The sequence below is a fragment of the Vibrio sp. MED222 genome, assembly GCF_000153005.1.
In the GTDB taxonomy this organism is placed as follows: domain Bacteria; phylum Pseudomonadota; class Gammaproteobacteria; order Enterobacterales; family Vibrionaceae; genus Vibrio; species Vibrio tasmaniensis_A.
Map to the genome: position 1 here is coordinate 1 of NZ_CH902611.1, position 56,834 is coordinate 56,834.

48 protein-coding genes, 1 tRNA gene and 1 riboswitch are annotated in these 56,834 nt (G+C 44.1%); of the genes, 23 read left to right on the plus strand and 26 right to left on the minus strand.

The annotated features are described in order from the left end of the window. The coding region (locus MED222_RS03110) for a YceD family protein (protein WP_009848610.1) at positions 1–379 on the minus strand (379 nt) is incomplete at its 3' end. 149 nt (positions 380–528) lie between these two features. On the opposite strand from MED222_RS03110, the gene MED222_RS03105 reads away from it, so the two are divergent. Then, positions 529–1,110: a Maf family protein gene (locus MED222_RS03105; protein WP_009848611.1), complete on the plus strand. Its 582-nt coding sequence runs from the start codon at positions 529–531 to the stop codon at positions 1,108–1,110. 281 nt (positions 1,111–1,391) lie between these two features. On the opposite strand, the gene rluC is transcribed toward MED222_RS03105, so the two are convergent. Next, positions 1,392–2,336, minus strand: coding sequence for a 23S rRNA pseudouridine(955/2504/2580) synthase RluC (rluC, locus tag MED222_RS03100; protein ID WP_009848612.1), 945 nt, complete (start codon positions 2,334–2,336; stop codon positions 1,392–1,394). 618 nt (positions 2,337–2,954) lie between these two features. On the opposite strand from rluC, the gene rne reads away from it, so the two are divergent. Both rne and MED222_RS03090 read left to right on the plus strand, forming a co-directional pair. Next, positions 2,955–6,080, plus strand: a complete 3,126-nt coding sequence (gene rne / locus MED222_RS03095; protein ID WP_009848613.1) for a ribonuclease E — start codon at positions 2,955–2,957, stop codon at positions 6,078–6,080. 261 nt (positions 6,081–6,341) lie between these two features. Continuing rightward, entirely contained in the window at positions 6,342–7,889 is a 1,548-nt protein-coding gene (locus tag MED222_RS03090) for a SulP family inorganic anion transporter (protein ID WP_009848614.1), read from the plus strand. Positions 7,890–7,958: 69 nt separating this feature from the next. Here MED222_RS03090 and MED222_RS03085 read toward each other — a convergent pair whose 3' ends face one another. Together MED222_RS03085 and MED222_RS03080 are read right to left on the minus strand one after the other, a co-directional pair. Continuing rightward, complete coding sequence (locus MED222_RS03085; RefSeq protein WP_009848615.1) at positions 7,959–9,281, minus strand: IS4-like element ISVbsp1 family transposase; 1,323 nt, start codon at positions 9,279–9,281, stop codon at positions 7,959–7,961. 156 nt (positions 9,282–9,437) lie between these two features. Further along, the gene (locus MED222_RS03080; RefSeq protein WP_017099041.1) at positions 9,438–9,887 is read right to left on the minus strand and encodes a low molecular weight protein-tyrosine-phosphatase; all 450 of its coding nucleotides are present in this window, start codon (positions 9,885–9,887) and stop codon (positions 9,438–9,440) included. Positions 9,888–9,971: 84 nt separating this feature from the next. Here MED222_RS03080 and cobO point away from each other — a divergent pair, with 84 nt between their 5' ends. Further along, positions 9,972–10,577 carry a cob(I)yrinic acid a,c-diamide adenosyltransferase gene (gene cobO / locus MED222_RS03075; RefSeq protein WP_009848617.1) on the plus strand — a complete coding sequence of 202 codons (606 nt, stop codon included), beginning with the start codon at positions 9,972–9,974 and terminating at the stop codon, positions 10,575–10,577. A 239-nt stretch (positions 10,578–10,816) separates the two neighbouring features. Here the strand turns inward: cobO and MED222_RS03070 are convergent, their stop codons facing one another. From MED222_RS03070 to apbC, 3 genes are all read right to left on the minus strand, one after another. Beyond that, positions 10,817–13,000, minus strand: a complete 2,184-nt coding sequence (locus MED222_RS03070; RefSeq protein WP_009848618.1) for an AsmA family protein — start codon at positions 12,998–13,000, stop codon at positions 10,817–10,819. A 106-nt stretch (positions 13,001–13,106) separates the two neighbouring features. After that, positions 13,107–13,748 (minus strand): uridine kinase, encoded by a 642-nt coding sequence (gene udk, locus MED222_RS03065; protein ID WP_004734002.1) that lies wholly within the window; start codon positions 13,746–13,748, stop codon positions 13,107–13,109. A gap of 256 nt (positions 13,749–14,004) precedes the next feature. Next, entirely contained in the window at positions 14,005–15,081 is a 1,077-nt protein-coding gene (gene apbC / locus MED222_RS03060; protein ID WP_009848619.1) for an iron-sulfur cluster carrier protein ApbC, read from the minus strand. A gap of 158 nt (positions 15,082–15,239) precedes the next feature. Here apbC and metG point away from each other — a divergent pair, with 158 nt between their 5' ends. Next, positions 15,240–17,300 (plus strand): methionine--tRNA ligase, encoded by a 2,061-nt coding sequence (metG, locus tag MED222_RS03055; protein ID WP_009848620.1) that lies wholly within the window; start codon positions 15,240–15,242, stop codon positions 17,298–17,300. Between the two features lie 221 nt (positions 17,301–17,521). Continuing rightward, positions 17,522–18,001, plus strand: coding sequence for a DUF1456 family protein (locus MED222_RS03050; protein ID WP_009848621.1), 480 nt, complete (start codon positions 17,522–17,524; stop codon positions 17,999–18,001). 142 nt (positions 18,002–18,143) lie between these two features. Here the strand turns inward: MED222_RS03050 and fadR are convergent, their stop codons facing one another. Then, entirely contained in the window at positions 18,144–18,983 is an 840-nt protein-coding gene (gene fadR, locus MED222_RS03045; protein ID WP_009848622.1) for a fatty acid metabolism transcriptional regulator FadR, read from the minus strand. A gap of 641 nt (positions 18,984–19,624) precedes the next feature. Between fadR and nhaB the strand changes: the two genes are divergently transcribed. Together nhaB and dsbB are read left to right on the plus strand one after the other, a co-directional pair. After that, positions 19,625–21,217, plus strand: a complete 1,593-nt coding sequence (gene nhaB / locus MED222_RS03040; RefSeq protein WP_009848623.1) for a Na(+)/H(+) antiporter NhaB — start codon at positions 19,625–19,627, stop codon at positions 21,215–21,217. A gap of 131 nt (positions 21,218–21,348) precedes the next feature. Further along, positions 21,349–21,873 carry a disulfide bond formation protein DsbB gene (dsbB, locus tag MED222_RS03035; RefSeq protein ID WP_009848624.1) on the plus strand — a complete coding sequence of 175 codons (525 nt, stop codon included), beginning with the start codon at positions 21,349–21,351 and terminating at the stop codon, positions 21,871–21,873. A gap of 125 nt (positions 21,874–21,998) precedes the next feature. Here the strand turns inward: dsbB and MED222_RS03030 are convergent, their stop codons facing one another. After that, positions 21,999–22,619 carry a YecA/YgfB family protein gene (locus MED222_RS03030; protein ID WP_009848625.1) on the minus strand — a complete coding sequence of 207 codons (621 nt, stop codon included), beginning with the start codon at positions 22,617–22,619 and terminating at the stop codon, positions 21,999–22,001. Between the two features lie 218 nt (positions 22,620–22,837). Between MED222_RS03030 and MED222_RS03025 the strand changes: the two genes are divergently transcribed. Together MED222_RS03025 and dusC are read left to right on the plus strand one after the other, a co-directional pair. Then, positions 22,838–23,380, plus strand: coding sequence for a prepilin-type N-terminal cleavage/methylation domain-containing protein (locus MED222_RS03025; protein ID WP_009848626.1), 543 nt, complete (start codon positions 22,838–22,840; stop codon positions 23,378–23,380). 70 nt (positions 23,381–23,450) lie between these two features. Continuing rightward, on the plus strand, positions 23,451–24,407 hold the full coding sequence (dusC, locus tag MED222_RS03020) for a tRNA dihydrouridine(16) synthase DusC (protein WP_017099046.1): 957 nt from the start codon (positions 23,451–23,453) through the stop codon (positions 24,405–24,407). Between the two features lie 43 nt (positions 24,408–24,450). On the opposite strand, the gene MED222_RS03015 is transcribed toward dusC, so the two are convergent. From MED222_RS03015 to yfbV, 3 genes are all read right to left on the minus strand, one after another. Continuing rightward, positions 24,451–25,917 (minus strand): GGDEF domain-containing protein, encoded by a 1,467-nt coding sequence (locus MED222_RS03015; RefSeq protein ID WP_009848628.1) that lies wholly within the window; start codon positions 25,915–25,917, stop codon positions 24,451–24,453. Positions 25,918–26,168: 251 nt separating this feature from the next. Beyond that, the gene (locus MED222_RS03010; protein ID WP_009848629.1) at positions 26,169–27,134 is read right to left on the minus strand and encodes an ABC transporter substrate-binding protein; all 966 of its coding nucleotides are present in this window, start codon (positions 27,132–27,134) and stop codon (positions 26,169–26,171) included. A gap of 311 nt (positions 27,135–27,445) precedes the next feature. Next, a complete protein-coding gene (yfbV, locus tag MED222_RS03005) occupies positions 27,446–27,898 on the minus strand; it encodes a terminus macrodomain insulation protein YfbV (protein WP_009848630.1) in 453 nt (150 codons plus the stop codon). A gap of 341 nt (positions 27,899–28,239) precedes the next feature. Between yfbV and MED222_RS03000 the strand changes: the two genes are divergently transcribed. Further along, positions 28,240–29,436: an acetate kinase gene (locus MED222_RS03000; protein ID WP_009848631.1), complete on the plus strand. Its 1,197-nt coding sequence runs from the start codon at positions 28,240–28,242 to the stop codon at positions 29,434–29,436. Positions 29,437–29,582: 146 nt separating this feature from the next. Then, entirely contained in the window at positions 29,583–31,748 is a 2,166-nt protein-coding gene (pta, locus tag MED222_RS02995; protein ID WP_009848632.1) for a phosphate acetyltransferase, read from the plus strand. Between the two features lie 93 nt (positions 31,749–31,841). On the opposite strand, the gene MED222_RS02990 is transcribed toward pta, so the two are convergent. The 11 genes from MED222_RS02990 to moaA form a co-directional block, all read right to left on the minus strand. Continuing rightward, positions 31,842–32,780 (minus strand): glutathione S-transferase family protein, encoded by a 939-nt coding sequence (locus MED222_RS02990; protein ID WP_009848633.1) that lies wholly within the window; start codon positions 32,778–32,780, stop codon positions 31,842–31,844. 356 nt (positions 32,781–33,136) lie between these two features. After that, the gene (oppF, locus tag MED222_RS02985; protein WP_009848634.1) at positions 33,137–34,123 is read right to left on the minus strand and encodes a murein tripeptide/oligopeptide ABC transporter ATP binding protein OppF; all 987 of its coding nucleotides are present in this window, start codon (positions 34,121–34,123) and stop codon (positions 33,137–33,139) included. Beyond that, positions 34,120–35,091, minus strand: coding sequence for an ABC transporter ATP-binding protein (locus MED222_RS02980; protein WP_009848635.1), 972 nt, complete (start codon positions 35,089–35,091; stop codon positions 34,120–34,122). The genes oppF and MED222_RS02980 overlap by 4 nt, the downstream gene beginning before the upstream one ends. A 51-nt stretch (positions 35,092–35,142) precedes the next feature. After that, positions 35,143–36,045 (minus strand): oligopeptide ABC transporter permease OppC, encoded by a 903-nt coding sequence (gene oppC / locus MED222_RS02975; RefSeq protein WP_009848636.1) that lies wholly within the window; start codon positions 36,043–36,045, stop codon positions 35,143–35,145. Positions 36,046–36,060: 15 nt separating this feature from the next. Then, on the minus strand, positions 36,061–36,981 hold the full coding sequence (oppB, locus tag MED222_RS02970; RefSeq protein ID WP_009848637.1) for an oligopeptide ABC transporter permease OppB: 921 nt from the start codon (positions 36,979–36,981) through the stop codon (positions 36,061–36,063). A gap of 110 nt (positions 36,982–37,091) precedes the next feature. Next, positions 37,092–38,723, minus strand: coding sequence for an ABC transporter substrate-binding protein (locus tag MED222_RS02965; RefSeq protein WP_009848638.1), 1,632 nt, complete (start codon positions 38,721–38,723; stop codon positions 37,092–37,094). A 660-nt stretch (positions 38,724–39,383) separates the two neighbouring features. Continuing rightward, the gene (gene moaE, locus MED222_RS02960) at positions 39,384–39,857 is read right to left on the minus strand and encodes a molybdopterin synthase catalytic subunit MoaE (protein ID WP_009848639.1); all 474 of its coding nucleotides are present in this window, start codon (positions 39,855–39,857) and stop codon (positions 39,384–39,386) included. Between the two features lie 2 nt (positions 39,858–39,859). Next, the gene (gene moaD, locus MED222_RS02955; protein WP_009848640.1) at positions 39,860–40,105 is read right to left on the minus strand and encodes a molybdopterin synthase sulfur carrier subunit; all 246 of its coding nucleotides are present in this window, start codon (positions 40,103–40,105) and stop codon (positions 39,860–39,862) included. Next, positions 40,102–40,581, minus strand: coding sequence for a cyclic pyranopterin monophosphate synthase MoaC (gene moaC / locus MED222_RS02950; protein WP_004734026.1), 480 nt, complete (start codon positions 40,579–40,581; stop codon positions 40,102–40,104). Before moaC ends, moaD begins: the two co-directional genes overlap by 4 nt. A 12-nt stretch (positions 40,582–40,593) precedes the next feature. After that, a complete protein-coding gene (gene moaB / locus MED222_RS02945) occupies positions 40,594–41,106 on the minus strand; it encodes a molybdenum cofactor biosynthesis protein B (protein ID WP_009848641.1) in 513 nt (170 codons plus the stop codon). Positions 41,107–41,192: 86 nt separating this feature from the next. Continuing rightward, positions 41,193–42,182, minus strand: coding sequence for a GTP 3',8-cyclase MoaA (gene moaA / locus MED222_RS02940; protein ID WP_009848642.1), 990 nt, complete (start codon positions 42,180–42,182; stop codon positions 41,193–41,195). Continuing rightward, a riboswitch (molybdenum cofactor riboswitch) is annotated at positions 42,171–42,323 on the minus strand. (Overlaps the previous gene by 12 nt.) A 194-nt stretch (positions 42,324–42,517) precedes the next feature. On the opposite strand from moaA, the gene MED222_RS02935 reads away from it, so the two are divergent. Next, on the plus strand, positions 42,518–43,405 hold the full coding sequence (locus tag MED222_RS02935) for a YvcK family protein (protein ID WP_009848643.1): 888 nt from the start codon (positions 42,518–42,520) through the stop codon (positions 43,403–43,405). 101 nt (positions 43,406–43,506) lie between these two features. Here MED222_RS02935 and luxU read toward each other — a convergent pair whose 3' ends face one another. The 3 genes from luxU to uvrB form a co-directional block, all read right to left on the minus strand. Further along, the gene (luxU, locus tag MED222_RS02930) at positions 43,507–43,851 is read right to left on the minus strand and encodes a quorum-sensing phosphorelay protein LuxU (RefSeq protein WP_009848644.1); all 345 of its coding nucleotides are present in this window, start codon (positions 43,849–43,851) and stop codon (positions 43,507–43,509) included. A gap of 24 nt (positions 43,852–43,875) precedes the next feature. Then, positions 43,876–45,264 (minus strand): quorum-sensing sigma-54 dependent transcriptional regulator LuxO, encoded by a 1,389-nt coding sequence (gene luxO / locus MED222_RS02925; RefSeq protein WP_009848645.1) that lies wholly within the window; start codon positions 45,262–45,264, stop codon positions 43,876–43,878. A gap of 301 nt (positions 45,265–45,565) precedes the next feature. After that, complete coding sequence (gene uvrB, locus MED222_RS02920; RefSeq protein ID WP_009848646.1) at positions 45,566–47,596, minus strand: excinuclease ABC subunit UvrB; 2,031 nt, start codon at positions 47,594–47,596, stop codon at positions 45,566–45,568. A 509-nt stretch (positions 47,597–48,105) separates the two neighbouring features. On the opposite strand from uvrB, the gene MED222_RS02915 reads away from it, so the two are divergent. From MED222_RS02915 to MED222_RS02870, 10 genes are all read left to right on the plus strand, one after another. Continuing rightward, a tRNA-Asn gene (locus MED222_RS02915) sits at positions 48,106–48,181 on the plus strand. 526 nt (positions 48,182–48,707) lie between these two features. Beyond that, positions 48,708–49,286 (plus strand): electron transport complex subunit RsxA, encoded by a 579-nt coding sequence (gene rsxA / locus MED222_RS02910; RefSeq protein ID WP_004734039.1) that lies wholly within the window; start codon positions 48,708–48,710, stop codon positions 49,284–49,286. Positions 49,287–49,288: 2 nt separating this feature from the next. Continuing rightward, positions 49,289–49,882, plus strand: a complete 594-nt coding sequence (rsxB, locus tag MED222_RS02905) for an electron transport complex subunit RsxB (RefSeq protein WP_009848647.1) — start codon at positions 49,289–49,291, stop codon at positions 49,880–49,882. Between the two features lie 7 nt (positions 49,883–49,889). After that, entirely contained in the window at positions 49,890–52,598 is a 2,709-nt protein-coding gene (rsxC, locus tag MED222_RS02900; RefSeq protein WP_009848648.1) for an electron transport complex subunit RsxC, read from the plus strand. Beyond that, positions 52,598–53,644 (plus strand): electron transport complex subunit RsxD, encoded by a 1,047-nt coding sequence (rsxD, locus tag MED222_RS02895; protein WP_009848649.1) that lies wholly within the window; start codon positions 52,598–52,600, stop codon positions 53,642–53,644. The genes rsxC and rsxD overlap by 1 nt, the downstream gene beginning before the upstream one ends. Positions 53,645–53,658: 14 nt before the next feature. After that, the gene (gene rsxG / locus MED222_RS02890; protein ID WP_009848650.1) at positions 53,659–54,288 is read left to right on the plus strand and encodes an electron transport complex subunit RsxG; all 630 of its coding nucleotides are present in this window, start codon (positions 53,659–53,661) and stop codon (positions 54,286–54,288) included. Continuing rightward, positions 54,288–54,980, plus strand: a complete 693-nt coding sequence (locus MED222_RS02885) for an electron transport complex subunit E (RefSeq protein WP_009848651.1) — start codon at positions 54,288–54,290, stop codon at positions 54,978–54,980. The genes rsxG and MED222_RS02885 overlap by 1 nt, the downstream gene beginning before the upstream one ends. Positions 54,981–55,186: 206 nt before the next feature. Then, entirely contained in the window at positions 55,187–55,822 is a 636-nt protein-coding gene (gene nth, locus MED222_RS02880) for an endonuclease III (protein ID WP_009848652.1), read from the plus strand. Positions 55,823–55,969: 147 nt separating this feature from the next. After that, on the plus strand, positions 55,970–56,386 hold the full coding sequence (gloA, locus tag MED222_RS02875) for a lactoylglutathione lyase (protein ID WP_004734046.1): 417 nt from the start codon (positions 55,970–55,972) through the stop codon (positions 56,384–56,386). A gap of 189 nt (positions 56,387–56,575) precedes the next feature. Next, positions 56,576–56,834 (plus strand): DUF2753 family protein (locus tag MED222_RS02870; protein ID WP_009848653.1); only part of this gene is annotated, 259 nt, incomplete at its 3' end.

Sequence of the window (56,834 nt, forward strand, 5' to 3'; positions counted from 1 at the left end):
ACTCGTCTTCAACTAATTGAATCAGGTCTAACTCACCGTACTCGTTCAGATCTACCAAATCGTACTCTTCCGGTGCTTCCTCTTCACTTTTCTCGCTGTAAACAGGAGTATAAGTAAATTGGACATCGCACTCATGTGCGAAAACCTCATTACAACGTTGACACTCTAAATCGACTTCGACGTTAGCTTTACCAGAGATAACGACTAATCGTTGTTCATCAAGCCCAAATGACATTGAGACTTGCGCGTCACGTTTTACGCCTTCAGTTGTTTCGGTTAAACGCTTTAAAAGACTGACTTGAATGATACCATCCATATCGAGTCGTTTTTGAGCCGTTCTTGCCGGATCAACTGTACGCGGTATTTTTTCCTTTTGCATAGGGCGCGAATCTTATCTTCCAAATCGTGTTTAGTCAAAGGAAATGGCAAAAAAAATGTACTTTCCTACCTTTCCTGTTCAGAGCATTATGAATAGCAGGATAAGTTACGTTATCCTGAACTAAATGCTTACACGAATTGTAAATTAAAATGAGAAATTACCAACTAGTTTTAGCTTCTACATCTCCATTTAGGCAAGAGATCCTCAAAAAACTACAGTTAGACTTTGTCACAGCAAAGCCTGACTGCGATGAAACGCCACTTCCAGAAGAGACTCCTCAACAATTGGTAATGCGTCTTGCTGAGACCAAAGCCAAGTCTTGTGCTGTCGAACAACCAAGCCTAGTGATTGGTTCCGATCAAGTATGTGTGATCGACGAAGAAATCATTGGCAAACCTCATACTCGTGAGAAAGCGATTGAGCAATTGTCTCGTCAAAGTGGTAAGAGCATCACTTTCTATACTGGGATAACGGTATGGAACAGCGAGACCAGTAAAGCTGACACGCGTCTCGACACCTTTGTTGTGCATTTCCGCGATTTAACTGAGCAACAGATCATTTCTTATGTTGAGAAAGAGCAGCCTTATTACTGCGCGGGCAGTTTTATGTGCGAAGGGTTAGGTATTGCATTGTTTAAACAGATGGAAGGTAAAGACCCAAACACGCTGATCGGCTTACCTCTGATCGATTTAGTCGATATGCTTGAGGCACAAGGAATGAACGTGTTGTAAGCGATACTTACCACTCTGTTGGAGATTCCCTACTCCTTCCTTCGTCAGTCTAGGGAATGACGAAGATAGCCACATTATCCAATCAGCTCATGATGTAGAACCTGACTTTAAAAAGTCGTCATCCTCATGAGCGAGGAACGAGCGAGTTGGGGATCTTCTACAACAGATGAAAACAAAAAAGGTTGACGAATTTCATCAACCTTTTTGTTAGTAGATAGATAAGGCTAGAAACAGCTAACCCTTTCGTATCTCGTATCTCGTATCTCGTATCTCGTATCTTCTTAAAGCTTACGTAAACCAGTTAAGGCTTTCTCTAGCCTTCTTTCCATTGGCGCCGAGATATCAATCTTCTCTTCGCTACCCGGGTGGATAAACTTGATGTTGGCTGCATGTAAGAACAGACGATTCAGTCCTACTTTACCCGTATAAGCATCGAAACGACGATCACCGTAACGATCATCCCAAGCTATTGGATGACCGGTATACTGAGCGTGCACACGGATTTGGTGTGTACGGCCTGTAATTGGGCTAGCTTGAATCAACGTCGCCTCTTGGAATTTCTCTAAAACCTTAAAGCGGGTTTCAGAAGCTTTACCATTCGGGTTCACTCGAACAATGCTATTCACTTCATTTTTTAACAAAGGTGCGTTGACGACTTTACAGCTGTTCTTCCATTCGCCCATCACTAGAGCGAAATAGTATTTTTGAACCGTTTTTTCACGGAACTGTGCTTGAAGGTGTCTTAGCGCCGAGCGCTTCTTAGCAACAAGCAAAATGCCAGACGTATCTCTATCAATACGGTGCACTAACTCAAGAAAACGAGCATCAGGGCGAAGAGCACGCAATGCTTCAATCGCGCCAAACTTCAAGCCGCTGCCACCATGAACCGCAGTACCTGATGGTTTATTGAGAATCAGCATGTGATCATCTTCATAGATGATGCACTGTTCCAATTCCGAAACCTTATTGAGTTTCGTACTCGGTACGTTCTCTTCCGTTTTCTCTTCAATAGTAACGGGAGGGATACGTACTAAGTCGCCAGCTTTTAGTTTGTACTCAGCCTTGATACGTTTCTTGTTAACGCGGACTTCGCCTTTACGCACGATTCGGTAAATCATGCTTTTCGGGATGTTTTTTAATTGGTTGCGTAAGAAGTTATCAATACGCTGACCAGCCATATCTTCGTCAATGTCGACAAATTGGACTTGGGTTCTAATTTCGCTCATTGGGTTATTGTATCACTGTCACTTTTGATAATTGAGATTTTCTTAACCCTATTCTGAACTTATTTATCTAAAATCCCTGCGACTCTATCCCTAAAAGGGCATTGAAGTTCTATATTTCTTTGATTCTTCGAACAAAAAAGCACCAAGCTTCCTGCAAATTAAAATATCAATTGATAAATTATTTATAGACAGTGAGTTAGAGCTATCAAAACCCAAACAAAAACTGTTTTTTTTACCGCATTACGACAAAGCAGATTGCTGTGTTTACCGACCACTGCTATAGTTCACAGCTGCTATCAATGGATTGACTAATATTTAAACAGCTAACCATTCATAAGCAAGTAAATGAGTAGATGACTCAGATTAGACAGTGCTGCAATCGGCGTAAGACACGGTCAACTGAGTTCCTTATCGCTCTACTCACGTACACTCATGTTGAGTATTCACCGCCACATCGCGGATCATAGGCTAACTCCCTATGATGACTGACGTGCCCCAGAGCATCCCTCTCCAGCCGGGAGGCTGCACCGATAAAGCCATGGGATCTGGCACCATGAGAAACGAACTAAAGCGATAAGACCAATGATGAAAATAAGAAAAGACAATGAGAATTTCTAAATGAAAAGAATGTTAATTAACGCAACTCAAAAAGAAGAGTTGCGTGTCGCTTTGGTTGATGGCCAGCGACTGTTCGATCTAGATATCGAAAGTCCAGGTCACGAATCAAAGAAAGCGAATATCTACAAAGGACGTATTACCCGTATTGAACCAAGCCTAGAAGCGGCATTTGTTGATTACGGCGCAGAACGTCACGGTTTCCTCCCTCTTAAAGAAATTGCCCGCGAATACTTCCCTGAAGGTTATACATACCAAGGCCGTCCTAGCATTAAAGAAGTGCTAAGAGAAGGACAAGAAGTAATCGTACAAGTTGAGAAAGAAGAACGTGGTAGCAAAGGTGCTGCACTGACAACTTTCATCTCTTTGGCGGGTAGTTACTTAGTTCTTATGCCAAATAACCCTCGCGCTGGCGGTATTTCTCGTCGTATCGAAGGTGATGAACGCACTCAACTGAAAGCAGCATTAAGCACTCTTGAGCTTCCTCAAGGTATGGGCTTAATTGTGCGTACAGCGGGTGTAGGCAAAAGTGCAGAAGAGCTAGAGTGGGACTTGAACGTTCTATTGAATCACTGGGGCGCTATCAAGCAAGCTTCTGATTCAAATGCAGCTCCTTTCCTTATTCACCAAGAAAGTAACGTTATCGTTCGTGCGATTCGTGACTATCTACGTCGTGATATTGGCGAGATTCTAATCGACAGCAATACTATTTTTGAACGTGCACAAGCGCACATTCAATTAATACGCCCAGATTTCATGAATCGCGTTAAGAAATACGATGGTGAAGTACCACTATTCAGCCATTACCAGATTGAAAGCCAGATCGAATCTGCTTTCCAACGTGAAGTTCGTCTTCCATCTGGTGGTTCTATCGTAATCGACCCAACAGAAGCTCTGACTTCTATCGATATCAACTCTGCTCGTGCAACAAAGGGCGGCGATATCGAAGAAACAGCACTTAACACTAACCTAGAAGCAGCCGATGAAATTGCACGTCAATTACGTCTACGTGACCTAGGTGGTCTTGTTGTTATCGACTTTATCGATATGACTCCGGTTCGCCACCAACGCGAAGTAGAAAGCCGTCTACGTGATGCCGTTCGTTTAGATCGCGCACGTGTTCAGATTGGTCGTATTTCTCGCTTTGGTCTTCTAGAGATGTCTCGTCAACGTTTGAGTCCATCACTAGCAGAAGCAAGCCACCACATTTGTCCTCGTTGTACAGGTACTGGTGTTGTTCGTGATAACGAATCTCTAGCACTATCTGTTCTACGTCTGATCGAAGAAGAAGCTCTAAAAGACAACACTGCGCAAGTTCTTGCTGTAGTCCCTGTTCCTATCGCTTCTTACCTATTGAACGAAAAACGTCGCTCAGTAAACCACATCGAGAAGAACCAAGAAGTTAAGATCACTGTAGTTCCTAACTCTGACATGGAAACACCGCACTTTGAGGTTATCCGTGTTCGTGAAGGTGAAGAGTTCGACCTACTGTCTTACTTGCTGCCTACCAAGCTAGAAGCTCTAAAAGAAGCAGAAAGCAAAGAGCCTGCAGAACAGACTATTCGTCCTAAGAAGATCGAAGAGCCAGCTCTTAAAGGCTTCGCAGCTCCTGCTCAATCAGCACCGACTCCAGCTCCAGCACCTAAAGCTGTAGAAGAGAAAAAAGCTGAATCAGCAGCGACTCAAGAACCAGGTTTAGTTGGTCGTTTCTTCAAAGCTATCGGTAGCTTCTTATTTGGCTCTTCAACTCAAGAAGAGAAAAAAGAAGAAGAGAAGCAAGAAGAGAAACCTAAGAACAATCGCAACAACGGCAACCGTCAACGCCGTGATCGTAACGATAACCGTCGTCGTAACCAACGTGGTGACCGTGGTGAACAACGTGGTGAGCGTGGTGACAATCGTAACGAAAACCGTGACAACAAACGCCGTCGTAAACCAGTTCGTGATGAGAAACCTGAAGAGCAGAAAGAAACTGCTCCACAGCAAAATCGCCAGCCTCGTAAGCCTAAGCAAGACCGTCGCAATAAGTCACGTGATGAGCAGAAGCAACGCGAAGAGCTAGCACCATCTAAATTAGCAGAAGAAGGTCTACAGCTAGCGGCAGAAGCTCAAGCTGATAAACTAGAAGCGCCTAAGGCTAAGCCAGAAGCGAAAGCAGCTAAGATTAAAGAGCGTCGTCAGCGTCGTAAACTGAACAAACAAGTTCGTATTAAAGACCAACAAGCTGAAGCTTCAGAAAACTCGTCAAATGAGTCTGCTGTTGCTAAAGAACAGTCTATTGCGAAAGAACAATCAGTAGCTCAAGAGCAAAAAGTTGCGGAACAAGTAGAAGCAACTCAAGCAAACGCTGATGAACAAACAGAACAGGAAGAGCCGAAGCAACGTCGCAACCGTCGTTCTCCACGTCACCTACGTGCAAGTGGTCAACGTCGTCGTCGCGGTCGTGATCGTCGTCCTAACCCATTCCGCCTACGTAAAGGTGGTGTAGCTTCTCCAGAGATGGCTATGGGTAAAGTGATGCCTCGCTTCATTCCAAAACCTCACCATAATCAGGCAAAACCTGAAGTGGCTGAAGTTCAAGTAGCAGTTGAAACTCAAGTTGCTGTACAGGAGCAAAACGTAGCTCAAGAGACGGCACCACAAAGTAACACAGCTATTGCTGGCGGCTTTGCATGTCCTGAACTTGCGATGGGTAAAGTCATTATCCGCCGTGAAGAAGCTGAAACTGTCGTTGAAACTCAGGTAACTGAAGCTCCTGCGGTAGTTGAAACTGAGAAAGTTGAAACTCCAGTGATTGCTGAAACTGCGAAAGTTGAATCGCCTGTTGTAGCAGAAGCTGTGCAAGTAGAAGCAACACCAGTTGTTGAAGCTGAAGCACCTAAAGCTGAAAGTGTAAAAGTAGAAGAAGCTCCTGTGGTAAAAGCAGAAGCTCCTAAAGCGGCACCAAAGGCCGCTGTTGCTAAAAAACAAGCAGGTTCACCAATGACTAAAGCTCCTGGTCCTCAAGAGATCAAAGAGATTCAAGTTGTTGCGGCTCCATTCCGTACTGAGCGTTTTGTATCGAAAGGTGCAGGTAGCCAAGCAGCGTCAAATAAAGCCGGCGCAGGCATGACTAAACCTCAATACTAATGAGCTTCGCAGAGTAATCTGCAGAGAACTATCTAAGGGCGACTTATTCATAAGTCGCCCTTTTTTTATATCCATAGTTCCGATTAGTTATAATAGATATATTACTCAAAATAGGGTTCAACCTTGAACTTAATCACATTTTTGGGTAGCATTCGCGCACTTATATTTTCGACACTTAGCTATTGCCGCTCTTTTTCATCACTGTTTGGCTACGCAATACATTCGTGTCGGTAAACCCATTTTAAGCATAGCTGAGCAAACATGTTCGAATTCCCACAATTTTCAAAGCACTCTGTAAAAAATGATGTGCTTTCAGGTCTTACCGTAGCCTTAGCTCTGGTACCTGAAGCCGTAGCATTCGCCTTTGTTGCAGGCGTTGACCCAATGGTTGGTCTTTACGCAGCATTCATCGTAGGTTTAATCACTTCTGTCTTCGGCGGTCGTCCAGGTATGATTTCTGGTGCAACTGGCGCAATGGCTGTTGTAATGGTTAGCCTAGTAGCAACCCATGGCGTTCAATACCTCTTTGCGGCAGTTATGCTAGCCGGCCTTCTGCAAATTGCAGCGGGTGTATTTAAGCTAGGTAAATTCATCCGTATCGTTCCACACCCAGTAATGATTGGTTTCGTGAACGGTTTGGCTATTGTTATCTTCCTTGCTCAGCTTGGACAATTTAAAGCACCAGACGTAACAGGTGCGCTAACTTGGTTACCAAGCGGTCAAATGACACTGATGTTAGGTCTAGTCGCACTGACTATGGCTATCATCCACTTCTTACCTAAACTAACAACAGCGGTACCATCGTCATTGGTTGCTATTGTTACAGTAACAGCTTTGGTTGTTGGCCTTGATCTAGAAACTCGTACTGTTGTTGATTTCTTACGCACTATGTCTGGTGACGAAGCAGCAACACTAGCGGGCTCTCTACCAACATTCTCTATTCCAGCAGTACCGTTTAGCCTAGAAACGCTATACATCATCCTGCCTTACGCAGTGATTCTTGCAGCGATTGGTCTAATCGAATCACTACTAACGCTAACCGTACTAGACGAAATGACAAACACTCGTGGACAATCTAACCGTGAATGTGTTGGTCAAGGTATGGCGAACGTGACGTGTTCAGTATTTGGCGCGATGGGTGGTTGTGCGATGATCGGTCAATCGATGATCAACGTAAACTCAGGTGGTCGTGGTCGTCTTTCAGGTATCGTAGCGGCAGTTGCACTACTGATGTTCATCCTGTTCGGCTCTGCACTGATTGAAATGATTCCTCTAGCAGCACTTGTGGGCGTTATGTTCATGGTTGTTATCGGTACGTTTGAATGGGCAACCTTCAAGTTGGCACGTCGCGTTCCTAAGCAAGACTTCTTCGTTATCGTTCTTGTAACTGTCGTTACAGTACTAACAGACCTTGCGGTAGCAGTTGGTGTGGGTGTTGTAGCTTCTGCACTAATGTTTGCATGGCAACATGCTAAGCACATCTACGCAGACACATCGGTTAACGCTGAAGGCTCTAAAGAGTACAAAGTTAACGGTCCAATCTTCTTTGGTTCAACCGCTAACTTCCTTGAGTTGTTTGACTCATACAACGATCCACAAGATGTTATCGTTGATTTCGCAAACTCACGCGTTACTGACCACTCTGCTATTGAAGCGATCGACACGATTGCTGACCGTTACGCGGCACTAGGTAAAACACTTCACCTTCGCCACCTAAGCCAAGACTGTGTTGCTATGCTGCACAAAGCCGGTAGCTTAGTTGAAGCGAACGTTGCAGAAGACCCAATCTACAAAGTAATGTCTAAGTAAGCTTAGTCATAGCTTAAAGCTAGATTTAGAAAGGCCGACATTCAATGTCTAATGCCGTTCGGATAAGCATTATTGCTTGAACCTGAACGGATATTTGGCTGGGACAAAGAGGACTGAACGTGGAAACGTTCGGTCTTTTCTTTTATCTGGAAGAATGAAGTGACTCAAACTGTCTCTCATCCTTTTCAGTTTTACAGGTAGAGTTCCGTCTGGACTTAAAGTTAACCAACGTAATTGCGCATCAATAAGGTTAATTGCGGCGGTAAAACTGACCCTAGTCGCTCGAACCCCGGCTTCTGAAGCTATCTTAACCATCTCTAATCGCACTAAGTTATAGGCAAGTAATACGCCCCACAGCTCTTGCTTCACACCGGCAGAAAAACGACTTCGTAAAGTGACGTGACTTTGCAGTTGAGTCTGTTTAATTTCACCATAACCTTCTTCTATCTCCCAGCGTTGCCAATAAATACGCAGCAGGCTTTCTAGCGAGTATCTACTAGGGTCTGTAAGTGAAGTAATAAAACCTTTTATCTCACCTTTTGGCTCTTGATATAGGACTAATCTGGCTTCCCAACGTGCGGGTAAATTCGGATTCTGCCGTTGAGCTTGAGGAGAGATGGGCATTGAGATGAGCATGTCGTTCTCCGCATATTTCTCCAACACTTCATAGCGTAGCTTACGCTTTGCAGGCATTAACCAGTGAGCATTTTCCGCACTCTCTTGCCACGACAACAAGAGGTCTGCCGAGAAATAACAACGATCAAATAAGGTCAATGAATGTGCGGGGATATCATTGAATAGGCGCTTAGCTAAGGTCGTTTCACCGACATGACAGCCATCAAAAGCCGCCCCCATAATCATTCGAGTTTCTGTTGACATCAAAGCGACTAAACGAAGTTGAGGGTAAGGTTTCAATTTTTTAGAGATGAACCCAAATTCTTCAGCGTTCTCTGGGGAATCTTGGCACCTAAATGTTGTCCCATCCACAGCAAGAACATTAAGCTCTAAGTCTTTGTCTTGTTGAAGGATATCTCCGTTCCAAGCCTTTACCGTTGTGTGAAACAGAGCCGCTAACGGACTCTCATCTAGACGTCGGCGTGAATCAGTTAGGACACTGGGTGCAACACGAGACCAGCTATCTTCAGGTTTAGGCTGAAGTGCAATGTCTAATGAACTGCACACCTCTTTGATAGACATGTTGCGTTGCAGCCCCATCCAAATAACTAACCAGACAGCTTGCTGAGCGGGAAGCCGACGTCGTCTTATGCTCGCTTTATTAGTTTCAAGAAGAGCTTGTTCTATCCACTCAATCTGAATGGCGTCGACAACAGATTCATAATTATCGGCATCTTCAATGGTCTCATGTGCCATTGCTAATTCTTGTTCAAGCATAAAAAAATCCCCATCAACGTTGTTGATGGGGATTATCTGCTAACTGCAAGATCGTTCAAGTCTTCTTAAACGATCGGCATTAGACATTCAATGTCGGCCTTTTTTATATCGATGAACCTTGATACTTTATCGCCCACCAAGAACACAGCCTCTACACTATATTGAACGCAGTATCGCTTCGCTCGACTCTTCGATTAAATCCAACACTAATTCAAAGCCATTCCCCTCACCATAATAAGGATCGGGAATTTCTTGATATTGTGACTCTCCAAAACTCAAAAATAACGCGAGCTTGTATTGGAGGTGAACTGGACACTGGCTCACTAAGTCATCTAAATTCGCCTTGTCTGCCGCAAGTATCAGGTCAAACTCTTCGAAGTCATTATCTACCACTTTACGAGAGGTAATCCCTTTAAAGCTGTAGCCGCGCTTCTCTCCTGCTGATTTTGAACGTGAGTCTGGCGCATTGCCTTGATGAAAGCCAATCGTCCCAGCGGAGTCGACCGTTACATTAATATCCATCTGCTGAGCTTTCTTTCTCAGCACCGCTTCACCTGTTGGCGAACGACAAATATTCCCCATACAAACCACGAGTATCTTTTTCATCCGTAATCACCTGTTCTTCCGATGGTTTTTGCTATCGTTAAGTTAGGCTATGATAGGCGTAATCACAACTTAAAAGGATTTGTTATGTCGACCGAAGACAACAAAGAACAACGCCACAAAGCAAGACAACAGAAAGTAAAAGAGCAAGTCGATGCACGTGTTGCAGCAGCGCAAGAAGTGAAAGGACTGTTATTGGTTATTACTGGCAACGGGAAAGGGAAATCGACATCAGGTTTCGGTACGATTACACGTGCAGTCGGTCACGGTAAGAAATGTGCCGTTGCTCAGTTTGTAAAGGGAACCTGGGATAACGGTGAAAAGAACGTTCTTCAAAAACTCGATGTAGAGTTCCAAGTGATGGGTACAGGCTTTACTTGGGAAACTCAAAATAAGGCGAAAGATATTGAAGCCGCACAGCGCGTATGGAAAGAGTGCCAACGCATGCTAGCTGATGAGTCGATTGATGTAATTCTGTTTGATGAGCTGACGTACATGGTAAGCTATGGCTACATCGAGCTAGATGAAGTGGTAGAGGCTCTGAGTAACCGTCCTAAAATGCAATCAGTGATCATCACAGGCCGTGGAGCGCATCGTACTTTAACGGACATGGCCGATACCGTGTCTGAAGTTCGTAACGTTAAACACGCTTTTGAGTCTGGTGTTAAAGCTCTGCAAGGTGTGGATTGGTAACAGCCTTCCAACCAGAGGTCCCCGACTCGGTCACTCTTCCCTCTCGAGGATGACGACCACTAGACTGTCTCGCCCTTGAACAAGGCACTAATACCTATCGTCATTCCCTAATGCGAGGGACGAGCTTCATAGGGAATCTCTCTTGGGTATTATCGGCAGCCAAACAAAAGCGCCATTCCTCGTAATAAGGAATGGCGCTTTTTATATGCTATTTATATGCTATTTATTTAAAATAGCGATTAGTTAAACAAGCCTTTGAGTAAACCATTGACTGCATCTCTAGTTTTCTCATCTTTGATCTTGTCACCGTATTTTTCTTCAAGTTTCTTAATACCGCGATCAATCTCTTTTTCAGCTTTCTGTTTCAACACATCATCAAAAACAAGCCCAAATTTCGGGTCAGCCCACTGGCCGGTTACCTTAATTGGAATCGTCACATCTTTGAGATCATCAATGCTCTTACCACCCTGGCCTTCAAGCGAACCAACAATTGACGTGCGAACCAGGAAGTCGACCGTTTCATTGATGAAGTTTGCTTTACCTTGACCTGTCACGCGTAAAAGAGGCGATTGTGCCGATAAGTCATTCGTTGAAACCCAACCTTTATCAACCTTGAGTGTTGCTTTCATTGCACTAAAATCTGTCTTTTGAGACTCGTCTTTGCTTTCGACTTTTTCGCCTTTGATCTTAGCGTAGTTTTCTCTAATCAGTTGCGCGATGTTGATGCCATTAACCGCACCATCTTCAAAGTTAATCGCAATAGTACCAACCAAGTTCTTCTTGATTCCTGTTGGCGTCAAGCTCTTACCTTTAACGTTAACATCGATATTACCGGTACCTTCCAGCGTATCGTTGTTCGCTACGTCAACCAGTAACGGTTGTACTTTTACGCCTTTAATCTTTTTCTTAGCCGTGTAAGTCGCTGGCGTCTTGCGTGCATCTAATCGTGCTGTTGCCGAGATAGAGCCTTGGTAAAGATTCGAGGTAAACGATATCAGATCTGCGATACCACGGTTAACTGAGAACGCAGTTTTCACGTTCTGCATTTTTGCGTTGTTCGCCTTGAACTTATCGATTGTGATATTACCTTTCACATCGAGCGTTTTCAGAGCTGACAGGTCAGGTTCTACTTCTTTCGCAGGAGCCGAGTTATCTGAACTTGAAGTCGAGCTACCTGAGCTTGACGTCGAAGAAGCTGTAGTATTTGAAGTTGAGCCACCAGCAGAATCAGAAGGCGCAGCGCTCGCTGTTTCTTCTGTATTACCTAGGCCTAAGAACTCATCTAAATCGATGTTCGGGCTATGAAGAGAAAAACGAACCTTTGGTATTTCAGATAAAGTGATGTCCGCTTTACCGTCTAGTGCGATAGCGTTAGCTTGCAGCTTCGCTAGCACAAAGCTCAAGTGACTCTTCGTTAGATCAAAGCTTAAGTCAGACAGCATATCCACTTTCATTGGTGATTGAGGAAGCGTTTCACCTTTGAATGTTGAGTCTAATGTTAACTTGTTCAGTGTAACTTTTGAGATCGCGCTATCGACAGTTAAGTCACCGCCACCTTTAAGATCAAGGTCAAGACCAGCAGCATTACCAATCACCGCATAAGTCAGTTGGTTAACCTTATCGAACTCAAACGTATTTAAGCCAATCTTCGCTGACTCGATCGACGTTGCTGGATCATTGAACTTCGCATTAAGGTCAATATTTCGTAATGCGTAGCTTGCAAAGCCTTCCGCTAATTTGAATTCAGCACTGCCATTTGCAGAGAACTTCTGTTGGTTGTTTTCACCAGAAGCCGCAAACGTCGCGGTCGTCCATGTATCAACGGCAAACTCAGAAAGACTCAAAGACACATCGTATAGCTTAGTGAATGAACCTGCTTGCTTGTCGTCCATCTCAAACAATGCGTTTGAGACAGTTACACCTGCAAGATTGATCGTCCAGCCAGATGTGTCTGTAGAAGTTTGCTCTTGAGGCGCCGGTGTTGCTTCAGAACTTGTATCCGCTGCAGGTTCAGACTCCTTAGGAGCAGACACTTGTGTGAGCGCATCGATGTTCTTGCGACCATCTTTAAGCGTTTCTAAATAAAATTCTGCACCATCTAGAGTGATATTGCCGATCTCTAGTTGATTGCTAAATAGCGGAGTAACCGAAACATCAACGCCAACCGTATCAACCTTAAACAGGTTTGGTTGAGTGAACCCTTCAGGGTTACGTAATTCAGTTTGACCAAGTTCGAAGCCAATAGATGGGAAGAATTGCCAACTGATATCACCCTCGATCACGAGCTCTAGGCCTGTGTGTTTTTGGGCTTGTTCGACAATTAATGGCTTAAATTGGTTGGGATTCACTAACAGCACTAGTGCCAGAATTGCTGCAACGACAACAAACACTGGTACAGCTATGAAAATGAGTAGTTTCTTCATCCGCATATTCCTTGCTTAGATTCCAAAAGAAAGTGGCACTATAAAAGTGCCACTGATTCGGTAAAAAATAAAGCTAAGTGAGTCACTTAGGCAAAATTTAATTCGATTAAGACTTCAACAACTTCGCAATATGCGCTTTTAGCACATCAATCGCAATACGGTTTTTACCACCACGAGGAACGATGATGTCTGCATGTTGTTTTGAAGGCTCGATAAACTGCATGAACATTGGGCGTACTGTTTCTTGGTATTGTTTAAGTACCGTATCCATTGTTCGACCACGCTCTTCTACATCACGCTTAACACGACGTAGTAGACAGATGTCCAACGGTGTATCCATAAATACGCTTGCGTGCATTAGTTTACGAAGACGCGGGTCTGTCAGAAGCAGAATACCTTCTAAAATGATCACTTTCTTAGGAGTAAGTGTAGTCGTTTCAGAAGTGCGTGTGTGCTCTGTGTAGCTGTATTCAGGAACTTCCACGGCATTGCCACTCATTAGCTGCTGTAGATGTTCGCATAAAAGGTCATGATCTAGTGCATTTGGGTGGTCGTAGTTAGTTTTAACTCGCTCTTCCATACTCAAGTGACTTTGGTCGCTGTAATAGCAATCTTCCGTGATAACACCAATTTGATGGTCGCCTACTTTTTCGCGCAGCTCATTATAAATCGTACTCGCGATCAGGCTTTTTCCTGAAGCTGAAGCGCCAGCGATACCTACGATGACACATTGATTATTATCAGACATTAATTTGCACCCGATATGGTTTGGTGGTGGGAAGAGATAAACCGCCTGATTATAGGGGCTAAAGCATATAGATTCTAGTCGCGATGTTAGCTAATTGCAGTCAAATTGATGATCTCAATACATTTACTTAAAACAATCGTTTGCTTTCAAATAACTTAAATACAACTATATGCACACCCCCTATGGCTATCCACCTAATCCAACCGTTGTTTATCTCACCCAAACATGATTTACACACCTTTGTGATCAGCCATTGCTATTCAACCATCGAGAAGTTAATCGCCTCTGGTCTCGCCTTACCAGTCCAGAACATCTTCGCAGCCACGTTCTCAGCAAGCTCTAAGTAATGACGCGTGTGTTCACTGTCTGGACGACGTATAACGGTTGGGCAACCTGCATCAATATCTTCCCGTACATCAATGTGCAGCGGAATTTGCGCTAAGATATCGAGGTAAAACTCTTCTGACATGGCTTCCGCGCCACCAGCGCCAAAGATATGCTCTTTCTCGCCACAGTGGCTACAGATATGGTAGCTCATGTTTTCCACTAAGCCTGCCACTGGCACGCTCACTTTATCAAACATTGCCACACCTTTACGCGCATCGGCTAATGCCAAATCTTGAGGGGTGGTCACCACAACCGCGCCCGTCACTGGGATCTGCTGCGAAAGCGTTAGCTGAATATCACCCGTACCCGGTGGCATGTCGATAACAAGGTAATCCAATTCTGGCCATACGGTTTCATTCACGAGCTGACCTAAAGCCTTCGCTGCCATTGGGCCACGCCAGATTGCAGCATCATCTTTCGACACAAGATAGCCAATAGAATGCGTAAAAATGCCGTGCGCCTCGATTGGCATCATCCATTTGTTGTTCTGCACTTCTGGCTTTGCATCCAGTTGACCGAGCATCATCGGCACAGATGGACCATAGATATCCGCATCCAACAAGCCCACTTTTGAACCTGACTTAGATAACGCAAGCGCAAGGTTTACCGAAGTTGTCGATTTACCCACCCCACCCTTTGCCGACGTCACGGCGATAATGTTCTTAACGCCCTTCAAAGGTGTCGCGACTGTTGTTTCTAGCGCAGACGGCTTCACTTTTACTTCAAACTGAAAAGCGCTAACAAGTTGCTGTTCAATCTGGGAGTGGATCCACTGTTCCAGTTCAACCGCGAGCTGATTGGCAGCAAAAGGCAAGGTAATAACAAATGACCCACGCGGATCAACCGATACAATATTTTGGTGTAGCGCCCACTCTGGGATGAGGATTGGTGACTCGAACTCATTCAACCATGAACAGAAATCTTGCTTAGAAGTAAAGTTACGCATTGGGGCTCCTTTTTTTATTTATGCTATCACCCACGAGATGAAGACTGAACCCCTAAAAAACTAGGGGAATCCTTTGTCTGATACCTTGGCGTATCACACGTTATAAAGTAGTATTACCTCTCAAAATTTATACCTATCAAAAAAGCGAATTATTAAGTATGGCAACTGATCCAAGACAACTTTTGGTAACTTGTGCGCTTCCGTACGCTAACGGCTCTATTCACCTTGGCCATATGCTTGAGCATATCCAAGCTGATATCTGGGTTCGATACCAGCGTCTACGTGGCAACACTGTAAACTTCATCTGTGCTGACGATGCTCACGGCACGCCAATTATGCTTAAAGCTCAACAGATGGGTATCACGCCAGAAGAGATGATCGCTGCTGTTAGTGAAGAGCACCAAAAAGACTTCGCTGGCTTTGATATCAGCTTTGATAACTACCACAGCACACATAGCGAAGAGAACCGTGAACTGGCTTCTCACATCTATCTAGAACTTAAAAAGAACGGCTTCATTTCTAGCCGTACTATTTCTCAGCTTTTCGACCCTGAGAAAGAGATGTTCCTACCAGACCGCTTCGTAAAAGGTACTTGCCCTAAGTGTAAGTCAGAAGACCAGTATGGTGATAACTGTGATAACTGTGGTGAGACATACAGCCCAACTGAGCTAATTAACCCTAAATCAGCGGTTTCTGGCGCAACTCCAGTAATGAAAGATTCTGAGCACTTCTTCTTCGACCTACCTCAGTTCGAAAGCATGCTTAAAGAGTGGACTCGTTCTGGTTCTCTACAGAATGAAACTGCAAACAAAATGCAGGAATGGTTCGAGTCTGGCCTGCAACAGTGGGATATCTCACGTGATGCACCTTACTTCGGTTTCGAAATCCCAGGCGAGAAAAACAAATTTTTCTACGTTTGGCTAGACGCTCCTGTTGGCTACATGGCTTCTTTCAAGAACCTATGTGACAAGCGCGACGATCTCAACTTTGACGAATACTGGAAGAAAGACAGCACAACTGAGCTTTACCACTTCATCGGTAAAGACATCGTTTACTTCCACAGCCTATTCTGGCCTGCAATGCTAGAAGGCGCTGGTTTCCGTAAGCCAAACAACGTATTCGTACACGGCTACGTAACGGTGAACGGTGCGAAAATGTCTAAGTCGAAAGGCACATTCATCAAAGCAAGTACGTACTTAAATCACCTAGACCCTGAGTGTCTTCGCTACTACTACGCTGCTAAGCTAAACAGCCGTATCGATGACCTTGACCTTAACCTTGAAGACTTCACTCAACGTGTAAACGCTGACGTGGTAAACAAGATTGTTAACTTAGCGTCTCGTAACGCTGGCTTCATCACTAAGCGTTTCGAAGGCAAGCTTTCTGCTGAATTTGCAGAACCAGAGCTTTACAACGAATTCGTTGCTGCTGCAGAGCGTATCGGTCAGCTGTACGAAACTCGTGAGTTCAGCCGCGCTATCCGTGAAATTACTGCACTAGCTGATAAAGCTAACCAGTACATCGACGAAAAAGCACCTTGGGTTCTTGCAAAAGAAGAAGGTAAAGAGAAAGAGCTTCAAGAAGTTTCTTCTGTGGGTATTAACCTATTCCGCGTGCTAATGGCTTACCTGAAACCCGTTATGCCAGAGCTTGCGGCTCGCACTGAAGCTTTCCTAAACGAAGAGCTAACGTGGGAAGCGATTGCTACACCGCTAACTGATCACGAAATCACTAAGTTCAAAGCGCTGTTTAGCCGTATTGATCCGAAGAAAGTGGAAGCAATGATCGAGTCTTCTAAAGAAGATGCAGCCGCTGAAGCAGCAGCAAAAGAAAAAGCAGAAGCTGAAAAAGAGCAAGCAAGCCAAACTGAGCTAGACAAAGAGCCAATCGCAGACGAGATTGAATTCGATGCCTTTGCAGCAGTCGATATGCGTATTGCTCGTATTATCTCATGTGAAGAAGTACCAAAAGCGAACAAGCTACTGAAGTTCCAACTGGACATCGGTGGTGAAACTCGCCAAGTATTCTCTGGTATCAAGTCAGCGTACAAACCTGAAGAGTTAGAAGGCAAACTAACTGTCATGGTAGCAAACCTTAAACCTCGTAAGATGAAGTTTGGTATGTCTGAAGGCATGATCCTAGCTGCTGGTCCTGGTGGCAGTGACTTGTGGATCCTTGAACCACACGAAGGTGCTCAACCTGGCATGCGTGTAATGTAGCTCTGGCTTCAGTCAGATAACAAGCACTCATAGCGAAATCCCTAATGCACTTTTAACTTGAATGAGTTGATAAGCATTGGGGATTTTTTATATCTACCGAAAATAAGCGTTCTCTGTTAGAGTCGCCGTCAACTATGCTATGTAGAGTAGAAATTTGTTTGCCGACAATAACGGGCTAACCAACACCTCTTTACTCTTCAAACCCTTTTTAGGAATCCCCAGTGACTAACAACGAAATCTTGCGTCGTATTCAACACGCGCTAAACCTTAAAAATGCACAGATCATTAAAGCTATCGAGCAAGCTGATGTGACCGTTGCTCATGACCAAGTGATTAATTGGCTAAAAGACGACAACGACAAGTCATGCTCTAAGATGAAAGATAAAGAGTTAGCGGTATTCCTAAATGGTTTTATCAATCTTAAGCGTGGCAAAAAAGAAGGTGTTCAACCTAAACCTGAAGTAGCTCTGACTAACAACATGATTTTCATGAAGCTGCGTATTGCGTTGAACATGAAAGCAGAAGATGTATTAGATATATTAGAAGTGGTAGGCATCAGCCTAAGTAAGTACGAGATTGGTGCCTACTTCCGTAAGCCAGAGAACAAGAACTACAAAGTATGTGAAGACCAACTACTTTGCGATTTTCTAAATGGCGTGCAATTTACTAACCGTCCAGACTCAGAAGAGTTTGCAGGGTAAGTTACTGCCTATTGATACGTTCTCACCAACTATCAATAAATAAAAAGCGGCGAGATAATTTGATTATCTCGCCGCTTTTTCGTTTTCTTTACGTCGTTTACTCAATAAGTAAAACAACCGAACAGTAGTTTAATGAAAAGACTTAGCTGTCGTCTTCAGTAAAGTTTGTCGGTAACGTTGTCTTCATCTCGTTCCAAATCTGTGCGCTTGCGATACCGTAGTTACGAATCACAAGTGGCAAATTCTCACGCTCACCGCTTTCACAAATAACAAACAAGTTTTTGTAGAACTCCATGGCTAAACGACGAGCTTCTGGGTTAGAGAAGTAGTAGCTACCAACACGGTCGTACAATTTTCGAACACCATTAAAGATCAGGCCATAAATTTGGTTACCTGAATGGAATGCTAAACGTTGGAAAAGCATGTAATCGTAGAAGTTAAAAGTTTTAGCAATTAAGATCGTTTGACGCTTCGCTTCATCTTTTTCTACGTCTTCTTTCACCGATTGTTTGATCTTGTCAGCATATGGCGACGATTCTAAGAATTCATCCCAAGTAGGTGCCGCAAGTAAAGATTCACAAGATTCAATTACGTTAGTAATCGTACGCTCTGAAGCCTCTTTATTTGCTTTGAATGCATAACGCATAAAGATAGGGCTGATATTAGTACGAGCAGCAAGCAGGTCTTCTACCATTTTACTTGCGTTATCAACGTCCAACGTCATTAATGTATCAAGGATATGAAGACCTGACGTTTCCATAAACTGATTAACTTTAGTTGGCTTACCGTGTTGGATTGTCAACCAACCATCACGAGCAAGACGCTGAAGTACTTCACGAAGCGTAGTACGTGTAACACCAATCAGCTCAGAAAGCTCACGCTCTGCGGGCAAGATAGAACCTGGAGCGAAACGGCCATTCCAAATACTTTCAATGATATACTTTTCTGCAAATCCTGCCGGGCTCTTTGCCTTAATGACCATCTACACTTCAATCCAATTTAATTATTTTGTTCTAATTTACTCATCATACCACTAGTTAACACCCTGCGGAAATACCCCCAAAAAATTTTACGCACTCAAAACCCAAGTAGAGTTAAAACTCTAAAGTTCAGCACACGTTTGCACTCAAGGTTTGGATAGCAAGCGACTACAAATCATCATTTAAACAAACCATTAACACAACAAATTCTTTTTAAAATCAATGAGATTGGTCATATTTTTAAATCTATTAATTTGCAATGTTAAGTTGTAATAATCATATATAATCCGTCGTTATTCTGTAAATTTTAATCATTTCGCTGAAATATTGATTCTAGTCGGTTTTTATCACATTTTAAGTGGTATGCTTGCGCTACTTTGATCGCGTTTCTCAACAAAAAAGAGGTATTTTTAGTGCTACAGGGGTTTTCCTGTTGACTAAATGTTATCTAAGAGTAGAGTTGCGCTCAAAAATAAGCAGTGCTTGAGTTTCTAAGGGAGTGACTTGGCAAGACCACAGAACATTACATGGAATGTAGTTTTTCTAAGTCACTGTTAGTTATAGGTTTTAACTAAACCTACAGCTCGATTCTCAAAATGTTGTATTGCTTGTCTATTCATAATCAACATAAAAGAGTATTAACATGCCGATGTCTCTCGGAAACGCTTTTATCAAAAACTTCCTTGGTAAAGCTCCTGATTGGTATAAACTTGCCATCATTTCCTTTTTAATCATCAACCCGTTTGTTTTTTTCCTAGTTGACCCATTCGTTGCGGGCTGGCTATTAGTGGTTGAGTTTATTTTCACTCTAGCTATGGCTCTAAAGTGCTACCCTCTCCAACCCGGTGGCTTATTGGCAATTCAAGCCGTCGCCATTGGCATGACTAAACCAGAAATGGTTTATCATGAGCTACAAGCAAACCTACCAGTATTACTCTTACTAGTATTCATGGTTGCTGGCATCTACTTCATGAAAGAACTACTTCTGTTCATTTTTACGAAGATCCTGCTCGGTATCCAATCCAAAATTCTACTCTCTGTCGCTTTCTGTGTCGCCGCAGCATTCTTGTCTGCCTTCCTAGATGCGCTGACAGTAATCGCCGTAGTCATTAGCGTTGCAGTGGGCTTCTACTCTATCTACCACAAGGTTGCATCAGGTAAGGGCACAACGTCTGCGCACGATCATACTCATGATGAAGAGATCTCTGAGCTAACTCGTGATGACCTTGAAAACTACCGCGCATTCCTACGTTCACTACTTATGCACGCCGGTGTTGGTACTGCTCTGGGTGGTGTAATGACCATGGTAGGTGAACCACAAAACTTAGTAATTGCTAAGCAAGCGGGTTGGGAGTTCGGGGAATTTATTATCCGCATGCTGCCAGTTACACTGCCTGTTTTCTTCTGTGGTATTTTAACTTGTGCACTTGTCGAGAAATTCAAAGTGTTTGGCTACGGTGCAGAGCTGCCAAATAACGTTCGCCAAATCTTAGTTGAATTTGACAACAAAGAACGCGCAAATCGTACAAAACAAGATGTAGCTAAACTATGGGTTCAGAGTGCAATCGCAGTTTGGCTTATTGTTGGCCTTGCGCTTCACGTCGCTGAAGTCGGTTTGATTGGCCTTTCAGTGATCATCTTAGCTACAGCGTTTACAGGTGTAATTGAAGAGCACTCGATGGGTAAAGCTTTTGAAGAAGCACTGCCATTTACCGCACTTCTTGCCGTCTTTTTTGCGGTTGTTGCTGTAATCATCGACCAGGCTCTATTTAAGCCAGTAATCGATGCTGTACTTCACGTTGAAGATAAAGGCGCACAGCTCGCACTCTTCTACGTAGCCAATGGTATCTTGTCGATGGTTTCAGACAACGTATTCGTCGGTACGGTTTACATCAACGAAGTTAAAACAGCTCTGGTTGAAGGCGTCATCACTCGCGACCAATTTGATCTGCTTGCTGTTGCTATCAACACAGGTACCAACCTACCTTCTGTTGCTACGCCAAACGGCCAAGCTGCATTCCTATTCCTATTAACGTCAGCACTTGCTCCGTTAATTCGACTGTCTTACGGCCGCATGGTCATCATGGCTTTGCCATATACTCTCGTATTAGCACTTGTTGGCCTTGCCGGTATTGTGTTCTTCGTAGAACCGATGACAGCATGGTTCTATGATGCAGGTTGGATCATTCACCGTACGGGTGAAGTGGTAGCTCCAGTTATCTCCGGTGGCCACTAACCCGGATTTCTATCGCTAAACACAATAGGTGCATCTAACTAATCAAAAATATTAGTTGATTAGGAAACTTATCCAAGATAAAAAGCTCTGAGTAATCAGGGCTTTTTTATTTTATTGACAGGATTAAATTCGTGAACTTTTTTGCAATGCTCAAAGACTTCTCTAAGGGACGTTTATCTTGGCTTTTACTGCTGGCTTTTATTGTCTTTTTTGAAGCATGTGCTCTTTTCTTTCAGCACGTGATGATGCTTGGCCCTTGCGTAATGTGTATCTACGAGCGCGTTGCTATGCTCGCTATCGGCATCGCAGCAATGATTGGTGCTATTGCCCCGCATAATCCGATTTCACGTTGGCTAGGTCTACTTGGTTGGGGGTTAGGTGCGTATAAAGGGTTGATGCTTGCTTTAGAGCACGTTGACTACCAGTTTAACCCGTCTCCTTTCGCTACCTGTGACCTGTTCGTGACCTTCCCTAGCTGGGCACCTCTAAACCAATGGGCTCCGTGGATGTTTGAGGCCTACGGCGACTGCAGCAAGGTTGTATGGCAGTTCTTAGAACTTTCAATGCCTCAATGGCTAGTGATTATCTTCGCGGGTAACTTGGTTGCTTTCGGTTTTGTAGTGATTTCTCAATTCGTTAAATCGAAGAATGACTAACAATTAGCACATAATGTTCAGAAACGAAAAAGTCGACCACGAGGTCGACTTTTTTATTGCTTAAGCTTTTATCACTTAAAGAGAATCTAATGCTCATTCAAGCTTAATCTATCAACAAGTCTCGATTAGCTGTTTTTACCACAGCACTGTTTAAACTTTTTACCACTTTCACACGGGCAAACATCATTTCGGCCGATGCCCTTAAACGGATTCACACTTTGAGATTTATTTCCGAGCATCGCTTCATCCGCTGCTAGCGCAACTTCTGTCACCATCAAATCGACTTGCCCGACTAGATCATTCAAAGTTGGCGGGGTTTCTAATCCAGCTGCTTTCATTTGCTCGATTGTCTGTTCTTCATCAATCGCCAGCATGAATGTTGTTAACATTGCTTGTAGCATGCGTAATGTGCCATCTGCGATTGACGTTTCCTGCCACTGTTCTTCAATCGTCGGCCAGACCATCATAAAACCTTCAGAAAAATCGGCTAGCTGTTCAGCAAAATTATCTGCATCAAGCACTTCTGTAAGCAAATATTCACTTCGCTGAATGAGGTTATGTTGGCGATTAATTTGCTCGGTGACTTGAGGAACGAAGTCCTGACCAGTTTCAGGAATAGCTATAGGTAACCAAGCCTCTGGATCAAGAGGTTTAGTTGCAAGGTTAGATGCAAATATAGCACCTTCTACAAACTGGGCTGTTACGTCGTTAATTGAGTCAGGAAGACTCAATAATTGATACTTCATATTACTTCACTAGTCGGTCAATTCTGTTGTCTCCATTATACCCACAAGGCTAACAATTAGTAATTATTCGTATAGCTCTATGATTAATTACACCTACCAGTAGCCACGCAAACATTATCTTTAGTTCAATTCAGCAAACTAAACTTATTTCATTTTGAAAATTTAAGTTTGAAGTGTAAAAGAGTCACTGAAATATTTAGTTACATATAGAATACATTATGAAACAACACCAAAATGGTTTTACTTTGATAGAGCTGGTCTCTGTCGTCGTTATTTTAGGCATACTTGCCGTTACCGCAGCTCCTCGCTTTCTAAATTACCAACGCGATAGCCATGAAGCTATAGCTCAAGGTGCTTTTTCTTCTTTTCGAACTGCGGTTAACCTTTACCACTCACAGTGGCTTGTTGATGGAGAGCCTGATTTTAATCAAGATGTCGATTATGGTGAAGGCAGCGTTTATCCTTCATCGACTGGTTTTCCAATCGCTGTTGATCAACTACCGATTAATTCGGGGACTGCAATTAGAGGGAGTGACTGCGCAAGGCTTTGGCGGGCGCTCATGAATACTGACCTCACCGTTAGAGATCACGGTAGCTCAGTATTCCCTTCAGAAGAACCGATCGTTGCTTGGTATACATCAGATCCAAGCTGCTATTACTACTACACTGATGGTTACTCGCTAGGCGAAGATTTACCAAGGCTCAACTACTTCCCTCTAACCGGTGAAATAACTGTTACGTCAGATTCACCTAGCTCATAGTGACAAGCTTTTAACTTGCCCGTACAATCACGCGTCTTAATTTTCGATCCATTCAGTTTCGGTAAAGCAAATGCGAGTAATACTTGGCCCTATGGAGGGCGTTTTAGACCATCTAATGCGTGAAATTCTCACAGAGATCAATGATTACGATCTCTGTGTGACGGAATTTGTGCGCGTAGTTGATCAACTTCTTCCTCCGCATGTTTTTCACCGTATTTGCCCTGAATTGCATCAAGGCTCTCAAACCATGGCTGGTGTTCCAATCCATCTCCAGCTTCTAGGACAACACCCAAATTGGATGGCCGAGAATGCTTTTCAAGCTGCTAGTTTAGGCGCTAAAGGCATTGATCTTAATTTTGGTTGCCCTGCAAAAGCGGTAAACAAAAGTAATGGCGGTGCGTCACTGCTAAAAGAACCAGAACTCATCTATCAAGTGGTGAAGTCTTGTCGAGATGCGGTGCCAGCACACATTCCCGTATCTGCAAAAATTCGATTGGGTTGGGAGCACCCGGAAGAGTGCTTTGAAATTGTCGACGCTATCGAACAAGCAAAGGCAGACGAACTCACTGTGCATGCAAGAACCAAAGTTGGCGGCTATAAAGCCAGCGAAATTAAATGGGATTACATCAATCAAATAAGAGAAAAAACGTCTCTACCTTTGATTGCTAATGGGGAAATCTGGAACTATCAAGATGGTCAAGATTGCATAGAAGCCACTGGCGTCGATTCATTGATGGTTTGCCGTGGCGCTTTCAACATTCCAAATCTTGGCAACGTCGTTAAACACAACCACCCAAAAATGCCGTGGAATAAAGTCATCGAACTTTTGCTACGCTATTCAGAGTTTCAAATAAAAGGGGACAAAGGCATGTACTACCCCAATAGAGTGAAGCAGTGGTTTGTTTATCTAAGTAAAGGCTACCCTGAAGCGAACGAACTATTTAAAGAAATTCGTACTTTCAAGAAAGCGCCACCTATTGTAGAGCGCCTTCAGCGTTATCAAGAGGAACATCGCCAAACTGTGTGAGTTAGTTGCCCTTCTTCTCTAGCATAGAAGTTCAATAGCGTGGTTAAAATACGATACGGTCTTTACCTGTCGTCTTAGCCACGTACAACTTTTCATCCGCGTGTTTGAATATCTCTTCAAAGCTTAGGTTGTTATGCTCAGCTTCAGTAATGCAAACACCACCAGAGACAGTAAAACCATTAGGTACAATGTTAGCTGAGTTCGCACAGACAGCATTTTTAACACGCTCTAATGTCCTCATTAACGTTTCACGATCATCACCTTTTAGATAAACGACAAACTCTTCACCACCAAACCTTGCTGCGACATCACTACTTCGAATGCTATTACTTATCTGGCGGGACATGTAGCGAATAACATCATCCCCTTTGTCATGCCCAAAGGTATCATTAATCAACTTGAAATTATCAATGTCAAATACAGTCAAGGCGAATAACTGGTCATGCTCCACACTGCGCCAAAAAGCTTCCAGTCCCCTACGGTTTAGCAGCCCGGTCATCGGATCTTTAGCTGCCAGCTCTTTGAAGTAACCACGTTCAATATTGGAGTTAACGAAGAAAAAGAGCGTTACAGAGAATAGATATACGATGATAGCGACAATCAGGCTGTCTTTCTCGTAGACAAAAAAGTGCTCGACCTCTTTGGCAAAATCTAATTCGTAGTACATCGCGTGATGAGAGGTGACTCCTTCCAGTTGTATCGCGTGATAGAAAGTAGCGCTATCAACCGGATTAACCAAGGTGGTATCAATAATATCGATTCTACCGGCTAAGTGCTCATTCGAACTCGCAAGCAATTTACTGGCGTCAATCTCAACAGAAAGCATTCCTTGATGTATCCCCTTATGAAACACCGGAATCGTCATGCTTATCATACGGTCAAGAGAGTCAAATCGATACGCAGGACCCGTTAAAGTCAATTGTTCTGGATTGTTGGCGGTTCTTTGCCAATACGGGCGGCTTTTTATGGTCGAAAGTAGTTCTTTCCCTAGCTCTTTAGCAAAGTCTTCTGGCGAAGAGATCACATAACCACGAGTATCTATAAAGTGTACGCCGTTGTGATATTCATCAAGCTGGGACAAAAATGAAAGAATTGGCGCGAGAGCAATTTTCTCTGACGCACTTTTATAGCTATCACTGGTTTCATTGCAAAGGGATTCTTGACCAACCAACATATAGTCGATATCGACAGAGGGGATATCTGCGGTTTTTCCGTCAGCAAGAAGTAATACGTCGATAGGCCAAATACGGCAAATACCGTCAACCACCTGCTTATTGTGATCAAGGAAAAGAGGGTTTCCTGATTTGTAGTAATTAGAGAAGCTGTAATCTAGAGCGGTAACAATTTTGGTCGTTCGTTTAAACACTTCTTCAATACGCTGAAACTCACTGCTGATGTCTTTTTCAACCGCATCAAAATAATTTTTTCCTATCAGCCCAAGTAACATGGTCGCGATCACAGCGGGAAAGCCGAAGACAAAGGTAAGGCTAAAGTGCCTATTTACTTTCATAGAATGTGCTCTTAGCGCTCAGTTATTTTCATTAGTTCCATTAATATTATGACATTAATCGACAGCCCTCTCGATGTAAAATAATGTAAGTTGGTATTAACGTTGCACCTGAAGGGGAAATAACTACTTAAAAATGAATAAAATAGATCGCAGCTAATGGTTAGAGTCGACTAATGTTGTTCATTGTGATGGTTTAAATTCCTGTTAACAAAATGACTTATTGAGCATTGTTTTTTTGATGTCAATACTAATCAACGGCTGACTATAGCGCGATCAACCACAGACTTAGGTAGCGTCAAACCAAGCTCACGAGCGGCATCTAGGTTAACTACCAACTGAGAGCTTTGAGCCGTTTTAACACTCAACTTCCCTGGTTTTTGTCCGTTCAAAATAGCGGCCACATAATCAGCGGTCTGCACCCCGACGTCATAGTAATCTAGACCTAATCCAGCGATTGCTCCCTTGCCAACATAAGACGTTGCTCCTGCAACCACGGGTGTGCCAGCTTGGTTTGCAGCATTTATAAGTCCTTCGATACCGCTTGCCACCGTGTTATCAGTTAGTGCGTAGATAACATCAGATTTCTTAGCCACGGATGCTGTTTTTTCTTCTACATCATCGATGGTCAACGCTTTTTCAGTATGCAAAGTAAAGCCAAAGTCTCGTGTTGCCTGCTTTAACAGCCCTACTAAAGCAACAGCATTTGCCTCTGCTGGGTTATAAACCACACCGACTGAAACTGCATTGGGGAGTAGCTCTTTAATAAGAGATACATGTTGGGAAATAGGTGATAAGTCAGAAAGGCCCGTGACATTTCGTCCCGGCTGCTCCAATTGTTTAACAAGTCTTGCTCCGATAGGGTCTGTCACCGCGGTGAACACAATCGGGATCGTTCGAGTCGCTGAAACCAACGCTTGAGAGGTCGGTGTCGCGATGCCAACTAATACATGAGGGTTCTCACTAACTAACTCTCTGGCTATTTTTGCTGCCTGAGCGGGATTGCCACCAGCCATTTCATAAGAAAACTCTAAATTTTTACCCGGTTCGTAACCTTTTGCTCTCAATCCTTCAAGAAGCCCTAGACGCGTCGCATTCAGATCTGGATGGTCGACAACTTGTGAAACCGAAACTTTGGCAACGTTCGCCATTACATTGCTTGTCCATAGCAACAACAGACAACTTACGACCGCTGCCAATACCTTTTTTACAGAACTCATTATCGCTCCCTGAATCAAGCTCTACTCATTATTGCTCGCTCAAAGAGAACAACATCACTATTGATATTATTACCAGTAACTATTGATGACTTGAAGTTATATTTAACAAAAACACAACAAGGCTCGAAAAATGCGTGAAATAGCGAAAGGCAGAATTTGAAAAGTAAGAAACTACATGAGTAGTAAGAGAAAAAAGGAATGAGGGGGAGATGGGTGAATAAAAGCGAAGCGAAAATAATAAAAATCAAACCTGAGAACAAACCATCAATGATGAATAGTTGCTCTCAGACAAGAGGGAGAGTTGAAACTCATTAGAACCAACGTTCCATTGAGGATTTATCTAGCTGACGAAATGCGCGATTTAAAATGATCGCCAATTCTTTATAACGAGGGCGCGACTTCATTGGCTCTAACGCGAAACCCGTTTCAGTGATCTTCTCGTGAAGTTCGCGATACCATGAGACTAGCGCAGGTGGAAGTTGTGTGTTTGAGCGATTACCTAACCACCACATGCCTTGAAGCGGTAAGCTGATTGCAAACAAAGCCATGACCACTGCTTGTGGCATCGCTTGATAATTATTAAAGACCATTTGTGTAAGAACACTAATAGCAGCTATCGCTGGCATCACTTTCACGCCAAAACGCGTCGCTTTGATAATGCGCTGTTCAGGGAAGATCGAGTTTAACTCTTTGCGGACGGGCCAGAGATCCATGTACTTTTGGCCATCTTTTAAACTACTCGCTAAACCAACTCTATTGCTCATATGAGTCTCCCATTAAAAAAAAGTTGAAACCATCAACTAAAAACACAAAAATTTGACGAAAAATAATATTCTTTCAAATTTTTTTGTTATATTTGCACAATATCGCTATTATTTGCAGACCTCAATCTCATTGTTGCCCTTATTTACAATTTAAGCAACTTTGAGAAGACTTCTGCAAGGAATGCACAAGCCTCTTTTTGATAAAGAGTGCTTTCAATTTATACGGAAATTAACGTTTTTTTGACCAAGGTTAGTACGCAAGCCCATGTGCTTCGACTATTCTTGAGATTAATTTTCATCCTTAACTGATTTCGATCAGAAAAATAAACAGGTAGTCATTAATGTCTAAGCTAGTTTTAGTTTTAAACTGTGGTAGTTCTTCTCTTAAATTCGCTGTTGTTGATGCAGAATCAGGTGCAGAGCACCTAACTGGTCTTGCTGAGTGTCTAGGTCTTCCAGAAGCTCGTATGAAATGGAAACTTGATGGCAAGCATGAAGCACAACTAGGCGCGGGCGCAGCTCACGTAGAAGCACTATCTTTCATGGTAGAAACTATTCTTGCTTCTAAGCCTGAGCTTAAAGCTAACCTTGGCGCTATCGGTCACCGTATCGTACACGGCGGTGAGCAGTTCACTTCTTCTGCGCTTATCACTGATGAAGTTCTTAAGGGTATTCAAGACGCTGCGACTTTTGCACCTCTTCACAACCCTGCTCACCTTATCGGTATCGAAGCGGCTCAAAAGAACTTCCCTGGTCTACAAAACGTTGCTGTATTTGACACTGCGTTCCACCAAACAATGCCTTCTGAGTCTTACCTATACGCTCTACCGTACAACCTGTACAAAGAGCACGGCATCCGTCGTTACGGCATGCACGGTACTTCTCACCTATTCATCACTCGTGAAGTTGCAGGCCTACTAAACAAGCCAGTTGAAGAAGTTAACATCATCAACTGTCACCTAGGTAACGGCGCTTCTGTATGTGCAATCAAGAACGGTCAATCTGTAGATACTTCTATGGGTCTTACTCCTCTTGAAGGTCTTGTAATGGGTACACGTTGTGGTGACCTAGATCCTGCGATCATCTTCCACCTACACGACGCTCTTGGTTACTCTGTTGAAGAAATCAACAACATGCTAACTAAAGAATCTGGTCTTGCTGGTCTAACTGAAGTGACTTCTGACTGTCGTTTCGTTGAAGACAACTACGGCGAGAAAGAAGAAGCAACTCGTGCAATGGACGTGTTCTGTCACCGTCTAGCTAAGTACGTTGCTGGTTACACTGCAACTCTAGAAGGTCGTCTAGACGCAATCACTTTCACTGGCGGCATCGGCGAGAACTCTGGCCCAATCCGTGAAATGGTTCTTAACCGCCTAGGCATCTTCGGCATCGAAGTTGACGGTGAAGCTAACCTTAAAGCTCGTTTCGGCGGCGAAGGTACTATCACTACAGCTAACAGCCGTATCCCTGCAATGGTTATCTCGACTAACGAAGAGCTAGTAATTGCTGAAGACACTGCGAAACTAGCAGGTCTTTAATTGATTTTCCTGACTAGCTTCACTCGAAGCTAGTCAGTTTTTCATATCAAGAAAATGGGGCTCAACTTCTATTCCTACCCCAATATGTTTATCGGTGGGAATAGCGGTTGAGCTTTTTTATTTCCAATAGTCAAAGGTGTTCGTCAATGTCACGTACTATTATGCTTATCCCTACAAGCGCTGGTGTTGGTCTTACTAGTGTTAGCATGGGTGTTCTTCGCGCTATGGAGCGTAAGGGCGTAAGTGTTTCTTTCTACAAGCCAATCGCTCAACCTCGTAGCGGTGGTAACCAGCCAGATTTAACCTCTACTATCATCAGCGCGAATAGCGACATTAAGATTGGTGAGCCAATCGCAATGACAAAAGCTGAAGCTTTGATCGGTAGTGAAAAAACGGATGAGCTTCTTGAATCTGTTGTTGAGCAATACAACAAAATCAACAAAGACGCTGAAGTAACGCTAATCGAAGGCCTAGTCCCTACTCGTAAGCACCCGTTTGCAAACCAAGTGAACGCAGAAATCGCAAAAACGCTTGGCGCAGAGATCGTATTCGTTGCGACTCCTGGTACTGACAACCCTACGCAACTTAAAGAGCGTATCGAAGTAGCATGTTCTAACTTCGGCGGTACTAAGAACAAGAATATCAAAGGCGTAATCATCAACAAGCTTAACGCTCCTGTTGATGAAGCTGGTCGTACTCGCCCTGACCTATCTGAAATCTTTGATGATGCAGACAGCGCTCAGCAAGCGAACCTTGAAGTAATGCAAATCTTCAACTCTAGTCCTATCCGTGTTCTTGGCTGTGTGCCATGGAGCATCGACCTAATCGCAACTCGTGCGGTTGATATGGCTAAGCACCTTAACGCTGAAATCGTTAACGAAGGTGAAATCTCAACTCGTCGTATTAAGAGCATCACTTTCTGTGCACGTTCTCTACCGCACATGATTGAGCACTTCAAGCCAGGTTCACTGCTAGTAACTTCTGCAGACCGTCCTGACGTTATCGTTGCTGCGGCTCTTGCTGCGAAAAACGGTGTTGAGATTGGCGCAATCCTACTGACTGGCGGTTACGACATTCCAGAAAGTATTGCTAACCTTTGTGCACCAGCATTCGCTTCAGGTCTACCGATCTTCAAAGCTCAAGGTAACACTTGGCAGACGTCTCTAAACCTACAGAGCTTCAACCTAGAAGTTCCTGCAGACGATAAAGAGCGTATCGAGTTCGTTAACGATCACGTTGCAAGCCACATTGATGGCCCTTGGATTGATTCTCTATCTGAAGGTACTCAAGGCATCCGTCGTCTAAGCCCACCAGCATTCCGTTACCAGCTAACTGAATTTGCTCGTAAAGCGGCTAAGCGCATCGTTCTTCCTGAAGGTGACGAGCCACGTACAGTTAAAGCTGCGGCTATCTGTGCAGAGCGCGGTATCGCAACGTGTGTACTTCTAGGTAACCCTGAAGAAATCCGTCGCGTTGCAGCACAGCAAGGTGTTGAGCTTGGCGCTGGCGTTGAGATCATCGATTCTGCATCAGTTCGCGAAAACTACGTAGCTCGTCTAGTAGAACTTCGTGGCGCTAAAGGTATGACTGAAGTTGTTGCTCGTGAGAAGCTAGAAGACTCAGTATTCCTAGGTACTATGATGCTTGAAGCTGGCGAAGTTGACGGCCTAGTTTCTGGTGCTGTTCACACAACGGCGAACACTATCGTTCCTCCGTTCCAGATCATCAAGACTGCTCCTGATGCTTCTATCGTATCTTCAATCTTCTTCATGCTTCTGCCTGATCAAGTTCTTGTATACGGTGACTGTGCGATCAACCCAGATCCAACAGCTGAACAGCTTGCTGAAATCGCTATCCAATCTGCAGATTCTGCTGCGGCATTCGGTATCGACCCACGCGTTGCTATGATCTCTTACTCTACTGGTGAATCTGGTAAAGGTGCAGACGTAGATAAAGTGCGTGAAGCAACCAAACTTGCTCAAGCGAAACGTCCTGATCTTGTGATCGACGGTCCTCTTCAGTACGACGCTGCAATCATGGAAAACGTAGCCGCTTCTAAAGCGCCTAACTCTCCAGTTGCAGGTAAAGCGACAGTATTCGTATTCCCAGACCTAAACACGGGTAACACGACTTACAAAGCGGTACAGCGTTCAGCAGATCTAGTGTCTATCGGTCCAATGCTTCAAGGTATGCGCAAGCCAGTAAATGACTTGTCTCGTGGCGCTCTAGTAGACGACATCGTTTACACAGTGGCTCTAACGGCTATCCAAGCAGACCAAGCAGCTCAAGCTGAAGAAAAAGTAATTAACTAATTTTTCTTTTGTAGAAAGCAAAAAACCCTAGATTCTTATCTAGGGTTTTTTTATATCTAACGCTTAAGGTTACTTGATGCTCTTAAGATTAATCTAACCTCGCCCATGGACTGATTCTAAGTCTAGCGCAGGTCCTTTCGGCACAACTTGGGTTGGGTTTATACCTGTATGGCTGTAATAATAGTGGCGCTTGATGTGATAAAAATCGGTCGTCTCTTTAATGCCTTCGACCTGGTAGAGCTCTTTTAAGTAGCCCTGAATATGGACGTAGTCTGAAATTCGCTGCTTATTACACTTAAAGTGCCCAACATAAACGGCATCAAATCGAACCAGAGTGGTAAACAAGCGCCAATCCGCTTCTGTAATCTCGTTACCCGCTAAATAGCGATGTTCGCTAAGGTGAGCGTCTACTTTGTCTAAGGCTTCAAATAACGCATCATACGCTTCTTCGTAGGCTTCTTGTGTCGTTGCAAAGCCCGTTCGGTACACACCGTTGTTAATGTTTGGGTAGATATAGTCATTCCACTCATCAATCTTCTTTGCCAGTTCCCACGGATAGTAATCATCGGTGTTGCCTGTCAGTTCATTAAACTCTGAGTTAAACATACGGATAATCTCAGACGACTCGTTACTCACAATGGTGTTAGTCTTTTTATCCCACAACACAGGCACCGTCACTCTACCCGAGTAGTCAGGTTTGGCTTGAGTGTAGATTTGATGCATGCGCGTATGGCCGAACAGAGGTTCAGGTAACCCCATTTGCCAACCATCACTCATCATGTCTGGGCAAACAACCGTCACGTCAATGTGATCGGTTAGGTCTTTAAGCTCTCGGAAGATAAGGGTGCGGTGCGCCCAAGGGCAAGCCAATGATACGTACAAGTGATAACGGCCGCTTTCAGGCTGAAACTGCGCGGACGCTTTATTCTCTACCCAGTGACGAAAGCCTGCATCTTCACGAACAAACTTGCCACCGCTTTCTTTGGTGTCGTACCACACATCGTGCCAAACACCTTCAACTAACTTGCCCATATCCAAACCTCTGTCATCCAAAATTTTTTATACCAATCACAGTAAGTAAATGTTCAGAAATAGCGCAGAGAAAAGGCTTGAGAACAAGGAAGAATTTTTCTGTTAGTAGTTATTCTACAATCAAAAATTCTAACGCCGTTATCGAGCGTTTTAACAAGCTAGGATGAGCAGTTATTTACTACGATTGGTATTAGTATAAAAAAAGCCAACTTTTTCTAAACTAGAAGAAGTTGGCTTAGTTGTTCAAATTATTTGATGAAGCTTATTTAATATGGAACTTTAGACACAAAAAAAGCGCGACTCTAATAACTAGTCGCGCTTAAGCCTGTCACAGGCTGAACCGTTTTAAATAGGCTCTAGACTTGTACGTGCAAGCAAGATACTGCGTGAACGTCATCGCCTTGAATAGTTGGCTTAGTTTGCGCACAAGCCTCTGTTGCTTGTGGGCAACGTGTACGGAACACACAACCTGACGGTGGATTGATTGGTGAAGGTAAATCGCCTTCCAACATCTGAATCGTTTTGTTGCGCTCTAGACGAGGATCTGGAATCGGAACTGCAGACATCAACGCTTTGGTGTACGGGTGCTTAGGGTCAGAGAACAAGGCGTCTGATTCACCAAGCTCTACCGCGTTACCTAGGTACATCACCAAGACACGGTCAGAGATGTGTTTAACCACTGACAAATCGTGCGCGATGAATACCAAAGACAAACCTAACTCTTTTTGTAGCTCCTTAAGAAGGTTAACTACTTGAGCTTGGATAGATACATCCAGTGCAGAAACAGGTTCATCACAGATGATCATCTTAGGTTTCAAGATAAGCGCACGTGCAATACCAATACGCTGACACTGACCACCAGAGAATTCATGTGGGTAACGGTTGATTACGTTTGGTAATAGGCCAACCTTTGCCATCATCTCTTTAACTCTGTCCTTTACTTCTTGTTTAGAAAGTTCAGGGAAGAAAGTCTCTAGAGGCTCAGCAATGATATCGCCTACTGACATACGTGGGTTAAGCGACGCTAGCGGGTCTTGGAAGATCATCTGAATCTCTTTACGAGTCTCACGACGCTTCACTTCCTGCATCTTAGTTAGGTCTTGACCTAACCACATCACTTGCCCTTCAGTCGCTTCAACCAAACCGATAATTGCGCGTGCAAAAGTCGACTTACCACAACCAGACTCACCTACCACACCTAGCGTTTCGCCTTCGTAAAGATGAACATCAACACCATCGACTGCTTTAAGGTTTGATGGTTTCGCCCAAGGCCAAGCAGACTTAGCCGCAATGCTAAAGTGAACTTTTAGGTCTTTAATATCTAATAGTAATTCTTTACTCATTTTGTCCAAGTCTCCCAGTCTGAAAAACAAGCACGCTGACGGTCTTTAGCAAATGGCTGCAAAATCGGTGCTTCTTGCTTACAACGGTCCATTACACGGTGACAACGGTCTTGGTAAGGACAACCTGTTGGTAGGCGAAGTAAGTTAGGTGGGTTACCTGGAATCGTCGGTAGAATTTCACCTTCGGTATCCAAACGAGGAATTGCTTTAAGCAGGCCTTCCGCATAAGGGTGGCTTGGCTCGTAGAAGATTTCATCAACCGTGCCATATTCCATTGTACGACCTGCGTACATCACCAGTACTTTGTCACATGAGCCAGCAACAACACCCAAATCATGGGTGATCATGATGATTGCCGTATTGAACTCATCTTTAAGTTCGTTCAGCAATTCCATAATTTGCGCTTGAATGGTTACATCCAGTGCCGTTGTTGGTTCATCAGCGATAAGCAATTTAGGGCGACACAGCAGTGCCATTGCGATCATCACACGCTGACGCATACCGCCCGAAAACTCGTGCGGGTACATAGTGATGCGCTTGCGTGCTTCAGGGATTTTCACCGCTTCCAGCATACGAACTGATTCTTCGAACGCTTCTGCTTTACCCATGCCTTTATGCAGCATCAGTACTTCCATCAGCTGATCACATACTTTCATGTAAGGATTCAGTGACGTCATTGGATCTTGGAAGATCATCGCGATCTGTTCAGCACGTACTTTGTTCAGCTCTTTTTCAGGCAGGTTAAGAATTTCATTGCCTTCAAACTTTGCGCTACCTGAGATGATGCCGTTCTTAGCCAGCAGCCCCATCAGTGCAAATACCGTTTGTGATTTACCTGAACCCGACTCACCAACAATACCCAGCGTTTCGCCTTGGTTAAGTGAGAAGTTCAAGTCGTTTACTGCGGTTACGATACCATCTTGCGTGGTAAATTCGACGCGCAGATCTTTGACATCTAATAAGCTCATCATTGCTTCCTTCAATCTTTTATAGCTTTTGTATTTTTATTTGCTATTTCTTTATCTGTCTTTTGGATCAAGCGCGTCGCGCAGACCATCACCTACGTAGTTAAAGCAGAACAGCGTAACTACCATGAATGCCGCTGGGAATGCCAATTGCCAAATAGCAACTTCCATTGTTTGCGAGCCTTCTTGTAATAGCGCGCCCCAACTTGTCATAGGCTCTTGAACACCAAGACCAAGGAAAGATAAGAATGATTCAGTAAGGATCATGCTCGGAATAAGTAGCGTCGAGTAAACCGCAACAATACCCAATACATTCGGTACGATATGACGTGTAATGATCTTCCATTTACTTACACCACATACGTGAGCAGCCTCGATGAATTCTTTGCTACGTAGACTCAACGTTTGACCACGTACGATTCGTGCCATATCGAGCCAAGCAATAGCACCGATAGCAACAAAGATAAGTACAATATTACGACCAAAGAATGTTACCAGTACGATCACAAGGAACATGAATGGTACTGCGTACAAGATCTCTAGGATACGCATCATCACTCGGTCAGTACGACCGCCAATGAAACCTGAAGCTGCACCGTAAAGCGTACCAATCAGTACCGCTACAAATGCGCCCATCACACCAACCATCAGAGAAATACGGCCGCCAATCATTGTACGAACGTATAAGTCACGACCTAAACTGTCGGTACCAAACCAGTGATCCGCATTTGGGCCTACGTGCATTGCGTACCAGTCAGTATCATCGTAAGCATGCTGCGCCAACATAGGTAAGAAGATTACCGAAAGCACCATGATAATTAGAATGAACAGACTGATCATTGCCGCTTTGTTGCGCATAAAACGAATACGCGCATCTTGCCACAAACTACGACCTTCAATTTCCAAATTCTCAGAGAATTTTTCGATCGCTTCTAAGTTTTCTTTTTTCTTCAACATAACCATGCGTCCCTGCTAGTAGCGAATTTTCGGGTCAATAAGCGCTAGTAAAATATCAACGATAGCGTTGAACAAGATGAATAGGAAACCAATCAAAATGGTTACACCCATTACTAACGAGTAGTCACGGTTAAACGCGGCGTTAACAAACAGCTTACCGATTCCCGGTAGACCAAAGATGGTTTCAACAACAACTGAACCTGTGATGATACCTACGAACGCAGGTCCCATGTATGACACAACAGGTAGCATTGCTGGCTTAAGCGCATGTTTAAGAACGATATAACGGTAACTTAGACCTTTAGCACGAGCAGTACGGATAAAGTTACTGTTTAACGTTTCAATCATGCTACCGCGAGTGATACGAGCAAAGGTTGCTACATATAGAAGAGACATCGCAATAACAGGTAGCACGATGTACACGAAGGTGCCGCCATGCCAACCACCTGCTGGGAATATATTCCAGTGCAGGGAGAAAAGGTAAATAAGCGCTGGTGCCAACACGAAGGATGGCATCACCACCCCGAGCATGGCTGTCGACATTATGGTGTAGTCGACCCAGGTATTGTGCTTCAACGCGGCTATAGTGCCGACGGTGACCCCCATAATTAGCGTAAAGATAAAGGCAACGAAGCCTACCTTCGCAGATACTGGAAGTGCTACAGCAATCAGCTCATTTACTGTGTAATCTTGATATTTGAAAGATGGACCAAAATCACCCTGAAGGATGTTGGTTAAGTACGTGGTGTACTGTTCAAATACTGGTTTATCTAAGCCGTATTTAGCTTCGATGTTAGCCATAACTTCTGGCGGTAATGGACGCTCGCTTGAAAACGGGTTACCCGGTGCGAAACGCATGAGAAAGAAAGATATAGTGATCAACACCAACATCGTTGGAATCGCTTCAAATATCCTTTTCATAATGAATTTAAGCATAAACTCACTCTTTCAGTCTGTGACAATTAAAATTAGAAAGACGCTACATGCGCGTATTACGCATGTAGTGTCTGTATCGTTATAGTTATATTAACTTTTAGAATCGAAGCTTATTGAGCCTTGATGTATAAGTCTTTCGAGAAGATCTTATCTTCCGCGTTATTAGTAGGGAAGCCACCAACGTGCGGATTTAGTAGACGTGATTTCACGTATTGGTAGATAGGTGCGATAGGCATATCGTTAGCCATTAGCGCCTCAGCTTCAAGGTAAAGTGCTTTACGCTCTTCTTCTGAAGTCGAGTTCAGTGCTTTATCAATGATTTGATCGTAAGCCGCGCTGTCGTAGTGAACACCACCGGTAGTGTTGTTACTCTTCATTAGCGTTAGGAATGACGACGCTTCATTGTAGTCACCACACCAACCAGCACGAGCTACTTCGAAGTCACCAGAATCTTTAGAAGATAGGTAAGTTTTCCACTCTTGGTTTTCAAGTGTAACTTTAAGACCCAGTGTTTTCTTCCACATAGAACCTAGTGCTACAGCAATCTTCTTGTGGTTTTCAGAAGTGTTGTACAGTAGGTTGAAGTTTAGTGGATTGTCTTTGCCGTAGCCCGCTTCTTCAAGAAGACGTGCCGCTTCTACGTTACGTTCTTTTTGAGACATTGTACCGTACTGAGGAAGCTCAGGATCGAAGCCCGCCGTGATTTCAGGCGTCAGGAAATATGCTGGTTTTTGACCTTGCGCTAAGATAGCGCCAGTCACGATGTCACGGTCAATTGCGTAAGAGATAGCCTTACGTACGCGAACGTCATCAAATGGAGCTTTCTTCGTGTTGAAGATGTAGTAGTAAGTACACAAGTTACCAGCTACAGATACGTCTTCTGCGTGCTCTTTCTTAAGACGCTTGAAGTGCTCAGTTGGAAGTTCATTTGTGAAGTCGATTTCACCAGATAAGAAACGGTTCATTTCCGCAACTTGGTTTTCGATTGGTAGGAAGGTTACTTTGTTTAGAACAGTTTTGTCGTTGTTCCAGTATTGGTCGTTACGCTTTAGAACTAGACGTTCGTTAACAACCCACTTATCAACAGAGAATGCGCCGTTACCTACGAAGTTACCCGGCTTGGTCCATTGGTCACCGAATTTTTCAACAGTTGCTTTGTGTACTGGCTTCACTGTTGTGTGGCCCATCATCATTACGAAGTATGGTACCGCTGTTTCTAATTCAACAACAAGTGTGTTTGCATCTACAGCTTTAACGCCTAGCTCACTCTTGTCTTTCTTACCCGCTACGATGTCTTTCGCATTCACCATCTTGGTATATTCCATGTACCAAGCGTATGGAGAAGCAGTGGCAGGATCAACTGCACGTTTCCAGCTGTAAACGAAATCTTCAGCTGTTACAGGATCGCCGTTAGACCATTTTGCATCTTTGCGTAGATGGAAAGTGAATGTTTTGTTGTCTGTCGTTTCCCAGCTCTCAGCAACACCAGGGATAGTATTACCTTCACCGTCCTGGTTCACTAGACCTTCTAGAAGATCACGAATTACGTGAGATTCTGGTACACCTTGAGATTTGTGTGGGTCGATAGTCGCAACTTCAGTACCGTTACCGCGAACAAGTTCCTGAACTTTTGCTAGTTCTGTACCTGCTGGAACTTCAGCAGCGATAGAAAGAGTAGAAGTGGCAGCCACTGCCAAACCAGCACCTAGAAGAAGGGCCTGAGTGATTTTATTCTTGTACATTTAATAAACTCCAAGTTTTTCGTATTGCATCCATGACTTCTTTGCTAAGTTCACTGAACGGCAGTGATTTAGATTTATTTAGCTTAAAATATAAGCATAAAAATCTAAAACCTTACAAAGATTGAGGCACACACTATCAACCATTGAAGTAATTTGCCATAAACAAGTCGCAAAAAATCGGATAATTCTCCGAAATACTCAAGGTATCAGTGTAAATATCTAATAAAATCCTAATGAATAGTGAGTTACACATAGGGATTTATTAAATAACAGCCTTTAGTGTTGATGTATCTGTGTTGATACTTTTTTTTAGCATCTTATGCTAGAACACCTTTGATAAGTTAACATTAATGCCACATTAAATCTAAGTGCACATCACATATCCCCTAAATAGACTGTACTATTTGTGAGGATTATCACTTTATACAAAACAGCATAATGCACTGCACCAAAACAGATGCAGAGCTGCACCAGTACAGAAAAAATAAGCCAAAGAATTTATATGCAACTCGAATGATTAATCATTTAATAAACACCCTATTTTTTATAAATGACTTTGTTGCACGCACAAAAAAACCGACGTTCAACGTCGGCTTTATTACCTAAGTCCTAACCTGAAATGCGTTATCACGTTAAGGACGAAACATTATGTGGGATAATTTACTTTTTCCAGCGCTCTGCAGCTTTGGTATCAGAATCGCGAGAATCAACCCAGCGAGTTGTTTCAGTGGTACGTTCTTTTTTCCAAAACGGCGCTTTGGTTTTGAGGAAGTCCATAACAAACTCGCACGCTTCGAAGGCAGCCCCTCGGTGCGCACTGGATACACCAACGTAAACAATCTGGTCACCGATATCTAGGTCACCAACACGGTGAATCACTCGCATCTTCTGAATAGGCCAGCGCGCTTCAGCTTGATCACAGATCTCGCTCAGCGACTTCTCTGTCATACCCGGATAGTGCTCTAGAGACAAACCAATCACGTTGTCGCCAAGGTTCATGTCGCGAACTTTACCAACAAACGTCACTACCGCTCCTGCAGCTGTGCCTTGAGCTAGATAATCGTATTCGTCACCCACAGAAAAATCTTCTGCCGTAACTAGTACTCTTGGATCAATAACTCGAGAGTCGTTCATGGCTAACCTCCAGTAACCGGTGGGAAGAAAGCCACTTCATCGCCGTCTTTCACTTCAGTTGTCAAAGGTACGATTGATTGGTTAAGCGCAGCCAGAAGTTTGCCCTCCTCCAATGCGATATCCCATTTGCCTTCTTGTGTTACAAGGTGGCTGCGAATCGCTTCAATAGTATTGAATTGTGCATCGACTTCTAGGCTATCGACACCGACAAGTTCACGAGTTTGAGCAAAGAACAGTACAGTAATCATGATTCCACCTTGAAGTGACCAGATTTACCACCCGTCTTCTCTAACAGGCGTACATTTTCGATAACAATGTCTTTTTGAACGGCTTTACACATATCGTAAATCGTTAGCGCAGCAACAGAAGCAGCCGTAAGCGCTTCCATCTCAACGCCCGTCTTACCCGCAAGTTTACAAACAGATTCAATGCGAACCTTGTTTTCAGACTCGATAGCTTCTAGCTGCACTTCGACTTTAGTTAGTAGTAGAGGGTGACACAGTGGAATCAAGTCCCACGTTTTCTTAGCCGCTTGGATGCCAGCAATACGTGCCGTCGCAAAAACATCACCCTTATGGTGGCTACCAGAAACAATCAGTTCTAGCGTTTCAGCTGACATTTGAACGAAAGCTTCCGCTCTCGCTTCGCGTACAGTTTCCGCTTTAGCCGATACATCGACCATGTTCGCTTCGCCAGACGCGTTAATGTGGGTAAATTGGCTCATGCTCAAACCACCTTATACAGAAAGATGTGGCATGAAGTTACAAGGACGGTGGCTAGCATCCATCTGTTGCTTGATGATCTTAGTCCAACCTGTACGGCACGCACCTGTAGAACCTGGCATCGCAAAGATAACCGTGTGGTTAGCAAAACCCGCGATTGCACGCGATTGAATCGTCGAAGTACCAATCTCTTCGTAAGACACTTGGCGGAATAGCTCACCAAAGCCTTCTACTTCTTTGTCGAACAGTGGCTTAAGTGCTTCTGGGGTGCTATCACGAGAAGTAAAACCCGTACCACCAGTGATCATGATCGCTTGGACGCTGTCATCAGCAATCCACTGAGATACGATCGCACGGATCTTGTACATGTCATCGATAACAATTTGCTTATCAACCACGTTGTGACCAGCTTTCTTAGCATGCTCAGCTAGGTAACCACCTGACGTGTCATTTTCTTCTGTACGAGTATCTGAAACCGTTAGTACTGCAATGTTCGCTGCTTGAAATTTGCTTTCTGCGTGACCCATTTGTTCACCTATATAAATTTTTCATTAGACTGATTCGCCCAGCTTAAAGAAGCTGAGCGATAAAATGCTTTAGAGTATATAGCGGGTTAACCGCCGATTGACGCCAAATTTGGAGTCATGCCGCTGTTGCCATCATGTAAGAAGTGACTAACGGACTTGGTTTGAAGCTGAGCCTGAATTCGATCAATGAGCTCTTGCTCTTGTTGATCTTCTTGAATCAGATCTCTCAGTTCAACACCGTGGTCGCCAAACAGACATAGGTGAAGTTTACCGGTCGCAGAAACACGCAGTCGGTTACAACTCTCACAAAAGTCTTTCTCGTAAGGCATGATCAAACCAATTTCACCCTTGTAGTCTGGGTGGACAAACACTTGCGCCGGGCCATCGTTAACAGCTTTGACTTTTAACAGCCAACCATTAGCAATAAGCTGGTTGCGGATCGCAACGCCAGACACATGGTGTTTATCGAACAACTCGTCCATCTCGCCGGTTTTCATCAGCTCGATAAAACGTAATTGAATAGGTTTGTCTTTAATCCAATTAAGGAAGGCTGGTAATTCCTGACTATTGAGGTCTTTCATCAATACGACGTTGACTTTGACTTGTTCAAAGCCAACCTCAAACGCTTTATCAATACCTCGCATAACCTCAGTAAACTTGTTCTCACCAGTGATCTGATGGAACATGCGCGAATCTAAGCTATCCACGCTCACGTTTATATGGGTTAAACCAGCATCACGCCATTGCCCTACTTGTTTCTCCATGCGGTAGCCATTCGTTGTGGTGGCTACTTTTTCAATGCCTGGAGTAGAAGCAACGGTATGTATGATTTCAGGAAAGTCTTTACGCAGACTCGGCTCTCCGCCAGTAATGCGGATCTTTGAGGTACCACAATCAGCAAACGCTTTAACAACGCGTTTGATCTCAGGAACACTTAAAAAAGACGAGTTTTTTTGCCCTGACGGTTTATAACCATCTGGCAAGCAGTAAGTACATTTAAAGTTACAGACGTCTGTAACCGACAAGCGCAAGTAATAAAACTTGCGATGGAATCTATCTTCGAATTGTTGCGCCACGGAACACCTTTCCAAACACGGGAGGCATAATCATTTCCAATTAAGCCCTTGTGACAACATGTCACTGGCTCTTGATGCGTATCGGTACAGCAAATACCACTGTGCGACTTAGCATGCGAGAGCTCGGAGTTATGGCAACTGCACTTTATATTCACACGCGCAGTAGCTGAGTAATAAAATACTTAATATTTGTACGTGAATCTAGCTTTGATGACAAAAAACGAGTCACATCGGCAAAAAAAACGTATCAAACCCTCAAAATAACTCTTGTTGAGTATCTGACGAGAAGCATTTAACCTAAATTATAGTTGGTAATAATCTAACAAGAACAAAAAATGAATATTTACTCTTCAAAGAAAGTTGTCGCAATTGGTGGTGGTCACGGCTTAGGTCGTATGCTTGCGGCATTAAAAGACTTTGGTAGCAACGCGACAGGCATTGTTGCAACCACAGATAACGGTGGATCAACCGGGCGTATTCGAGATTGCCAAGGTGGTATCGCTTGGGGTGATACTCGTAACTGTATCAACCAACTAATCACCGAGCCTTCGATCAGTTCGATGATGTTCGAATACCGCTTTCGCGGTCAAGGTGAACTCGATGGTCACAACCTCGGTAACCTAATGCTGACTGCACTAGACAACCTTTCTGTTCGCCCATTGGAAGCGATCAACCTGATTCGTAACATGCTTAAAGTCGATGTGAATATTGTGCCAATGACGGAACATCCTTCCGATCTCACTGCTTTGTCAATGGACGGCCGTTGGGTTACGGGTGAAACCAACGTTGATGACATGACAGAAAAACTGCGCATGATGGACTTGTCTCCAGAAGTTCCTGCGACCAGAGAAGCCGTTGCAGCTGTCGAACAAGCAGACTGTATCGTGCTTGGCCCGGGAAGTTTTCTAACCAGTGTTATGCCGCCCCTTCTACTGCCAGAAATTGGTAAAGCGATCGCTGATAATACTAAAGCCAAGGTTATCTTCGTTGAAAACCTGTCGCCAGAGCATGGACCTGCTGGGAAAATGACGCTACAAGAGCAATTGGAGTGGTGTGAGCGTACCTGTAAGGCAAGAAAAATTGATATTGTATTAGGTAACGCGCCCCATCCGGAACTTGAAGGGCTTTGGAATTGCGTGACTACTGACCTTGCCTCGCCAAATAGAGATTGGCGACACGACCGTTTAAAACTCCAACAAGCAATTAGGGATCAGTTGGTTTAACTCGGTTTTCTGAATCTATTTACCAAACAAAAACAAAAAGGAGCACGATGCTCCTTTTTAAGTTCATTGATGACTGACCACTTTAGTGATAATTGACCGCGTTAAAGCTCTGTCATTAACTGCTGGTACTCTTGGTAGGTGGATAACAAAATATCCTGCATACCTTGAAAGTCGACCTCTGTCATTGGCAGCGCTTGTTTCACTTTTGCATCTAGGCTAATCGCAAAACTACACAAAGAGTCCGCTCCAAAGCTCGCAGCACTACTCTTAAGTGCATGGCTAATATCCGCTAAATACTTAGATGTGTCTGACTCTTTATTTAGCTCTAAATGTTCGTAGTATCCCTTCAGTTCACCTAAAAATATTTCCAGTAACACTGGGACATTCTCTTGCCCTATTTCACCGGCAAGCTCATCAACTTTTTGCTGATTTAATATTATCATCATTGCTCTTTTCTTATTATTTGGTGATTACTGCTTCGCATTCCATGTTTGCAATTTTCGGTATATCGTCGATGGACTGACATCCAAGAAACCTGCCGCGCGAGGAACGTTACCGTCACACGCTTTGATGGCCTGTTCGATAGCCGTTTTCTCAGTGATCCACAATGGGAAAATATCTTTTACCGTGATGTCTTCGTTCTGCTTCTCTTTTAAACGGAGACTGTTTTCAATTGGTTGGTTCAATGGCGGTGGAAGCATATTGAGAGTAATCTCTTTACCATTATTCAGTACCACTACATTTCGCAACACATTTTGTAACTGACGAACGTTCCCCGGCCACTCATATTGATTAAAGCGATCGAGTACTTCTTCAGCAAAACGTACGAACGCCTTGCCTTCTTCGACAGACATATAACCCAGCAATGAATATGCAATTTCGATGACATCTTCACCACGCTCACGCAATGGCGGCAAATGCAATGGAATCACATATAAACGGTAGTACAAATCTTCTCTAAAGCGACCTTCTTGAACTTCTTTCCAAGGGTCGCGGTTCGTTGCACATACGAAACGAACATCCACACTCTTCATCTTCGAAGAGCCGACTTTTTGAAAGGTGCCAGTTTGAATGAAGCGGAGTAGCTTAGTTTGCAGCTCTAAGTCCATTTCGCACAATTCATCGAGGAACAGGGTTCCACCATCTGCAAGTTCAGCCGCGCCTTGTCGATCCGTTGCCGCCCCAGTAAAGGCCCCTTTAACGTGACCAAACAGTTCACTCTCAATCAAATCTTTAGGAATCGCTGCACAGTTGATCGCGATAAATGGCTTATCACCACGCTTACTCGCAGCGTGAATGGCTTCAGCACATACCTCTTTACCGGTACCACTTTCACCTGTGATGAAAATACTGGCTTTGCTCGATGCGGCAGAATCGATCGTTCGGTAAACCTGCTGCATGGTTTGACTACTGCCAATAAAGCCTTGATAGTTCTGATTTCCTGGATGTTCCGAGCTATTTTTAAGTTTAGTGGCTTTGCGGATCGCATTGTTCACCGTAATACGAAGTCGGTCGGCTTCACACGGCTTGATAAGGAAATCTTGGGAACCATGTCGCATGGCTTCTACTGCGGTATCAATAGAGCCGTGAGCAGTCATGAAGATAACCGGAACTTCCGGATATTTTTGTTTTACAGCAAACAGTACATCCATACCCGTCATATCGGGCAGGCGTAGATCTAATAAAATGAGGTCTGGGATTCGATGGTTCAAACTCTCGATTGCATCGCGGCCAGTACCAACAATGTTAATATCAATTTCGAGCGGTGTAAGATACGATCGATACAACGCTGCTACCGACGCGGTATCTTCTACCATTAACAAATACTTCGATTTGTTATCTAACGTTTTTGATTGCATATCCTAGCCATTTATAATTTGCATTTCTTATTATAATCGCATTCCGCTTTGCATTATGCAAATTAACCACACTATTTATACTGTGTTCGTTTGCTTGCTTCAAACAATCAATGTGTTATCTATGTGGCACGAACGATGCAGTTATCTAACTGACCTTCGGGTCACCTAGCCAACTGACGTTGTTAGTGGACTTTGTGTCCACAGACGTAAGCCAGTAGAACATTTACTACTGGCTGTTTTTTGTCTGAAACACTCTCAATTCTTGTGCTGAAGGGATCAACTTCTTGAGTGGAAAGTGAGATTAGCTGTTGGTAATAAACTGCTTTCTTAGCTGCTCAATTTCATCACGCTTTTGTGCGGCCAATTCAAATTCTAGATTCTGAGCATGCTGATACATCGCAGCTTCTAGCTTGCTGATCTCTTTATCAAGCTGTTGTGGAGTCAGTACGACATAACTTTCAGAAGGCTCTGCCACCTTAGATAGAGGAACTTGCTTCGATTGGCGCTGCTGCTTCGACTTGGTTAGATCACCCAACTCCATAATGTCTTTGATATTACGTTTAAGTGCTTGCGGCGTAATACCTTGCTCTTCGTTATAGGCCTGCTGTTTCTCTCTACGGCGGTCGGTTTCATCAATCGCCTTTCTCATCGACTTAGTAATCGAGTCACCATATAGAATTGCTCGACCTTCCAAATTACGAGCTGCACGGCCAATGGTCTGTATCAAAGAACGCTCAGAACGTAAGAAGCCCTCTTTATCAGCATCAAGAATCGCCACCAGCGATACTTCCGGCATATCCAAACCTTCTCGAAGTAAGTTAATGCCCACTAACACGTCAAACTCGCCCAAACGTAGGTCTCTGATAATTTCTACGCGTTCAACGGTATCGATATCAGAGTGCAAGTAACGAACTTTAACGCCATGCTCACTCAGGTATTCAGTTAAGTCCTCTGCCATTCGCTTAGTTAGCGTCGTGACAAGTACACGCTCTTCTTTCACTGAACGTATTCTGATTTCAGACAATAGGTCATCAACCTGAGTCGCGACAGGCCTTACTTCAATAATTGGGTCTAACAAACCAGTAGGACGCACCACTTGATCAGCAATCTCACCGTCTGATTTTTCGATTTCGTAATTGCCTGGCGTGGCCGACACAAAAATTGTTTGCGGGGCTATAGACTCAAATTCTTCAAACTTCATTGGACGGTTATCCAATGCCGAAGGCAGACGGAAACCAAATTCAACCAAGGTTTCTTTACGAGAGCGGTCACCTTTATACATCGCACCAATTTGCGGCACGGTCACGTGTGACTCATCGATAATCAACAGACCATCATCAGGCAAGTAATCAAATAACGTCGGAGGCGCTTCCCCTTCAGCACGGCCACTCAAGTATCGTGAATAGTTTTCGATACCAGAACAGAAGCCAAGCTCGGTCATCATCTCGATATCAAACTGAGTTCTTTGAGAGATACGCTGTTCTTCTAGAAGCTTATTATTGTCTTTTAAATATTGAGCTCTATCACGCAACTCATCCTTAATCTTCTCAATCGCTTCAAGGATTTTCTCTCGTGGAGTTACATAGTGCGTTTTTGGATAAACCGTAAAGCGAGGCAGGTCTCTTTGCTTAACCGCACCAGTTAGTGGGTCAAAGATACTGATGCAATCCACTTCATCATCGAACATTTCAATTCGCACGGCATCTTGGTCAGATTCAGCCGGGAAGATATCAATCACTTCACCACGCACGCGAAACTGACCTCGTTCAAATGCGACGTCGTTTCTTGAATATTGTAGCTCCGCCAAACGGCGCAAAATATCACGCTGATCCATAACCTCACCACGACTCAAGTGAAGCATCATTTTCAAATACGATTTAGGATCACCAAGACCATAGATAGCCGATACAGAAGCTACAATGATGGCGTCTTTTCGCTCTAATAAGGCCTTGGTCGCCGAAAGTCTCATCTGCTCGATATGAGCATTCACCGACGCATCTTTCTCAATGAACGTATCTGTGGTTGGTACATACGCTTCAGGCTGGTAGTAATCGTAGTAAGAAACGAAGTATTCAACGGCATTATTTGGAAAGAATGACTTCATCTCACCATAAAGTTGAGCTGCCAACGTTTTGTTAGGCGCTAACAAGATTGCTGGTCTTTGAGATTGAGAAATGACGTTGGCAAGCGTAAAGGTTTTACCCGAGCCCGTTACCCCTAATAGAGTTTGATGTGCCAAACCAGAATCTAGTCCATCTAGTAATTTGGTAATCGCCGTCGGCTGGTCACCGGACGGACTGTAGTCCGATACCAAGTCAAAGAGTTTACTCATAGGTCGCCATTTCCATACTGTTTATTTAATCAGGTCATTGTCACTCTAGGAGGAGTGTCGTTGCAACTATTATCTAGAGAAATGCATCTTAAGATTAGATATCAGTTATAGCTTTTATTTTTGGAACTTGGTATTATCCGTGCCCCTGCAAGATCTCTTCAGCTAAATTACTCGATTTTTAATCCACTACTTTTCCCCAAAAAATCTAAAAATAGCACTTGTTTTACTGTTTATTTTATAATCTTAAAAAGTTATACAATCGTAATGTTTCGATATAAAACTTTTAAATACATCACGTTACCGCAGATTTTAACATTTTCAGATTTATCCCAATTATTGTTGTTAAAGTTTCACGCACATACTTATCCACAATTTTGGTGGATAACTAAAGCAAAGCTAAATCTGATAAGGCGTTCAAGAAAGTAAAGTTTTTTATCTTATTTTTTTCTGCTATTTTTTATTGACAGAAAATAGGAGTCTTATTAGAATTCGCGTCGCTAACAAGCAATTCCCCTTTAGTTCAGTTGGTAGAACGGCGGACTGTTAATCCGTATGTCGCAAGTTCAAGTCTTGCAAGGGGAGCCAAATTCAGAAAAAAGCTCAATCGAAAGATTGGGCTTTTTTCGTATATAACTGCGACTAACTTGTTCCAAGTTAATATCACACCCGAATCGTCGGACCGTGCTACCCGCCCGCGTTTAAGTCTCGACAAGGGGGCCAAATTTAAAGAAGCCGCATCACTCGATGCGGCTTTTTGCGTTTTAACGTACTCACTTTCCTAAAAGCCCTCTAAGCAACCGAGCAACAGCCTTGAGTTAGCAACAATCAATTGACTCAAAAGTTCGCTATTTACTTCAACCAATTTCGACCTTTTGGCCGAAGACAAAAGTGAAATCACTGAGTACTCAAATGATCAGACAAAGATCATTGTGATATACCGCTGCACGCTCACACCATCAAAATCTATGTCTATACTTACTGCAGCTTTGGTAATCAATCGATTACCTGATGTTTTTTTCACCAAGTGTCTAAATCCCTAGTGATCCTTGGTTGTTATTAGGTGAGCAAAACAGGATAATATCGGGATCGGAATCTCAAGAATTAATCCATTATGACCGAATACCTTTTGTTGTTGGTTGGCACAGTGCTAGTCAATAACTTTGTGCTAGTGAAGTTTTTAGGGCTATGTCCATTTATGGGCGTCTCCAAGAAGTTGGAGACTGCAATTGGCATGGGCCTCGCGACGACTTTCGTTCTGACGTTAGCGTCGGTATCTGCATACCTAGTAGAAACCTACATCCTTACCCCTCTGGGTATTGAATACTTGCGTACCATGAGCTTTATCTTGGTTATCGCGGTGGTTGTTCAATTTACGGAAATGGTCGTTCACAAAACTAGCCCTACCCTTTATCGCCTATTGGGTATCTTTCTGCCGCTTATCACCACCAACTGTGCGGTATTAGGTGTGGCACTTCTGAACATCAATGAAAACCACAACTTCATTCAGTCGATCATCTATGGTTTTGGCGCAGCGGTGGGTTTCTCTCTTGTATTGATCCTATTTGCTGCAATGCGTGAACGTATTGCGGTTGCTGATGTTCCAATGCCATTTAAAGGCGCATCGATTGCGATGATCACAGCTGGCCTAATGTCTCTGGCATTTATGGGCTTTACTGGGTTGGTGAAATAAGCATGAGTACCATTTTAATTGCGATCATTGCACTCGCCGCTTTAGCCGCTATTTTTGGCGCTATTTTGGGCTTTGCTTCTATCCGTTTTAAAGTTGAAGCCGATCCGATCGTCGATCAAATCGACACTATTTTACCGCAAACTCAATGTGGCCAGTGTGGCTACCCTGGTTGTCGCCCATACGCGGAGGCGATCGCGAACGGAGACAAGATCAACAAGTGTCCTCCAGGCGGCCAAGCAACCATTGAGAAGCTCGCAGACTTAATGGGCGTAGAAGTTGAAGACTCCGCTCATGACTTAGATAACAAAGTAAAAACCGTTGCCTTCATTCATGAAGATATGTGTATCGGCTGTACCAAGTGTATTCAAGCCTGCCCTGTTGACGCCATTGTTGGTGGCACCAAGGCACTCCACACAGTAATCAAAGATGAATGTACAGGTTGTGATCTATGTGTCGCACCGTGCCCTACTGACTGTATCGAAATGATTCCAGTGGCAACAACGACTGAAAATTGGAAATGGCAGATGAACATCATTCCTGTTACTGATATCACTAACCAAGCAACTGATGCGACCGCGTCAGAGCCTAAGGCATAGGGTTAGTATGATCTCTTTAATTGAACAAATTCGCACGGGCTCTATTTGGAACTTCCCGGGCGGTGTGCACCCTGCTGAAAACAAGAAACAGTCGAATACTACTGACATCGTGCATGCAAGGCTCCCAGAAGAAATCGTTCTTCCAGTGAAACAGCATATAGGTAAGCCTGGTAACTTATTGGTTACTGTCGGTGATGCCGTACTCAAAGGTCAGCAACTTACTGCCTTAGAGACTGGTTTTACTTTGCCAGTACATGCGCCAACATCGGGTGTGATTACCGCTATCGAACCACGAACCACCGCTCACCCTTCTGGCTTGAGCGACGTGTGCGTGGTTATTAAACCTGATGGCTTAGACGCTTGGATTGAAAAAAATCCAGTTGAAGATTTCTCGACAAAGACCTCTGACGAACTGCTTGATGTGATTCGCCAAGCTGGTATTTCAGGCATGGGCGGCGCAGGCTTCCCTACGGCTAAGAAGCTTCAATCAGGCTTAGGTCGTACCGACATTTTGATCGTCAATGCTGCGGAATGTGAACCTTACATCACCTCTGATGACAAGTTGCTTCAAGAACATGCCGACGAAGTATTAAAAGGCATCGAAGTGGTTGAACACATTCTTCAACCAAAGCTGACGGTTATCGGCATTGAAGACAACAAACCAGATGCGATAAAAGCACTTGAGATTGCTGCGAGAGACAAAGATATCGTCATTCGTGTTATCCCAACTAAATACCCTTCTGGTGGTGAGAAGCAGCTTATCAAGATTCTCACCAACAAAGAGGTCCCAGCTGGCGGCATCCCTGCAGACATTGGTGTTTTGGTTCAGAACGTCGGCTCTCTTTACTCGATTAAGCGAGCGGTAATTGACGGCGAACCTGTGGTTAACCGCGTTGTGACATTAACCGGTAAAACCTTTAAGCAACCTCGTAACGTTTGGGCGCTATTAGGCACACCAGTACATGAGTTACTTGAAGAGTTTGGCTACAAAGCCGATAAAAAACTGCCGCGTTTGATTTTGGGCGGCCCGATGATGGGCTTTACCTTGCCGCATGCCAATGTGCCAATCACCAAAACGTCGAACTGTATTTTAGCGCCAACGCGTCGTGAGATTTCACCAAGCACTTACGAGATGGAATGTATTCGTTGCAGCGCGTGTGCTGAAGCTTGTCCTGCGTCTCTACTTCCTCAACAACTGCAATGGCACGCCAAAGCCAACGAGTTGGATAAGTGTGAAGAACTGAATATTAAAGACTGTATTGAATGCGGTGCTTGTGCATTTGTCTGCCCAAGTGAAATTCCTCTTGTTCAGTACTACCGCCAAGCAAAAGCTGAGATCAAAACTCGAAAAGATGAAGCCGCTGCAGCAGAGCGCGCCAAGATTCGTTTCGAAGAGAAAAACGCTCGTATGGAGCGCGACAAAGCAGAACGTGAAAACCGCTTTAAGAAAGCAGCTGACAACCGTCGTAAAGACATGAAATCAGCCGACGGTGACGATGCAATTGCTGCGGCGATTGCGCGTGTTAAGGCACAAAAAGCGACAGCAGACCAAGCTCCTAATGCGGAACCAGCGGTGAAACCTGCGGTTGCGGCTGCGATTGCCAAGGCAAAAGCAAAACAAGCTGCGGCTCAGAAAGCGGATAGCGCTGAACCAGACAATTCTGAAATGTCGAAACTGCGTGAAGAACGTAAACGACAAGCTCGAGAGCGCAAGGCACAACAAGCAGCAACTGATGCTCCTGCAGAAAAATCAGGTGACGCTAAGAAAGACGCGGTTGCTGCGGCTATTGCTCGCGCTAAAGCCAAGAAGGCTCTACAAGTGGAATCTTCTACTCAAACAGAAAGCGAGGCTCCAGTTGCAAGTACTGGCGACGCTAAGAAAGATGCTGTCGCTGCGGCCATTGCTCGCGCTAAAGCCAAGAAAGCTCAACAAGCGGAATCAGCTACTCAAACCGAAAGTGAAGCTCCAGCTGAAAGTACTGGCGACGCTAAGAAAGATGCTGTTGCTGCAGCTATCGCTCGTGCTAAAGCAAAGAAAGCTCAACAAGCAGAATCAGCTACTCAAACCGCAAGTGAGGCTCCGGCTGAAAGTACTGGCGATGCCAAGAAAGATGCTGTCGCTGCTGCAATAGCTCGCGCTAAAGCAAAGAAAGCACAACAAGCTGAATCAGCTACTCTAACCGAAAGTGAAGCTCCGGTTAAAAGTTCTGGCGATGCTAAAAAAGATGCTGTCGCTGCCGCAATAGCTCGCGCTAAAGCAAAGAAAGCACAACAAGCTGAATCTTTTACTCCAACAGCAAGCGAAGCTCCGGTTAAAAGTTCTGGCGATGCTAAGAAAGATGCAGTTGCTGCCGCAATAGCTCGCGCTAAAGCGAAGAAAGCACAGCAAGCTAAGCAGGTCGAAGCAGAAGCAATCGCTCCTGAAGTAGAAGTGGAAGTGGAAGCTGAAATTCAATCAGAACCAGTGGATCCTAAAAAAGCTGCCGTTGCCGCGGCAATAGCTCGCGCTAAAGCAAGAAAGGCACAACAAGCGAAACAGGAAGAGTCAGCAGAAACACCTGAATCTGTGGTTGAACCTGTAGTTGAATTAAAGGCTGAAACTCAACAAGAACCAGTCGATCCTAAAAAAGCAGCGGTTGCTGCAGCGATTGCTCGTGCTAAAGCAAGAAAGGCGCAGCAAGAGCAAGACAAAAAGAATAATGAGGAGAAAGAGTAGTGGCCTTCTTTATCGCCAGCTCACCGCACGCGCACAATCGTAGAAGCACCCCTGATCTCATGAAATGGGTCGCTATTTGTGCATTGCCAGGTCTACTAGCTCAAACCTACTTCTTTGGATGGGGTACGCTCATCCAGTTAGTATTTGCTATTGCACTTGCTGTTACCTTTGAAGCCGCTGTAATGCTGCTAAGAAAACGCCCGCCAGTGATGGCATTGCGTGATTACAGCGCTGTTGTGACCGCTTGGCTACTCAGTGTCGCGATTCCGCCACACTCTCCGTGGTGGATTCTCGTGATAGGTATGTTCTTCGCGATTGTCATCGCAAAACACCTTTATGGCGGCCTTGGGCAAAACCCATTTAACCCTGCGATGGTGGCTTACGTTGTTTTGCTGATCTCATTCCCAGTTCAAATGACCAGCTGGAATGCGCCGACCAGTTTAACTGCTGAAGCTACGAGCTTTGTTGACTCCTTCTTGATGATCTTTACTGGTTTCAATAATGAAGGCTTGTCTTTACAACAAGCACGCCTTGGTATTGATGGCACCACGATGGCGACGCCACTCGATGCCTTCAAAACCGCACTAACGGCAGGTAACTCGGCTTCTGAAGCTCTGTCTCAACCTCAATTTAGCTGGTTAGCTGGCGTGGGTTGGGAATGGGTAAACCTTGCTTACCTTATTGGTGGCTTGGTGCTTATCAAGCAACGCGTGATTCAATGGCATATCCCAGTCGCGTTTCTGGGCAGCTTGACCCTATTTAGCCTAGTGTTCTTGATGTTCACTCCTGGCGAAACCGCATCACCGACCATTCATCTATTGTCTGGTGCGACTATGCTCGGCGCATTTTTCATTGCGACCGACCCAGTTTCAGCATCAACAACAGTGAAAGGTCGCTTAGTGTTTGGCGCTCTGATCGGCGGTTTGGTATTTATCATCCGCAGTTGGGGTGGTTTCCCTGATGGCGTGGCGTTTGCTGTATTGTTAGCCAACATGTGTGTTCCACTGATTGACTACTACACCAAACCTCGTACATACGGCCACTAAAGGGAGCGGATACCATGCTAAATGCAATTAAGAAAAACGGCCTTGTACTCGCGATTTTTGCGTGTGCTTCGACGGGTTTGGTCGCGGTAACTCACTACCTGACCAAAGATCAGATCAAACAACAAGAACAGGCTCAGTTACTGTCTGTGCTTAACCAAGTAATCACACATGATCTACACGACAACGAACTGTTTTCATCTTGCACTCTCGTTCAAACAGAAGAACTTGGTACTGAGCAAGCGATGCCGGCTTACATTGCTAAAATCAATGGTGAGCCGAGTGCGATTGCGATCGAAGCGATTGCCCCAGACGGCTACAACGGCGCGATTAAAGTGATTGTTGGAATGAAGATCGACGGTACTATTTTAGGTACTCGCGTGCTTTCTCACCAAGAAACTCCAGGTTTGGGTGATAAGATTGATTTGCGTGTGAGTGATTGGATTCTCTCATTTGCTGGTAAGCAAGTGACGGATTCTAATCTTGACCGTTGGAAGGTTCGTAAAGATGGTGGTGACTTTGACCAGTTCACTGGCGCAACCATTACGCCAAGAGCTGTTGTGAAGTCAGTTAAACAAGCGGTGCAATACGTTAATCAAAACAACCAAGCATTGCTTGCTCAACCTCTAAATTGTGGTGGTGAATAATGAGTGACCATAAAACACTGATCAAAAATGGCATGTGGGCCAATAACCCTGCCCTAGTGCAACTCCTTGGCTTATGTCCGCTGTTGGCTGTCTCTTCGACTGTGACTAACGCTCTTGGATTAGGTATCGCTACCTTGCTTGTACTAGTCGGCTCGAACGTGTCTGTATCTTTGGTTCGAAACCATGTGCCAAAAGAAGTGCGTATTCCAGTGTTCGTGATGATCATTGCTTCACTAGTAACCTGTGTTCAACTTCTGATGAACGCCTACGCGTATGGCCTTTACCTCTCTTTGGGTATCTTTATCCCGCTGATCGTAACCAACTGTATCATCATTGGCCGAGCGGAAGCCTTCGCGTCTAAAAACGAAGTTTTACCTGCAGCTCAAGATGGTTTCTGGATGGGTCTTGGCATGACATCGGTACTGGTTGTATTGGGTGCGATGCGCGAGGTTATTGGTAACGGAACCCTATTTGATGGCGCAGACCTACTCCTTGGTGATTGGGCTTCGGTGTTACGAATCCAGATATTCCAATTTAATAACAGCTTCTTGTTAGCCCTGCTACCACCCGGTGCCTTCATTGGTGTTGGTTTCTTGATTGCTTTGAAAAACATCATCGACAACCAAGCTAAATCTAGACAGCCAAAACAAGAAAAACCAGCTATTGAACGCGCTCGCGTTACCAATGCCTGATAAGTTACAGTAGCTTAAATCCTGCTGAGTAGCTCAACCGCTCAGCAGGTAAATAGATTGACCAAGTACACATAATAATGACGCTCATAAGAGCGCGTAACCGATGATAAAGCCTGAACCATTGCGAAACTTGTTATTTTAAAACGAGTAAGTTTGAAAGAACTTCGCTGGAACTCAAGCCCTAACTATTTGAAAGTAATGTCGCTATGAACAATGTAAAACGAGTAGAAATACTTGAGCGTTTGAGAGAAAACAATCCAAATCCAGAAACCGAGCTTAACTGGAACAGCTCTTTCGAGTTGCTAATCGCCGTGCTCTTATCTGCGCAGGCGACCGATGTCAGCGTCAACAAAGCCACTGATAAGCTGTACCCTGTGGCTAATACTCCACAGGCTATTTTCGACCTAGGTGTCGACGGCCTAAAAGAGTACATCAAGACCATCGGCCTATTTAATTCGAAAGCAGAAAACACCATCAAAACGTGTCGTATGCTGCTTGACCTACATAATGGTGAAGTACCGGAAGATCGTGCTGCGTTAGAAGCCCTTCCAGGTGTAGGCCGCAAAACAGCAAACGTAGTGTTAAATACTGCATTCGGTTGGCCAACCATTGCCGTTGATACTCACATCTATCGTGTATCAAACCGCACTAAGTTAGCAATGGGTAAAACGGTCGATGATGTTGAAGCTAAGCTGCTCAAAGTCATTCCAAAAGAATTCAAACTGGATGTCCACCACTGGCTCATTCTTCATGGACGTTACACCTGTGTGGCGCGTAAACCACGCTGTGGCAGCTGTATCATTGAAGACTTGTGTGAGTTCAAGGAAAAAACCGACGTCTAGGCTAGCTCTAAGCGAATGAAGCTAAGAAGCTAAGAAGCTAAGAAGCTAAGAAGCTAAGAAGCTAAGAAGCTAAACAGTGCCGCATTTTTCTAGCGGCATAAAACAGAATTACAAAAACGTATACATAATTAAAGCTAGGAGCAAATCATGTCAAACGGTCGTATTTTACACACTATGCTACGCGTTGGTGATCTAGACAAGTCTATCGAGTTCTACACCAATGTAATGGGCATGCAGCTATTACGTAAGAACGAAAACAAAGAGTACGAATACACACTGGCTTTCGTTGGCTTTGGTGACGAATCTCAAGGCGCTGTGATTGAGCTGACTTACAACTGGGGCACGACTGAATATGACCTTGGCTCAGCTTTTGGTCACGTTGCTATCGGTGTTGATGACATCTACACAACATGCGACGCGATTAAAGCAGCAGGCGGTAATGTGACACGTGAAGCGGGCCCTGTAAAAGGCGGCTCTACTCATATCGCATTCGTTAAAGATCCTGACGGCTACATGATTGAGCTTATTCAGAACAAACAAGCAAGTGCTGGTCTAGAAGGTTAACCCTTCGTAGCCTCTGCAATATTTGGCTATGGAATAAACACTATAAGCGAGCATAAAGCTCGCTTTTTTTGTAGCTCTATTAATAATCGATATTCTTTACTAATTATTACAACATTCTCACTGATGAAACTTTACATGATAATAATTATCATTTAAATTAAGTCCCCTATTGATTAGTGAGGTAACACAATGATTAGCGAATGGGAAAAACACACGTTACTTGCCGATACGGCATTGCAGCTCGACGATCCTGTACAGAGTATTCTTCACTATCAGCAAGCATTGAGTTTAAGCGAAAAAATTACTGAGCGTACCGATATCCAAGCGGACGAGCGCTTACTTATCTCTGTGATTTCTTGTCACAACCTCGCTCAGTTTTGGCGATGGGCCGGCGATACTGAATATGAACTCAAGTATCTCCAATTGGCTTCAGAAAAAGTACTGACAC

Coding starts and splice junctions, on each gene's coding strand:
- MED222_RS03105 (WP_009848611.1), top strand. CDS start 529: ATGAGAAATTACCAACTAGTTTTAGCTTCTACATCTCCATTTAGGCAA.
- rluC (WP_009848612.1), bottom strand. CDS start 2,336: ATGAGCGAAATTAGAACCCAAGTCCAATTTGTCGACATTGACGAAGAT.
- rne (WP_009848613.1), top strand. CDS start 2,955: ATGAAAAGAATGTTAATTAACGCAACTCAAAAAGAAGAGTTGCGTGTC.
- MED222_RS03090 (WP_009848614.1), top strand. CDS start 6,342: ATGTTCGAATTCCCACAATTTTCAAAGCACTCTGTAAAAAATGATGTG.
- MED222_RS03085 (WP_009848615.1), bottom strand. CDS start 9,281: ATGCTTGAACAAGAATTAGCAATGGCACATGAGACCATTGAAGATGCC.
- MED222_RS03080 (WP_017099041.1), bottom strand. CDS start 9,887: ATGAAAAAGATACTCGTGGTTTGTATGGGGAATATTTGTCGTTCGCCA.
- cobO (WP_009848617.1), top strand. CDS start 9,972: ATGTCGACCGAAGACAACAAAGAACAACGCCACAAAGCAAGACAACAG.
- MED222_RS03070 (WP_009848618.1), bottom strand. CDS start 13,000: ATGAAGAAACTACTCATTTTCATAGCTGTACCAGTGTTTGTTGTCGTT.
- udk (WP_004734002.1), bottom strand. CDS start 13,748: ATGTCTGATAATAATCAATGTGTCATCGTAGGTATCGCTGGCGCTTCA.
- apbC (WP_009848619.1), bottom strand. CDS start 15,081: ATGCGTAACTTTACTTCTAAGCAAGATTTCTGTTCATGGTTGAATGAG.
- metG (WP_009848620.1), top strand. CDS start 15,240: ATGGCAACTGATCCAAGACAACTTTTGGTAACTTGTGCGCTTCCGTAC.
- fadR (WP_009848622.1), bottom strand. CDS start 18,983: ATGGTCATTAAGGCAAAGAGCCCGGCAGGATTTGCAGAAAAGTATATC.
- nhaB (WP_009848623.1), top strand. CDS start 19,625: ATGCCGATGTCTCTCGGAAACGCTTTTATCAAAAACTTCCTTGGTAAA.
- MED222_RS03030 (WP_009848625.1), bottom strand. CDS start 22,619: ATGAAGTATCAATTATTGAGTCTTCCTGACTCAATTAACGACGTAACA.
- MED222_RS03025 (WP_009848626.1), top strand. CDS start 22,838: ATGAAACAACACCAAAATGGTTTTACTTTGATAGAGCTGGTCTCTGTC.
- dusC (WP_017099046.1), top strand. CDS start 23,451: ATGCGAGTAATACTTGGCCCTATGGAGGGCGTTTTAGACCATCTAATG.
- MED222_RS03015 (WP_009848628.1), bottom strand. CDS start 25,917: ATGAAAGTAAATAGGCACTTTAGCCTTACCTTTGTCTTCGGCTTTCCC.
- MED222_RS03010 (WP_009848629.1), bottom strand. CDS start 27,134: ATGAGTTCTGTAAAAAAGGTATTGGCAGCGGTCGTAAGTTGTCTGTTG.
- yfbV (WP_009848630.1), bottom strand. CDS start 27,898: ATGAGCAATAGAGTTGGTTTAGCGAGTAGTTTAAAAGATGGCCAAAAG.
- MED222_RS03000 (WP_009848631.1), top strand. CDS start 28,240: ATGTCTAAGCTAGTTTTAGTTTTAAACTGTGGTAGTTCTTCTCTTAAA.
- pta (WP_009848632.1), top strand. CDS start 29,583: ATGTCACGTACTATTATGCTTATCCCTACAAGCGCTGGTGTTGGTCTT.
- MED222_RS02990 (WP_009848633.1), bottom strand. CDS start 32,780: ATGGGCAAGTTAGTTGAAGGTGTTTGGCACGATGTGTGGTACGACACC.
- oppF (WP_009848634.1), bottom strand. CDS start 34,123: ATGAGTAAAGAATTACTATTAGATATTAAAGACCTAAAAGTTCACTTT.
- MED222_RS02980 (WP_009848635.1), bottom strand. CDS start 35,091: ATGAGCTTATTAGATGTCAAAGATCTGCGCGTCGAATTTACCACGCAA.
- oppC (WP_009848636.1), bottom strand. CDS start 36,045: ATGTTGAAGAAAAAAGAAAACTTAGAAGCGATCGAAAAATTCTCTGAG.
- oppB (WP_009848637.1), bottom strand. CDS start 36,981: ATGCTTAAATTCATTATGAAAAGGATATTTGAAGCGATTCCAACGATG.
- MED222_RS02965 (WP_009848638.1), bottom strand. CDS start 38,723: ATGTACAAGAATAAAATCACTCAGGCCCTTCTTCTAGGTGCTGGTTTG.
- moaE (WP_009848639.1), bottom strand. CDS start 39,857: ATGAACGACTCTCGAGTTATTGATCCAAGAGTACTAGTTACGGCAGAA.
- moaD (WP_009848640.1), bottom strand. CDS start 40,105: ATGATTACTGTACTGTTCTTTGCTCAAACTCGTGAACTTGTCGGTGTC.
- moaC (WP_004734026.1), bottom strand. CDS start 40,581: ATGAGCCAATTTACCCACATTAACGCGTCTGGCGAAGCGAACATGGTC.
- moaB (WP_009848641.1), bottom strand. CDS start 41,106: ATGGGTCACGCAGAAAGCAAATTTCAAGCAGCGAACATTGCAGTACTA.
- MED222_RS02935 (WP_009848643.1), top strand. CDS start 42,518: ATGAATATTTACTCTTCAAAGAAAGTTGTCGCAATTGGTGGTGGTCAC.
- luxU (WP_009848644.1), bottom strand. CDS start 43,851: ATGATGATAATATTAAATCAGCAAAAAGTTGATGAGCTTGCCGGTGAA.
- luxO (WP_009848645.1), bottom strand. CDS start 45,264: ATGCAATCAAAAACGTTAGATAACAAATCGAAGTATTTGTTAATGGTA.
- uvrB (WP_009848646.1), bottom strand. CDS start 47,596: ATGAGTAAACTCTTTGACTTGGTATCGGACTACAGTCCGTCCGGTGAC.
- rsxA (WP_004734039.1), top strand. CDS start 48,708: ATGACCGAATACCTTTTGTTGTTGGTTGGCACAGTGCTAGTCAATAAC.
- rsxB (WP_009848647.1), top strand. CDS start 49,289: ATGAGTACCATTTTAATTGCGATCATTGCACTCGCCGCTTTAGCCGCT.
- rsxC (WP_009848648.1), top strand. CDS start 49,890: ATGATCTCTTTAATTGAACAAATTCGCACGGGCTCTATTTGGAACTTC.
- rsxG (WP_009848650.1), top strand. CDS start 53,659: ATGCTAAATGCAATTAAGAAAAACGGCCTTGTACTCGCGATTTTTGCG.
- MED222_RS02885 (WP_009848651.1), top strand. CDS start 54,288: ATGAGTGACCATAAAACACTGATCAAAAATGGCATGTGGGCCAATAAC.
- nth (WP_009848652.1), top strand. CDS start 55,187: ATGAACAATGTAAAACGAGTAGAAATACTTGAGCGTTTGAGAGAAAAC.
- gloA (WP_004734046.1), top strand. CDS start 55,970: ATGTCAAACGGTCGTATTTTACACACTATGCTACGCGTTGGTGATCTA.